The 57,671-nt window shown below is 70.6% G+C and carries 42 protein-coding genes and 5 pseudogenes (1 of these 47 running past the window's edge); 19 read left to right on the forward strand and 28 right to left on the reverse strand.

The features are described 5' to 3' along the window. Positions 1–445, forward strand: a 445-nt coding sequence (locus Dsi01nite_RS57735; protein WP_239136510.1) for a response regulator transcription factor, incomplete at its 5' end; no start/stop codon positions are given. A 163-nt stretch (positions 446–608) separates the two neighbouring features. Here Dsi01nite_RS57735 and Dsi01nite_RS39650 read toward each other — a convergent pair. Beyond that, on the reverse strand, positions 609–1,256 hold the full coding sequence (locus tag Dsi01nite_RS39650) for an SMI1/KNR4 family protein (RefSeq protein WP_203851543.1): 648 nt from the start codon (positions 1,254–1,256) through the stop codon (positions 609–611). Between the two features lie 1,028 nt (positions 1,257–2,284). Here Dsi01nite_RS39650 and Dsi01nite_RS39655 point away from each other — a divergent pair. After that, positions 2,285–5,437 carry a DUF4434 domain-containing protein gene (locus tag Dsi01nite_RS39655; RefSeq protein WP_203851544.1) on the forward strand — a complete coding sequence of 1,051 codons (3,153 nt, stop codon included), beginning with the start codon at positions 2,285–2,287 and terminating at the stop codon, positions 5,435–5,437. Between the two features lie 287 nt (positions 5,438–5,724). Here Dsi01nite_RS39655 and Dsi01nite_RS39660 read toward each other — a convergent pair whose 3' ends face one another. Beyond that, positions 5,725–6,120: a hypothetical protein gene (locus Dsi01nite_RS39660; RefSeq protein ID WP_203851545.1), complete on the reverse strand. Its 396-nt coding sequence runs from the start codon at positions 6,118–6,120 to the stop codon at positions 5,725–5,727. 143 nt (positions 6,121–6,263) lie between these two features. Between Dsi01nite_RS39660 and Dsi01nite_RS39665 the strand changes: the two genes are divergently transcribed. Both Dsi01nite_RS39665 and Dsi01nite_RS39670 read left to right on the forward strand, forming a co-directional pair. After that, positions 6,264–7,157, forward strand: coding sequence for an IS5 family transposase (locus Dsi01nite_RS39665; protein WP_203851546.1), 894 nt, complete (start codon positions 6,264–6,266; stop codon positions 7,155–7,157). A gap of 92 nt (positions 7,158–7,249) precedes the next feature. Continuing rightward, a pseudogene (locus tag Dsi01nite_RS39670) lies at positions 7,250–7,681 on the forward strand (transposase); the annotation flags it as partial. Positions 7,682–7,726: 45 nt separating this feature from the next. Here Dsi01nite_RS39670 and Dsi01nite_RS39675 read toward each other — a convergent pair. From Dsi01nite_RS39675 to Dsi01nite_RS58485, 6 genes are all read right to left on the reverse strand, one after another. Beyond that, positions 7,727–9,085, reverse strand: coding sequence for a PrsW family intramembrane metalloprotease (locus tag Dsi01nite_RS39675; RefSeq protein WP_203851548.1), 1,359 nt, complete (start codon positions 9,083–9,085; stop codon positions 7,727–7,729). Then, a complete protein-coding gene (locus Dsi01nite_RS39680) occupies positions 9,082–9,960 on the reverse strand; it encodes a hypothetical protein (protein ID WP_203851549.1) in 879 nt (292 codons plus the stop codon). Before Dsi01nite_RS39680 ends, Dsi01nite_RS39675 begins: the two co-directional genes overlap by 4 nt. A 235-nt stretch (positions 9,961–10,195) precedes the next feature. After that, on the reverse strand, positions 10,196–10,945 hold the full coding sequence (locus tag Dsi01nite_RS39685; RefSeq protein WP_203851550.1) for a hypothetical protein: 750 nt from the start codon (positions 10,943–10,945) through the stop codon (positions 10,196–10,198). 20 nt (positions 10,946–10,965) lie between these two features. Then, positions 10,966–11,961 carry a hypothetical protein gene (locus Dsi01nite_RS39690; protein ID WP_203851551.1) on the reverse strand — a complete coding sequence of 332 codons (996 nt, stop codon included), beginning with the start codon at positions 11,959–11,961 and terminating at the stop codon, positions 10,966–10,968. Further along, the gene (locus Dsi01nite_RS39695; RefSeq protein ID WP_203851552.1) at positions 11,958–12,113 is read right to left on the reverse strand and encodes a hypothetical protein; all 156 of its coding nucleotides are present in this window, start codon (positions 12,111–12,113) and stop codon (positions 11,958–11,960) included. The genes Dsi01nite_RS39690 and Dsi01nite_RS39695 overlap by 4 nt, the downstream gene beginning before the upstream one ends. Before the next feature lie 173 nt (positions 12,114–12,286). Then, complete coding sequence (locus Dsi01nite_RS58485) at positions 12,287–12,412, reverse strand: hypothetical protein (RefSeq protein WP_275423449.1); 126 nt, start codon at positions 12,410–12,412, stop codon at positions 12,287–12,289. 878 nt (positions 12,413–13,290) lie between these two features. Between Dsi01nite_RS58485 and Dsi01nite_RS57740 the strand changes: the two are divergent. After that, positions 13,291–13,584 (forward strand): annotated as a pseudogene (locus Dsi01nite_RS57740) (helix-turn-helix domain-containing protein); the annotation flags it as partial. Here Dsi01nite_RS57740 and Dsi01nite_RS39700 read toward each other — a convergent pair. Next, a complete protein-coding gene (locus Dsi01nite_RS39700) occupies positions 13,490–13,864 on the reverse strand; it encodes a S66 peptidase family protein (protein WP_203851553.1) in 375 nt (124 codons plus the stop codon). The pseudogene Dsi01nite_RS57740 and the gene Dsi01nite_RS39700 overlap by 95 nt on opposite strands. A 12-nt stretch (positions 13,865–13,876) precedes the next feature. Here Dsi01nite_RS39700 and Dsi01nite_RS39705 point away from each other — a divergent pair, with 12 nt between their 5' ends. Further along, positions 13,877–14,446, forward strand: coding sequence for an Lrp/AsnC family transcriptional regulator (locus Dsi01nite_RS39705; RefSeq protein ID WP_203851554.1), 570 nt, complete (start codon positions 13,877–13,879; stop codon positions 14,444–14,446). 217 nt (positions 14,447–14,663) lie between these two features. Further along, on the forward strand, positions 14,664–15,074 hold the full coding sequence (locus Dsi01nite_RS39710) for a TlpA family protein disulfide reductase (protein WP_203851555.1): 411 nt from the start codon (positions 14,664–14,666) through the stop codon (positions 15,072–15,074). Positions 15,075–15,114: 40 nt separating this feature from the next. On the opposite strand, the gene Dsi01nite_RS39715 is transcribed toward Dsi01nite_RS39710, so the two are convergent. After that, positions 15,115–15,936, reverse strand: a complete 822-nt coding sequence (locus tag Dsi01nite_RS39715) for a transposase family protein (protein ID WP_203851556.1) — start codon at positions 15,934–15,936, stop codon at positions 15,115–15,117. A gap of 203 nt (positions 15,937–16,139) precedes the next feature. On the opposite strand from Dsi01nite_RS39715, the gene Dsi01nite_RS39720 reads away from it, so the two are divergent. Next, positions 16,140–16,298, forward strand: a complete 159-nt coding sequence (locus Dsi01nite_RS39720) for a hypothetical protein (RefSeq protein WP_203851557.1) — start codon at positions 16,140–16,142, stop codon at positions 16,296–16,298. A 350-nt stretch (positions 16,299–16,648) separates the two neighbouring features. On the opposite strand, the gene Dsi01nite_RS39725 is transcribed toward Dsi01nite_RS39720, so the two are convergent. Next, entirely contained in the window at positions 16,649–16,909 is a 261-nt protein-coding gene (locus Dsi01nite_RS39725) for a hypothetical protein (protein WP_203851558.1), read from the reverse strand. Here Dsi01nite_RS39725 and Dsi01nite_RS39730 point away from each other — a divergent pair. Further along, positions 16,878–17,102 (forward strand): hypothetical protein, encoded by a 225-nt coding sequence (locus tag Dsi01nite_RS39730; RefSeq protein ID WP_203851559.1) that lies wholly within the window; start codon positions 16,878–16,880, stop codon positions 17,100–17,102. The genes Dsi01nite_RS39725 and Dsi01nite_RS39730 overlap by 32 nt on opposite strands. A 63-nt stretch (positions 17,103–17,165) precedes the next feature. Here Dsi01nite_RS39730 and Dsi01nite_RS39735 read toward each other — a convergent pair whose 3' ends face one another. Genes Dsi01nite_RS39735 through Dsi01nite_RS59220 form a run of 3 tightly spaced genes read right to left on the reverse strand, consistent with a single transcriptional unit; the run spans position 17,166 to position 18,248 of the window. Beyond that, on the reverse strand, positions 17,166–17,723 hold the full coding sequence (locus Dsi01nite_RS39735; RefSeq protein ID WP_203851560.1) for a hypothetical protein: 558 nt from the start codon (positions 17,721–17,723) through the stop codon (positions 17,166–17,168). 46 nt (positions 17,724–17,769) lie between these two features. After that, entirely contained in the window at positions 17,770–17,985 is a 216-nt protein-coding gene (locus Dsi01nite_RS39740) for a hypothetical protein (RefSeq protein ID WP_203851561.1), read from the reverse strand. A 44-nt stretch (positions 17,986–18,029) separates the two neighbouring features. Further along, a complete protein-coding gene (locus Dsi01nite_RS59220; protein ID WP_239136511.1) occupies positions 18,030–18,248 on the reverse strand; it encodes a hypothetical protein in 219 nt (72 codons plus the stop codon). Between the two features lie 129 nt (positions 18,249–18,377). Between Dsi01nite_RS59220 and Dsi01nite_RS59285 the strand changes: the two are divergent. The 4 genes and pseudogenes from Dsi01nite_RS59285 to Dsi01nite_RS39765 all read left to right on the forward strand — a co-directional run. Then, positions 18,378–18,722: pseudogene (locus Dsi01nite_RS59285) on the forward strand (RHS repeat-associated core domain-containing protein); the annotation flags it as partial. 839 nt (positions 18,723–19,561) lie between these two features. Beyond that, positions 19,562–19,864, forward strand: coding sequence for a hypothetical protein (locus tag Dsi01nite_RS39755; RefSeq protein WP_239136512.1), 303 nt, complete (start codon positions 19,562–19,564; stop codon positions 19,862–19,864). A gap of 184 nt (positions 19,865–20,048) precedes the next feature. Next, entirely contained in the window at positions 20,049–20,672 is a 624-nt protein-coding gene (locus tag Dsi01nite_RS39760) for a Scr1 family TA system antitoxin-like transcriptional regulator (RefSeq protein WP_203851563.1), read from the forward strand. A gap of 172 nt (positions 20,673–20,844) precedes the next feature. Beyond that, positions 20,845–21,474: pseudogene (locus Dsi01nite_RS39765) on the forward strand (tyrosine-type recombinase/integrase); the annotation flags it as partial. 123 nt (positions 21,475–21,597) lie between these two features. Here Dsi01nite_RS39765 and Dsi01nite_RS39770 read toward each other — a convergent pair. From Dsi01nite_RS39770 to Dsi01nite_RS39795, 6 genes and pseudogenes are all read right to left on the reverse strand, one after another. Continuing rightward, entirely contained in the window at positions 21,598–22,566 is a 969-nt protein-coding gene (locus tag Dsi01nite_RS39770; protein WP_203851564.1) for a hypothetical protein, read from the reverse strand. A 239-nt stretch (positions 22,567–22,805) separates the two neighbouring features. Continuing rightward, positions 22,806–24,035 (reverse strand): annotated as a pseudogene (locus tag Dsi01nite_RS39775) (OmpL47-type beta-barrel domain-containing protein); the annotation flags it as partial. After that, a complete protein-coding gene (locus tag Dsi01nite_RS39780; RefSeq protein WP_203851566.1) occupies positions 24,032–27,958 on the reverse strand; it encodes a ThuA domain-containing protein in 3,927 nt (1,308 codons plus the stop codon). The pseudogene Dsi01nite_RS39775 and the gene Dsi01nite_RS39780, both read right to left, overlap by 4 nt. A gap of 23 nt (positions 27,959–27,981) precedes the next feature. Next, positions 27,982–28,980 (reverse strand): multicopper oxidase domain-containing protein, encoded by a 999-nt coding sequence (locus Dsi01nite_RS39785; RefSeq protein ID WP_203851567.1) that lies wholly within the window; start codon positions 28,978–28,980, stop codon positions 27,982–27,984. A 164-nt stretch (positions 28,981–29,144) separates the two neighbouring features. Continuing rightward, entirely contained in the window at positions 29,145–29,417 is a 273-nt protein-coding gene (locus Dsi01nite_RS39790) for a hypothetical protein (RefSeq protein WP_203851568.1), read from the reverse strand. 423 nt (positions 29,418–29,840) lie between these two features. After that, positions 29,841–30,593 (reverse strand): GtrA family protein, encoded by a 753-nt coding sequence (locus Dsi01nite_RS39795; protein WP_203851569.1) that lies wholly within the window; start codon positions 30,591–30,593, stop codon positions 29,841–29,843. A 194-nt stretch (positions 30,594–30,787) separates the two neighbouring features. Between Dsi01nite_RS39795 and Dsi01nite_RS39800 the strand changes: the two genes are divergently transcribed. Both Dsi01nite_RS39800 and Dsi01nite_RS39805 read left to right on the forward strand, forming a co-directional pair. Continuing rightward, complete coding sequence (locus tag Dsi01nite_RS39800; RefSeq protein WP_203851570.1) at positions 30,788–31,216, forward strand: pyridoxamine 5'-phosphate oxidase family protein; 429 nt, start codon at positions 30,788–30,790, stop codon at positions 31,214–31,216. Continuing rightward, positions 31,217–31,834, forward strand: coding sequence for a hypothetical protein (locus tag Dsi01nite_RS39805; protein WP_239136513.1), 618 nt, complete (start codon positions 31,217–31,219; stop codon positions 31,832–31,834). Positions 31,835–31,969: 135 nt separating this feature from the next. On the opposite strand, the gene Dsi01nite_RS39810 is transcribed toward Dsi01nite_RS39805, so the two are convergent. The 4 genes from Dsi01nite_RS39810 to Dsi01nite_RS57755 all read right to left on the reverse strand — a co-directional run bounded on the left by Dsi01nite_RS39810 (position 31,970) and on the right by Dsi01nite_RS57755 (position 33,606). Next, positions 31,970–32,227 (reverse strand): hypothetical protein, encoded by a 258-nt coding sequence (locus tag Dsi01nite_RS39810; RefSeq protein WP_203851571.1) that lies wholly within the window; start codon positions 32,225–32,227, stop codon positions 31,970–31,972. A gap of 378 nt (positions 32,228–32,605) precedes the next feature. Then, positions 32,606–32,734: a DNA polymerase III subunit chi gene (locus Dsi01nite_RS57750; RefSeq protein WP_239136514.1), complete on the reverse strand. Its 129-nt coding sequence runs from the start codon at positions 32,732–32,734 to the stop codon at positions 32,606–32,608. A 141-nt stretch (positions 32,735–32,875) separates the two neighbouring features. Beyond that, positions 32,876–33,271: a hypothetical protein gene (locus Dsi01nite_RS39815; RefSeq protein WP_203851572.1), complete on the reverse strand. Its 396-nt coding sequence runs from the start codon at positions 33,269–33,271 to the stop codon at positions 32,876–32,878. Next, complete coding sequence (locus Dsi01nite_RS57755; protein WP_239136526.1) at positions 33,268–33,606, reverse strand: hypothetical protein; 339 nt, start codon at positions 33,604–33,606, stop codon at positions 33,268–33,270. Before Dsi01nite_RS57755 ends, Dsi01nite_RS39815 begins: the two co-directional genes overlap by 4 nt. Between Dsi01nite_RS57755 and Dsi01nite_RS39820 the strand changes: the two genes are divergently transcribed. Together Dsi01nite_RS39820 and Dsi01nite_RS39825 are read left to right on the forward strand one after the other, a co-directional pair. After that, positions 33,499–34,308 carry an IS701 family transposase gene (locus tag Dsi01nite_RS39820; RefSeq protein ID WP_425554530.1) on the forward strand — a complete coding sequence of 270 codons (810 nt, stop codon included), beginning with the start codon at positions 33,499–33,501 and terminating at the stop codon, positions 34,306–34,308. The genes Dsi01nite_RS57755 and Dsi01nite_RS39820 overlap by 108 nt on opposite strands. 41 nt (positions 34,309–34,349) lie before the next feature. Then, positions 34,350–35,282: a cation diffusion facilitator family transporter gene (locus Dsi01nite_RS39825; protein WP_203851574.1), complete on the forward strand. Its 933-nt coding sequence runs from the start codon at positions 34,350–34,352 to the stop codon at positions 35,280–35,282. A gap of 66 nt (positions 35,283–35,348) precedes the next feature. On the opposite strand, the gene Dsi01nite_RS39830 is transcribed toward Dsi01nite_RS39825, so the two are convergent. The 4 genes from Dsi01nite_RS39830 to Dsi01nite_RS39845 are packed head-to-tail and all read right to left on the reverse strand — an operon-like array spanning position 35,349 to position 42,458. Then, on the reverse strand, positions 35,349–38,087 hold the full coding sequence (locus Dsi01nite_RS39830; protein ID WP_203851575.1) for an SAV_2336 N-terminal domain-related protein: 2,739 nt from the start codon (positions 38,085–38,087) through the stop codon (positions 35,349–35,351). Then, on the reverse strand, positions 38,084–39,061 hold the full coding sequence (locus Dsi01nite_RS39835) for an AAA family ATPase (protein WP_203851576.1): 978 nt from the start codon (positions 39,059–39,061) through the stop codon (positions 38,084–38,086). The genes Dsi01nite_RS39830 and Dsi01nite_RS39835 overlap by 4 nt, the downstream gene beginning before the upstream one ends. Beyond that, positions 39,058–41,298 (reverse strand): caspase family protein, encoded by a 2,241-nt coding sequence (locus tag Dsi01nite_RS39840; RefSeq protein WP_203851577.1) that lies wholly within the window; start codon positions 41,296–41,298, stop codon positions 39,058–39,060. Before Dsi01nite_RS39840 ends, Dsi01nite_RS39835 begins: the two co-directional genes overlap by 4 nt. Next, positions 41,295–42,458 (reverse strand): esterase/lipase family protein, encoded by a 1,164-nt coding sequence (locus Dsi01nite_RS39845; RefSeq protein WP_203851578.1) that lies wholly within the window; start codon positions 42,456–42,458, stop codon positions 41,295–41,297. Before Dsi01nite_RS39845 ends, Dsi01nite_RS39840 begins: the two co-directional genes overlap by 4 nt. A 341-nt stretch (positions 42,459–42,799) precedes the next feature. On the opposite strand from Dsi01nite_RS39845, the gene Dsi01nite_RS39850 reads away from it, so the two are divergent. Together Dsi01nite_RS39850 and Dsi01nite_RS39855 are read left to right on the forward strand one after the other, a co-directional pair. Then, positions 42,800–50,179: a SpvB/TcaC N-terminal domain-containing protein gene (locus Dsi01nite_RS39850; RefSeq protein ID WP_203851579.1), complete on the forward strand. Its 7,380-nt coding sequence runs from the start codon at positions 42,800–42,802 to the stop codon at positions 50,177–50,179. Positions 50,180–50,213: 34 nt separating this feature from the next. Further along, positions 50,214–57,671 carry the 5' portion of a Tc toxin subunit A-related protein gene (locus Dsi01nite_RS39855; protein WP_203851580.1) on the forward strand. 2,349 nt of this gene lie beyond the right edge of the window, so the window shows 7,458 of its 9,807 coding nt (coding positions 1–7,458); the start codon lies at positions 50,214–50,216; the stop codon falls past the right edge of the window.

The raw sequence follows: 57,671 nt of genomic DNA on the forward strand, positions 1-57,671 counted from the left end.
CCAGTTTTCAGCCGTCGTTGACAAAGTGGGATCGAAACGCCGTCCAACGGGCGGTTTCGACCCGCTGCCGGGCGAATCCGAGGACCTGGGCGACCGCCGCCCGGAGGTTGTCGTAGCGGATCTTCCCGGTAGCACGCCGCCGAGCGTGGTGAACGCATGGACATGCCCCTCGGTCACCCGCCGGGTGGTGGACAGGATGGCGCAGCAACCGGCGCCGCAGTACACCGCCCACGCCAGCCTCACCGACCTGACCCCGCGCGAGCACGAGGTCCTCATCCACCTCGCTCGCGGCCTGTCGAACCGTGAGATCGCCGCCGCGCTCGTCGTGGAGGAGTCGACGATCAGGACCCACGTCAAGCGGATCCCGATGAAGCTGGGACTGCACGACCGGATCCAGGCGGTCATCTTCGTTTACGAGAACGGCCTTACTACACCACGGGACTGACGCTTCGACGCCGGCAAGCTGACGCCTCAGCAAACACTGAAACAGTGGCCACGCTACCCCAGCCACCGTCCACAGCCAGTGCCGAACCCGTCTGTTGCGTGCTCGTCGCCGCCAGCGACCCGGCCGGTGAGGGTCCTACGTCCAACGCTTGACGGAATGGCAATCACTCGCTGGACGGGTTCCAGACCTCCGCGACAGGGTCTGGGACCGCACCGTTCGGTGTCGGTAGCCGATGCGCCACGTCGGACCAGAGCGCGGTCAAGCTCGGCCAGAGCGGCCCGCGCGGGTTGCTCTCCCGGTCGAAGCTCAATACGCTGCCACGTCCGGGTCCGGCACGCAGATCGATGAGCAGCCCCCCGCCGCCGCCGTCACCCGCGAACGGCCACCACGCCGGGATCCATACCGGCAGGTCATGCTCAGGCCCAGGGGTTCCAGCGGGCAGGGCACTGATGTCCCTGAGGAACCCCTCGAGCTGCTCCTGATCTTCGGCCGGGACGAAGTCCGCGAGCACCTCCTGCCGCATGCGCCACATGTCGACCGCCTCGTCGACCGGGTACGGGTCGTACCACGGCGGGATCAGCTGCCCGGCGAGGTGAAACACTTCGAAGCGCACGCCACCGGCCAGCCGGTACCACTCGGCCACGTCCTCTGGCAGGGCCGCTCCGACCGCTGCCTCGACCTCGGCGACTGCGGCTTCCCCACCCGGCCTAGCAACCGCCTCCCGGGTCCTCGGCGCATGCACCGCCAGCCAGCGCTCGACAGCGCCCCACGCCTCCCGCAACCCAGCAACGTCGCCCACAGCACCAGGCAAACACAGATTGTGTCCCGACGCCCGACTTTCCGGGTGGCGCCAACCGTTGCGTACCACCGTCTCGGGGTGCACGGAGCGACGGCAATCAGATCAGTCATCTGTGCCCAACCGTATGACTGCCGAGAAAGGACACACCTCGTATCTTCTGTCGGTGCGTGACACCAGAGGCATCTGCGGCGGTCGGAGACCGCGACACTTCGCGGCGCGTATCACGGTTGCCGGCGTCGCGGTGGTTGTCCTCTCGGTCGCTCCCGCGGATGAGTCCGGCCCCCGTTCCGACGTGGCGGAGTCCGGCTACGGTCACACCTGCGGTGGGTTCGTGTCCGTTGACACACCGCTCCTCCGGTGTATACAACTACCAGACCGTGCCGACCGGCGACCGCTGACCGCACACCAGCAGGCAGCTGGAGGCTTGGCCAGCCGAAAATTGCTGGGCGTGGTCGCGTATGCCGGCTTCTGCACCACACCGGCGGACCAGTCATGCAGTGCGCCGCCACCCCAGATGCCGTTGCACCGGCCCACGCCAGCAGACGTCGCCGTGGTCCGTGATGCCATCGCACATGCCGGATACGCAAATTTTGTCGTTCGGCTGGCACGCGAACACGACATCAGCGAGCACGGCAGCCTTATCTACGCCGTCAGTGTCGATGAGATTTGTGCCTTCGGAGTTCTCCATTACATGCCTGGAGGCCCCGGCGCCCAGATGACAAGCGGGCCGCTGCCGGACGGAAAATGCCTAGACTAGAGCAGCTGGCGAAAATTGCACACGCCGTCCTGCGTTCGTGTCATCTACCTGGCTAATCTGATCCAACAGGTGGCCAGGGATGCGATGCCGGCGGACGAGAGGATAAGACGAGAAGATTGCTAGCTTCTGAGGACCGCGCGTCGAATAGTCGACGCCCTTTAGGAGCTGAGGCACGTTGCAAACCAATATGTTCAGGTATCCACGGATAACCAGAATATTCATCGCGGCTGCAGTCGCCAGCGGGATCATTTTGACAACAGACGTTGGCCAAGCGCGTGCCGAGGTGGAGTTCGATCACACCGTGATGATTCCGCCCGCCGCCGCGCAGTCCGGAAATTACACGGTGATTCGGACCGTCGCACCCTCATCGACTTCGACAGCATCCTCTCAGGCGCGTTCCACCGTGTCGTCGGCAGAAACAACACCGAAAGGTAAGCCGCTCGGCGCGGATCAGGCTGCGGCGGAGCTAACTAGTGCGGCCCGTCGGAATTCGCATTCGTACCGCAAGGCATCCGACCAGGATGGTAGTGCGGATGGCACTATCACGCCGTTCACCGTGACAACGACGATGCCCGACCAGGCGATGCTCAACGAGTGCCTGTCCCGTCCGAATGCATTCACTAAGTCAGGAGAGACCCTGAACCGGAAGTTCTGGTGTAGCCAGGGCTACTACGTCGTGGAGTACGGAACCGAGGTCAACGGCAATTTCGTGCTGGACGGCGTTGCCATGGTCAACGTGATCAACGTGGCGGTTGGCTCAGAGAACGACCGGACGTGGCGCGTCTGGACGCACGCGATTCCGGGCACGGTGAAGATGAACCCGGCGCCAACATCGATGCATCCGGACTGGCCCACAAAGGTGTGGGGATACAATTTCCTGCTTCAGGCCGAGTGCGCGCAGGCGGTTCCGTACTGCGGATCGACGGGCGGAGCGATCGGCACCTGGACGGACTGGAACGTCAACGACAGGTGGACCTACCAGGATCTCAGTTCACCGAAGACCAGCGGAACGGGACCGGACTCGGTGACGTACCACTCGTGGTACTTCTATCTCAAGTCCGAGGGTGGACCTTATCCGATTCGCGAATACAGCAGCTCCCAGCACATGGTTCGCTGTGATTCAGCCACCTATCTGACCTACCTCGGTAAAAGGTATCCGGAAGGATGCGTCATGTACTCGGTACTGCCGCACCTGCAGTATGACCTCGGCAATGCAAAACACGCACAGGTGGCGAAGCACATCCAGGACGCGCAGAACAATCCGAATTCCACGTACCCGAAGGAATCGCATTCGAAGATCATTCCCGGGAAATACACCGGCTCGTCGACCAACGGCCTGCACCGCATCAGCAACACCGACGCGCGCTACGCCCAAAACAACACCAGTCGTCTTGCTGCCTGCAACGGAACCAGTCCCTATTCGGCAAGCACCGGCATGAGCCCAAAGACCACCGCAGGACAACAGTGTGACGAGTATCCGTTCAGATCGACGGAAGAGGGCGCGTCCAACCCCAACTTCGACTTTTCAGTTCGCGCGGTCGCCAGCTCTCACAACACCTCGGCCGGCGCCTCCCTCGGGAACTTCTACGGTCAGGATCGCATCCTGTACAACGCCGATCAGTTCTGGGTGGAGATCAACGGCGCCTGTGCCACCTCGTGCACCCCGACCGCGTCGGCCGCACCGGTGAACCTCGACCCGAGCGGCGCGGGACGGCTGAACGGATCCTTCATCCAACCGGCGCTGGTGGACACCTGGTCGAACGCGACGCTGAACGCCGAACTGGCAGCGATGAAGGCGAAGCACATGTCGCACGTCGTCCTCCAGTGGACCGCCAACAGCTACGACAAAGGCCTGGGTGGCCAGCGTTCCGCGGTGTTCCCAACCTCGCAGTCCGGATATGTGCGCAGCACGAACACCGACGTTGTCGCCCGGTTGCTTGCAGCGGCGAATGCCACGGGGATGGAGGTGTACATCGGCCTACAGGTCAGCGACCAATGGTGGAACGTGTACGCCAACGATGCGAACTGGATCAACAACGAGGTCGCAACCGCGACGGCGCTTGCCCGCGAGCTGGCGGGCAAGTATCGCAGCAATGCGTCGTTCAAGGGTTGGTACCTGTCGTTCGAAATCGACAACGTGCACTTCGGGACACAGACGGCGGAAGACAATGTCAGCAACCTGCTCGGTAGCATCACAAACGAGTTGAGGTCGATCGACAACACGCTTCCGATCGCGATCTCGCCGTTCTACAACGCGGTGGACACGGTACTGTACGGATGGCAAAGTCCAAGCACGTGGGCGTCCATGTGGGGGCGTCTCCTGCAGAGGTTCAACATCGACATCATCGCTCTGCAGGACGGTGTCGGTGCCGGCCACGCCAGTGCTGCGACGGTTGGCGAGTGGTTCTCCGCGATGCGCGACGCCATGAACTTTGCCGGCTCGCCGGCCATGCTCTTCTCGGACGTCGAGACGTTCATCGTCGGACCGTCGTCCCTGCAGCCCATGACAATACGGACCATCGTCGCGGACATGAATGCCGTCAAACCGTACGTGGAGGGGTTCTGGTCGTTCGCCTACAACCACTACCAGTCGCCGAGGTCGGAGTTCGCGAGTACGTCGTACGATAAGGCGTACGACCGGTGGGCAGTGAACGCGACTGGCGACGGTTCGGACGGAGACACTCCGACTGCGCCGACTGGGCTGTCCGCAACAGTGAACAACTCGCAGCAGGTGACACTGACGTGGACGGGCTCTAAGGACACGAACAGCGGCATCGCCGGATACCACATCTATCGGGACAATGAGTGGGTTGCCGACAAGCTCGGCACCACCGCGTCGTTCGTCGACCGGCAACTGGACGGTAGCCGCACCTACAGCTATCAGATCAAAGCGTTCGACGGGTCGGGTAACGAATCGGCCATCTCGGCGACCAAGACAGCGACCACTCCCGCCACGCCGGTCACGAACACGAACTTCGCACGGTGCGGCGCCGCGACCGATGCCGTGGGCTGTGCCTACACCACTGATGTTGCCGCGGATGCCCTTTACCCGGACACTGGTGGGACCAAGCTCACCAACGGTGCGCATGGTCTGAACAACGCGTACGGGCCGGAGTGGCAGGGTCGAAACGGCGTTGCAAACTATTCTTTCACCATCGACCTCGGTGGCGTGCGGGCCGTGAAGGAGATCAACAGTACCTGGTTCCAGGTGCGTAGCGACTACACGTTCTTGCCGCCGAACGTCACGTATCTGGTGTCCACTGACGGCGTCAACTTCACCCAGGCGTCGAGCATCGACATTCCTGCCATCGGCCCTGGCGTGCAGACCAAGACCTACCGCGCCATCAGCCTCAACGTCAGCGCGCGGTACGTCAAAGTCAAGGTTAAGGGTGGAGACGCCTGGAGCATGACCGACGAGGTCGAGGTCCGCGGCTAGCACGACAGCCCAGGTTCGTTATGTAGATGTCGGTTGATGGATGGTGTGCCGCGTCGGCGGTAGTGGCTGGTGCGGGCGCGGGCGGCCGTCAGCATGCCCTCCGGCACGCCGACCAGCCCCAGTGCCACCAGCCCATCGTCAGACATCTGCATGACGAACCTGGGCTGGGGTGCCAATCCGGCTGGCGGATCCGTCTTCGTCATCGCGCTCGACGCTGCAACCCGGGATCGGCCCTCGGCCTTCGGGTCGGTGGCCGCCCGCCCTTGACGGACGGCCACCGAGTCAACTCAGGAAGGGTTCAATGCCGACAGCTCCCCGACGGGTGCCACCAGGTGACCCTCCCCGAAATAGCACCACCATGCCGGTGACGAGCCGGCCGGGCAGTGCATGTGCAGTCCACGGTTGTGCACTGCACAGTCGGGCCATGCGATGTTCAGCACCTCGGCGAACAGGTCTTGGACACCTTCGGCAACTTCGGCCAGCGCGTCCTCCTCCGTTTCCCCTTCACGACCGCTCACCCCGCCGTAGAACCTGCCGTCTTCCAGGGTCACGTGATAGATGGAACGTTCTCTGAAGGAGCCCACGCTCCGAACGGCAAGCCTGAACGAGAGACCTGACGCAAAGACATCGTCTTGCACCAATACCAGTGCATCCTTGAGGCGCCCGAGGGCCTGCGCTGTCACCGGATCTCCTCCGCGTGCGGTCTAAGGCGTGTTTGGTAAGCCGTCGGACTGGTGGCCGTTCGTCGGTGTGGCGTTGATCGAAAAGTGGCGAGGTCTCCGGTAAGTGGGTTAGCGACCAAGCAAACCTTCACACCGGAGACCTCGTGGCCAGCGTAGCGGTGGCGAGGCGGCATGACCTCAACGACGCGCAGTGGGCGGTTCTTGCCGCGGTACTGCCTGCGGTGTCGGTTCGTGGGCGGCCGCCGAAGTGGAGCAGACGGCAGTTGATCGATGGGATCCGGTGGCGGATCCGGGTGGGTGCGCCGTGGCGGGACGTGCCCACGGAGTATGCGCCGTGGCAGACGTTGTACTGGTTGTTCCGCCGGTGGCAGCGCGACGGGACGTGGCAGGCGGTGTTGACCGCGTTGCAGGCGCACGCAGATGCCGTCGGTCGGGTTCGGTGGGACGTCAGCGTGGATTCCACCAGTGTGCGTGCGCATCAGCACGCTGCTGGTGCCCATCGTGACGGTGGTTCGCAGCAGGAGCCGCCGGGCGGGGTCGATGACGAGCCGGACGATCACGCTCTGGGCAGGTCGCGGGGTGGGCGGACGACGAAGGTGCATCTGGCGTGTGAACAGGGGCGTGAGGCGTTGTCGTTGTTGTTGACTGCTGGGCAGCGTGGCGACAGCCCGCAGTTCGTGCCGGTCCTGCAACGCATCCGGGTGCCGCGTCCTGGTGGTGGCCGGCCGCGGACCCGCCCCGATCGGGTGCTTGCCGACAAGGCGTACGCCGGGAAGGCGAACCGGGCCTATCTGCGTCGGCATGGGATCCGGGCGACGATCCCGATCAAGGCCGATCACGCTGCGAACCGGCGCAAGCTCGGGTCGAAGGGCGGCCGACCGCCGGCCTTCGACCCGGAGCTCTACAAGCAGCGTCACGCGGTGGAGTGCGGCATCAACCAGCTCAAACGCAACCGCGGCATGGCCACCCGCTTCGACAAGCTCGCCGTGCGCTACCAGGCCACCGTCACCATCGCCGCAATCAACGAATGGCTCTGACCCCACTTACCAAACACGCCTTAATACTGCAACAGCGTGTCGTGGCTCCGCTTGTGTTGGCACGTTGACTGGTTGTGGTCGATGTTGAGTTGGTGGGGTCGTGGGATGCCGGGTTGAACGAGTTGTTCTTCCGGTTTTCGCATCGGTTTGCGGGTGGAGCCGCGTCGGCGGGCGGCGGCGTATCTGCGAGGGTTGCTGGCGCCGTTGGAGCGCCGGAACGGTCGGACCCATGCTGAGCAGGGTGGTCATGGGTCACCGGACGGGTTGCAGGGCATGTTGTGCAGCGCGGCGTGGGACCGGGACGGGGTCCGTGATGATGTGCGGGCGGGTGTCATCGAGGCGATCGGCGCGGTAGACGGGGTGCTGATCGCAGATGAGACCGGGTTCGTAAAGAAGGGCCGCGCGTCGGCGGGGGAGCACCGGCAGTACTCGGGGACTGCGGGGAAGGTCGAGAACTTTCCGCTGGGCACGTTTCTGGCGTACAGGTCGGGGCGGGCCAGGCGTTGATCGACCGGGAGTTGCATAGGCGCGCTTTGCGACGACAGCCGTCGTGAAGGGGCTGCGCCGGGTCATCGAGGTGCTTCGGCGGTGAGCACGGCGTGTCTGTGCTTATGCTGGTCGATGCGGTCGCGGAGGATGTCCAGCTGGTCGTGGCCGAGGCCGTCGGTGGTTTCGGCGCGGGTGTGGTGCCAGCGGTAGGCGGCGAGGTCGAGCTGGGCGGCGTGCAGGCGGCGGAGGTTGCGGTAGGCGGGGATGCCGTGCAGGCGCAGGGCGGCGATGTGCAGTGCCTGGCGTTGCCGGGGGTCGAGCAGGATGGGGACCTCCGGTGGGGTGATCGCGGTCGCGGCGCTGGTTTCGGACCAGAGTTCGGTGGTGAGGCCGGCGGCCTGGGTGCGCAGTCCGTGGCGGGTGAGCAGGACCCGCATGACGATCAGGGGTCCCTGCAGCAGCAGGATCGACGCGGGGAGCACGACGAGGAGTTGGACCAGGTCGCTGACGGCGGGGAGCAGGTCGTTCTGGGTGAAGTTGAACGCGTCGTAGCAGGCGTGGCCGCCGACGGCGGCGAGGGCGCCGCAGATGATGGCGGTGCGACGGATACGACGGTCGCGGGTCTGGACGGCCGCGCCGATGGCGGCGCCGAGGATCGCGGAGAAGGCCGTGTGCGCGGCGAGGAGACCGACGATCTGGCGGCCGAAGTACTGCGCGGCGGCGCCTTCGTCGCCGTTGCTCATGTAGAGGATGGTTTCGGTGAAGTTGAACCCGAGGCCGCAGGCGGCGCCGAGGACCGCGCCGGAGACGGCGCCGTCGATGTGGCGGCGGGCGAGCAGGCAGGCGATGGCGACGCCGGCGCCCTTGACGAGCTCCTCGACGATGCCGGCGTTGATGCCGCGCAGCGGACGGACGGCAAGAGTGGCCTCGATATGGTTGTCGTCGCTGAAGGTGTCGTACCAGGCCAGGGACCAGCGGGCGAAGAGCTCGTTGATGTCGCCGCACATGCTGACGGCGATGATGGCACCGAACGCGAACACGGCGAGGTACAGCCACACCGGCACCCGCCGGTACCGCTGGATCGTGTACATGGCCCAGAGGCCGAACCCGGTGGTCGGCACGCACACCGCGAACAGCAGCGGATGCCGGGCGAACGTGATCAGCGGACCGACGACGAACGGGCCGAGCAGGGCGACCGTCCCGGCGACGGTCAGGCGCCGGGACAGCGGGGCGCCGGGGCGCTGCTCGCGGTGCAGGCGGCGGGCCAGGAGGCAGCCGAGCCACGCCACGCACACGGTCGGGATAACCACCCGCTGGACGGCCGGGAGCTGGCCGAGGCCCGACGCGGCACCCTCGTCGAAGAGGTACAGCGCGGCGTTGAGTAGGTAGCCGCCGACCATCACGATGGCGATGCGGAACACCCGCTCCCACGCCCTCACCGCGGGCTCCTGGGCGGTGCGGTGGGCAGGCCGGGGATGGCCGGCGGTGGATGCTCGACGCCGAACGTCAGCACGAGCGCGCCGCTGCACAGCGCGGCCCCGAGGGCGCCGCAGAGCAGCAGCACCCGGAACTGCGGGCGGGTCTCGTAGCCGGGCGGGTCCCGGGTCGGGGTCAGGCCGATCGTGATGCTCCGCGCGAAGTCCCGGACCGCGCGCCACGCGGCGCCGGGGGCGCGGAGGACGAGGATGCGTTTGGTGCGCCTGAGTTTCGGTAGCAGGGCGGCGCCGATGGTGGCGACGAGCGCGCAGACCGCGGCGGCGGCACAGAGCATCGCGACGGTGCGAGGTGTACCGGTGGCGTGGATCGCGCTCGTGGCGGGGAACGCCTCGGCCATCTGACGTGCAAGAGCGAAGTAGAAGACGGCGACGGCCGCGTAGAGCAGGACCAGCATCGCGGAGTACACGGTGTGCAGCCGGAACAGCAGGCACAGCACCGCCACCACGAGATACCCGCTCAACGCGGCCGAGACGGTCGAGGTGTAATGCAGCACGGCGGCGTCGCGAGCGCTGAGGCCCGACCCGCCGCTGGGCGCCGACCCCAACGCCAGCCCCACGGCGACGAGCGCGGCCAGGGGCGCGAACAGCCGGGTCGACGGCCCGCGCAGCCCCACCGTGATCGCGGTGACGGCGACCACGGCGTCCAGGCTCGGCGCGGTGACCATGAAAAACCGGACGAGGTCACCGGCGCCGGGAGGCAGCGCGTCGGTGTAGGAGCTCAACCCGGACGGCTCCGCCCAGGTCACGTCCGGGCCGGCGAGCCAGTCCGTGGCCGACACCGTCGCCACGAAATAGCCGCACACGAGCGCGCCGATCATGCCCGCCCACCGCATCGCCTGCGCGATCAAAGCCACCCCCGTGCCGCCGCCGCCGACCACAATCTACCGACTTCAATCACTTCCATTGAACCCATGCAGCTCGCACGCCAGAACCCAGCAGACCTGCACCGCACGTGGACGTGAGAACGACGTCAACTCCGTTGGACAGCGAGAATCGCGACCACAATCGGGCGGCCGGTCGCGCACGATCGGCTGGTGGCGGCGTCGGACCGCGTCAGCAGTGGATGTAGACGCGGACCAAGTGGACATCGGGTGGCAGATTCTGAAGATATTCGTCGGCAGCGATGTAGTACCGATCGTGGGCGGCCATATCGAACATGCCGGTGCTGAAATCGGCGTAATCGGTCCAGGTGCCGTCGAGGGTCAGCAGTTCGGGTGTCGGGATCTCGCGCGCTGTAAGGCGGCGAATGTACCAGTTGCGGTCGTAGCCATAACGGTAGACAGGGTCGGTGGCTTCGTTGAAGAAGATGCGCTCGGCATCCAGGCCTCGTGCGGTGATGAAGGCCTGAATGAGGGGCTGGTCGCGATGATCCCGTCGGGCGTCGTCGAGGGAGTAAGCCGGGTCGGTGTCGTAGCGGCTCAGGAACTCCTCGATGGGCCGGGCTGGTGGGTGATGCCGGGCGATGTCGTCCCACTCCGCCCAGCTCATCTCAAGTTTTCGTCGGGCCGCCGCCCGGTCGGTGTCGAAGTCGAGCAGGCCGCGTGGGGCGCCGTCGCAGCGGCCGGGCAGCCAGCCGCCGGGCGGCTGAGAGATCCGCAGCACCCGAGGATCGTTCTCCCAGCCTTGCCGGATGAGCAGGCCGCCTGACGGTCTGGCGGTGCCGTTGATCTGCCAGTGGTCCCAGCGGCCTTCGGCGCCGGCGGCGCCGTTCATGTCGAACGGTTCCAGCGCCGCAGCAACGACGTCAACCACGGCCCGTCCCGGCGGTTCAGTGACGCACACCGTCACTGTTGCGTGAGCCATTCGTCCACCTTTCCGGGCGTTCAGGGCCTAGGGTGCTGGTGCGCGGCGAGTGCACGCGCGTGGGCGGGGCTGAGGAACTCGCCGGTGTCGAAGTTCGTGGCTACGTTGATCACCCGGACGTTGCGGTTGCCACGGAACCGGTTCGCCACCGTAGCGGCCTCGTGATCGGTCCGGGCGTAGTAGACCACGAATTGCGTCTGCATCTTGCCACGAGGCTTAGGGCCCATCTTGTTGATGATCGTGTTCGCGATCTCGTCGAAGTTGAGCTGTCTGGATTTGGGATCCGACTCGCTCGCCTCGACGGAGTCCACGCATGCCAGCCGGCCAGCAACGAAGGTCACTTTGATGAAGTCGCTGGTGGTGCCGTGGACCTGGGGTCCGTCAACCGTGCGGACCCAGCCTTTGCCTGTCAGAGCGGCGCCGTCGTTCTGGAGGAAGTAATAAGACCCGTTCCTGGTCCGCGGGTCGAATGCCTCGCCGCGGGCGGCGAGCCCGGCGTTGAGGAACGTCCACGTCGCGAGCTCCATGGCGTTCGCGTTCGGGTTGCCAAGGACGTGCGGGATGGAGTTCTGGTCGACGATGACGCTGTTGCCGACGCCGGTGACCGTCAGTGGGTTCCAGGTGTCGTCGTCGGCGCGGCCCGCAATGCTGCGGCCGTCGCCGATGGACAGCATCCGCCAACCCAGCTCCGACGGGTCGACCGCATGTCCCGGCAGATCGCGGGCGCCGCCACGCCCGGCCGAGCCACCGGAGGGCAGGTGGGTCGCGAGACCAACGGACAGGTCGGTGATCGCCTTGGCTGCGGCGACGAACCGGTACACGACGACACCGGCGGCGACGGCGGCTGCCACCGCGCCCACAATTGCGGCGGCGACCACGGCGGCCGTCTCGCAGCCGCCGCTGTCACCGCCCGCCTCATAGCTGACCCCGCCGCAGCGCGCCCCCGTCTGCAACGGCAGGAGCAGCAGGAGCCAACCGACGGTTATGGCAGTACGGAACGCGACGCGCCAGGTCATTGCCGAGCTCCGTTGATCAGGACGGCGTAGTGGTCCTTGTAGCGCCGCATCCGTTCGCGGAGGACGGCGAGGTTGGGCGGTTCGCCGCGGGCGTCGTGCCGGCGGGACGCGACGAGGTCGAGCTGGCGGAGGCCGCCATCCGCAGCGCCCACCGTTCGCAGGGATCGAACGGGACGGGCACCTCCGGCGGGGTGATCGCGGTGGGCGGGTCGGTGCATTAGGCCTGCATCCTGGCGTAACCGGCGATACCCGCGTAGAGGAGCATCAGCATCGCCCAGTACACGACATCCAGCCGGCACAGCAGCGCGATCGAGGCCGGCGCGAGCTATCCGAACGCCACCGCCGCCACGCACGTCGTCTCCTGTATGACGGCCACGTCGCGGGCGTCGTTGACGCTCATCCGGTCGATGTTGTCGCTCGCCGCGCCGCCCAGCGCGGCGGCACCGTCCATTGGCTATAGCCACGCCACCACCGCACCGACGGGCTGCGCAATCCCACCGTCACCGCCGTGATCGCCACGACCGCCGGCCACGGCAGCGCGGCGAACATGAAGGATCGGACGAACTCCCCCGCTACCAGCCGACAGCTCACCCGTGTAGAGGGACAACTTTCCTGGACGGCCCACGTCGCCGACTCCTCGACGAGCCGATCCGTGCCGGCCTGCCTTACCAGGACAAACCCGCACACCGCCACAGCGACCCAATCGACCCTCCGCAACCATGACACTCCCGGGCGTCAACGTCTGCCGGCTAACCTACCGACATTCGTCGATGCGCGGCGCCCCGGATGGGGCCGATCGGGTCACAAGAAAGGCGGTACAGCAGACGATCCGTTCCGCATACCCGACATGACGGCGTTCCGCTGCGATCCCTTGCATCGGGTCGTTGACGCTCGATGAGCAGCGGCCGCAATCGATCGCGACGCCGAGACCACGCGCACCTCACCGCTGTGAAGTGACATGGCAGAGTCGAATCCGGCCGGTTGGCCGCGTCCGGTCCTCGACGGGATGCCGGTGCCGTGGATCACCGTTGTCGCCGGCGGCCCCCGCGTTACTTTCGGCACCCGCACGGGGATCGGCTGCGGGACTGCCAGACCAGATGGTGGTGCCAGGTCTGCGGCGACCCTCTCCCCGAACGCGCCAGTTTGGGTGATGGTTGCGAAGAACGGACACGGAGCCATTCCGCGCAACGGCGTGCTGACGCTGGGTGATCTCCGGTTGCGTGGCGGGTGATACGCCGGAACCTGTTGTGGTGCAACGAAAAGACGCAGAACCCCGGTATGAAGGTGGTCCTCTCACAGATCAACTTCACTTGGGGCTCTGCGCCGACGATGAGTGTCACATACACCGCGACCCTGCCGGTACGCGACGAGACGATGGACTTCCTGGCCGGTCTGCTGACAGCCGAACGCGCCCGGCGCGGCACCCGGCAGCGAACCAGATCGCTGTCCTGCCATGAGCAGGCGGTCCTCGTCCTGCGCTGGTTCCATGACGGCACCCGGATGGGTCAACTGGCCGTGGACAACGCGATCAGCGTCTCGACCGGATACGACTACCTGCACGAAGGTGTCGACGTCCTCGCCGCGCGCTCACCCGGCCTGCACGGCGCGCGCCGACGTGGCCGATGTCGACGTTGCCCAGGACCGGGATGTCGCGGTTGCCGAGGGCGTCGAGGACGATGTCGGCCAAGGTCGGGGACGCGTCGAGGCCGGCAATGTCGCGTGGGACGCCCACGACCATGCCGGAGATGCGGTCGAGGATGCCGGCGTGGCGTAGCACCTGGAGGTAGGTCCACACGTAGGACGCCCCGCCGCCCAACTCTTCCCAGAACAGCACGGCGCCGTCGTACCGGTCGAGCGGCACAGCGACCGGCGTCGCCTGCACCAGGGCGAGGCGGTTGATCACGCCGCCGATCAGATGGCCTTCGGCGCGGCCGGGGCGCCAGCATTCCCACGGCGACGCAGCGGGCAGCGCACCGAGCGCCGTGGCGTCGGTCAGCAGCCTCGAATACAGCGGTGCTGCCGCCGACGGAGCCGGCAGCCATCGACGCGGGAGGACAATGCGCTGCTCGCCGAGCTCGCGAGGGACGGCCGCGCTCCACTGGCCGGGCTGGCGGCGGCGACCGGCTGGTCGGAGACCACGGTCCGGCGGCGCCTCGAGGACCTGTGCCGGGGCGGTGTGCTGTATTTCGATGTGGAGATCGAGCCGGCGCTGCTCGGCTACCACGCGGAGGCGATGATGTGGCTGACCGTGGCCCCGGCCGCACTGACCGCCACCACCCGGGCGCTCGCCGGCCATTCGCAGATCGCGTACGCCGCGGCGACCACCGGCCCGGCCAATGTCGCGGCCGCGGTGATCTGCCGTGACCTGGGCGACCTCTACGAGTACATCGCCACTGACATCGGTGCCCTGGACGGGGTGACGTCGGTCGAGACCGCGCCGGTCGTGCGCCGCGTCAAGGCCGGCGGGGCGCTCCTCGTGCCATGATCGCCTCGGGGCAGCGTGGTTCGACGAAGATCAGTATGGTGTCGCCGTGCGCCGTCTTCGTCTCATTCTGCCCCTCGTCGTTGCTCTCGCCGGCGATGCTGCCTGCACCGGATCATCAGATCCGGTCGCGGCCCCGTCCTCGACCTCCGCTTCCCCCCCTTCCACCTCACCGTCAGCCTCGCCGTCCGCGGTTGCCAGCAGCCCGAGCGGGCCGCTCGTGCTGCAATTCACGGCGAAAACCCTGGCCGGCGCCGACTTCGCCGGTGCCGGCCTCGCCGGAAAGGCCGCCCTGCTGTGGTTCTGGTCGCCGTCCAGCATGACCTGCGCCGAGCAGGCCGTGGGCGTCAGGAGGGTCGCGACCGGCTACGCGGGCAAGATCAACGTCATCGGCATCGCGGTCGACGGAGATGCCGCCGCGCAGCGCCAGTTCATCGACAAATGGGAGCTCGACAAGGTGACGCACCTGTCCGGCGCCGACGGCGCGGTGGCGAAGCGGTTCATGACCACGGGAGCGGGGATCTACGTCATGATCGACAGCGCCGGTGAGCTCAAGGACGTCGGGACGTTGAACAACGACCGCCTGCTCTCGAGAATCGACCGGCTGGTCGGGCCCATCCCCGTGGGTTAAGACCGTGAGCCATTCCGCGCAAGGTGTTGATCACTGATGGTCATGTTGTTCGGGCGTGGTCGAAGTGCAGCAGGACGAGGGCGGCGGCGACGATCCTGCCGATCTGCCAGGGGCACAGGCTGACGTTGCGGAGTGCTTTGAACGTGCTTTTGAGCAGGGCGTTGCCGCGTTCGGCGATGGCGCGTACGGCGTTGTGGGCGTGGTTGAGCTGCTGCTGGTGCAGGGTGAGCCGGCCGTCTTTGGGTTTCTTGAACGCTACGGTGATGGTGCCGGCTTCGCCTTCGTAGCCGAGGTCGCCGAGGGTGCGCAGGTCGGCGGCGGTTGTGGTGAGGGCGGGCAGGATCTCGGCGTGGGCGCGCACGGCGGTGGTGTCGTGTTCCCGGCCGGGTCGCACATCGGAGGTCCAGATCGGCCAGCCGTCCGGGGCGGTGATGACCTGGATGTTGCCGCCGTGCTGGGCGTGTTTGCCGGACCACCACAGGTCCACGCCGGGGGTCGGGCCGGGGGTGCAGCACCGGTCCGTCTCGATCAGGGTGCCGTCGATCGCGACGTGGCTGTAGCCGGCGGCCTTGGCCGCCAGGAGCGCGCCGTGCAGGCCGGGTGAGCGCGCGGCGAGGACGTCGACACCTTCGTGCAGGTAGTCGTATCCGGTCGAGACGCTGATCGCGTTGTCCACGGCCAGTTGACCCATCCGGGTGCCGTCATGGAACCAGCGCAGGACGAGGACCGCCTGCTCATGGCAGGACAGCGATCTGGTTCGCTGCCGGGTGCCGCGCCGGGCGCGTTCGGCTGTCAGCAGACCGGCCAGGAAGTCCATCGTCTCGTCGCGTACCGGCAGGGTCGCGGTGTATGTGACACTCATCGTCGGCGCAGAGCCCCAAGTGAAGTTGATCTGTGAGAGGACCACCTTCATACCGGGGTTCTGCGTCTTTTCGTTGCACCACAACAGGTTCCGGCGTATCACCCGCCACGCAACCGGAGATCACCCAGCGTCAGCACGCCGTTGCGCGGAATGGCTCACGTGGTTGTCAACGGACGTTTGGTGATGGCTCTGGCAAGAAGTTCGTGAATGGTTGGCCGGGGCGCTATTACGTCCCCGGGGATGGCTACGACGACGGCGAGACGTTCGCGTTGTCGACCGGCGCGATCGACGTGCCGGACGGCGACCCGGATCTGCTCCCGGCCCCTGCCGTGCCGTGGCTCGACTGGGGTACAACACATTGAGGCTGCCGCAGGACGCCGACGTGGACGGACCGCGCTGGCTGGACCTCGCCGACGAACTCGCCGGCGCCGCCATACCGGAGGTCGTGGCGTCAGTCGCTCCGGCGACGCGGCGGTAAGCTGTTACTCCGTAGGTCCGACTGGGCGGCCATGAGGCAGACAGGGGCGGGGCAAGTACCTCGACCCGCCCGCCGCAATGGGCGAGGCGCATGGATCGACATCGCAACGGCGGGTCGACGGCGGGCCGTCGATCGGCACCACCTCGAACGTGCTCGCCGTCGCTGTGATCGGCGAGCACGCTCGCATCAGAGCCTCCCGCTTGTCTGGTCGAACTCGCGATCCCCCGGGAGGGTTCAGCAGTAGCGGTAGACGTGCGTGGCCCGGTAGCTGTTGCCGCCCGCGTTGGACAGGGAACGGTTGCTGACGCCGACCTGGAACAGCGGGTAGGAGCCTTCGAGGAACTGCACCGCGCCGTAGTTGATGTTGTAGTAGGCCGACGCCACCCGCCGGGACCACTTGAAGGTCGCGAGGCTCTGTCCGTAGCAGTCCTGCAGTTTGCCCCGATAGCCGAGGAAGTCTGGTTTGAACCAGATCGAGATCTGGTTCGGTCTCATCACCCGTCAGTCGATCCGCCGCGGCACGTTCACCTCAGTCAACGTCCTCATCGCCCGCATCCGCGACTACGTCGCCCACTGGAACCGCGACGCCGAACCGTTCACCTGCACCGCCACCACCGACGAGATCCTCGCCAAGGTCCGCTGGGTCCAGACCAGCATCAAACAACTCGTCGAGAACAACACCAAGTAGCACAAACAGGATCACGCGACACTAGCAGCTTGAGCTCCGCTCATGTCTCCTCGCGACGGTTCTCTAGGGGAAGGCGCTCTCCGCCGCGGCCCGGGTGTCCTGCCGGGCGCGCTCGACCCTCGCCACATCCACCGGCCCCCGGTATTCGTACTCGACGGATACGACCATCAGGTCACGACGGACCGCATAGCTGTAGTGGCCATTGATATTGCTCGTGGCGTTCGGTTCATTCCACTCGCACCACTGCGCTGGCCCCTCGTCCGGACCCTGCACCGGCGCGGTCAACGGTGGCAACCGGCAAGTGTTGCCCAATAGGCCGACCGCGTCCTCATGTGCCTCGGCAGCGTTCTTGTCGAAGGCCTTGTAGACCTCGAAGCGCAGCTCCGCGAAGTCGCCGTCGGCGGAGCTTTCCGTACGGTTGCTGAACTCGCAGGTGCCGGCGTTGCCCAGGTCATTGTGCCGGCTCAACTCTGAGAGCTTCACATCACCGTCTGGCACCGCGGCGTTCAGCTTGCCGGCATCGAACAGGCTGCAGACGTCACGGGTCCCCAGCACCGGCTCCTTCGGCGCACCTCCCACGAAGGAGCATCCGCCGAGCGCCAACGCCACGACGGCCGTCATGGCCGACCGTGTGGCGCTGCGCCGACGGCGCACCACCTGGATCGCACTAGACAAACGGGGCCCCGCACTTCGCAAAGGTACAACCGATGAAATCGCGATACGTTCCGCGGCCGTTCTCACCGCGGACCACGAACTCCTGCGCCTTTCCGTACTCGTGCAACTCAGCAAGCCGTCCCAGGTCATAGCCGAACTTTGACTCGCCCTTGTCGAAGTTCCAGTCTTTGTAGAACGAGACATAGTAGCTGGCCTCGACTCCGGTCAAGCCGTTGGTGTAATTGCTGACCCTGAAGTCCCCGACACCATGTCCTACACCTTCGACGGCCTCGGGCAGCTGCGCACCTCCGGCGCCGCGACCCTCGCCATCAGCCCGGCCGGACTGCTCAAGCAGCTGCCCGACGGCACAACCCAGGCGTACAACGCGGCACAGCAACTGACGTCCGCGACGCCGACGACCGGCACCGCCACCACGTTCACATTCGACGGCAACGGCAACCGGATCCGGGCCACCACCGGCACCCGCAGCACGAACCTGGTCTACGACCAGGCCGGCACGACCCGCTCCGTCACGACCCTCGACGGGCCCTCACCACCTACACCGCCGACGGTGAAGGACTGCGGCAGTCACGCACCCAGAACGGCGCCACCGCCCGCTTCGTGTGGGCCCAGGCCGGCGGCCTGCCGCTGCTGCTCGACGACGGCGGCCACCGCTACCTGCACGGCAGCGGCATCACCCCGTACGCCCAGGTCGCCACCGACGGCACCATCGAGTACCTGCACACCGACGCCCTCGGTTCGGTCCGCACCATCATCGACGCCGCAGGCACCGTCGTGGCCACCAACACCTACGACGCGTATGGCGTACGGACCGGGCACACCGCCAGCACCGACAGCGCCATCGGCTACACCGGCAACTGGACCGATCCGACCACCGGACTGGTCGACCTGCGCGCCCGCGACTACGACCCGGCCGCCGGCCAGTTCACCACCGTCGACCCGCTCGTCGACAGCACCCGCCCAGCCCTACGCGTACGCCGACAACAACCCGCTGCAGAACACCGACCCGTCCGGCGCCTGCCCCATCTGCGTCGGCGCCGTCATCGGCGCCGCGATCGGCGCGGGCGGATACATGTGGCAGCACCGCAACGACCCGTCCTACGACTGGGGCGCCGTCGGCGAGGCGGCCCTCGTGGGTGGGGTTGTCGGTGGCCTCTCGGTACTGGTCGCGCCGGCGGGTGCGGCACTCGCCGCCCGCTTCGGGATGCAGGCGGGCTCGCTCGGCTCGATCGCCACGATCTTCGCCGTCGACGCGGTCGTCGGTGCCGGTTTCACCTGGGCCTACAACAGCGCGATGTGCCGTCCGACGACGCCGACCGACCTCATCATCGGCGCGGTCACCGGCGGCCTGTCCGGTGCCGCAGGGCCGCTGTACAGGTACGTGCGCGGAGCGCGGAAGGCGCATGCCGTGACGACGCCTGCCGTGGCGGCCCCTTCCGCGGTGACGCCTGCCGCGGGTCCGAGCATCTCCAGAACAATCAGTTGGCAGAGGCAGGAGGCGACACGTATTGGCAGATCCGCTGTATACCGGCACGAGCTATTTCAAGAACCACGCGGACGCTCAGAGTGTGCTCGACGCGTACCACAACGGCAGCGCATCGGTTATGGGATCACACAGGGAGGGATTCGTTGTCCGCTACGACAACGTCCCTGGCTACAACCATAATCCGGGCGCGGGTTACCTCGACCAGCCCACCAACCTATTCTTGATCAAGGGGACGCGTAGTGTCAGTGTCGTTCCGATAAGTCCGAACTGGACACCCAGGCCGTAGGAGGCTGAGCAGTTGGAGACCTCGCTGCAGCACGAGAACAGGATGGTGCTCGACGTCGTCCAGGCCGCGCTCGGGCTTATCCCGAAAGAGATGACCGCTATTTCGATCGTCGTCGATCACGACCTTGTAATTTTGCATTTCGCCGTGGTTGAGCGTAGCGCCCAGGTTGACGAGGACATTGAAGATTTGGTGTCTGATGTGTTTGCTCTCCAGGACGGGCCGATCAATATAGAGGCGCGTGTCTTTGTGGGTTCGCCCCGCGGGGAATGGCCGGGATTTTCGGGCCGTCGTGTCTACCTGGCGAAAGATTTCTGACACGCGGGACGGGGCGAGATCGACAGACTGGTGATCTCGCCCCGGCTCGACGGCGTCTCGTTGTGGGCCACGGCCGCTGGCTGGAATCAACATCTCCAAGCTGGAGAACGGCCGGCAGACCCCCACGGACGACGACATCCGCGGATGGGCACGGGCCACGAACAGCGAGGCCGAAACCGAGGCGTTGCTTGCGTCGCTGCACACCCTCGAGCTCGAGCACGCGGAGTGGCAACGCCAGATCAGGACAGGACTGCGCCAGCACCAGGCCGAGATCGCCGACCTGAACGCGAAGACCCGGCTGTTCCGGGCGTTCGAGTCGACATTCATCCCTGGCCTGCTGCAAGCGGCCGAGTACGCCCGAGCGCGCTTCTCCAAAAGGATCGCGGCACTCATCCCGGCACCACTCCCCCGCGCGCGGCCGCCACGGCCACCGCTGCCCCACCTGCCCGCACCTCGCACCGGGCCTGACCAGACCGAGGCACACCTGGACGGCGGCCGGCTCGACCCGTCCGGCCGGGTCTCGGACCGCGGGCTACTGCACCGGCTCGGCTGGCCGCCGGGGCGCCGCATCCAGTTCGACATCGCGCCCGGCGCCATCACGGCGACATCCACCCCGACAGCGGGCCACACTATCGGCGCCACCGGCCTGCTGGCCATCCCGGCGCCGGTCCGGCAACTTTGCAACCTCGCCGCCGTTGCCATGGTCGTCCTGCTCGCCGACCCCGCTCATGACTTGCTCGTGGTGTACCCGGCTCAGACCGTCGCACGGCTGCTGGCCGACCGGCGCGTCGCAGGCAATGCCGGCTGACCGTGAGCGGCTCGACGCCGCCTGGACGGCCCTGGCCGAACTCGGCGTCACCCTCGCCGAACTGCAGGACGACGCCCGACCGGCACTGCCGACGTTCGACGAGTACCTCCCGCAGGTGCTCGCCGCGGCCGGTCCGGGCGCGCTGCGCGCCTACCGCAGCTACTGGCAGCGCATGACCACGGCATGGGGCGACCTCGCGATCGACGCCGTCTCCGCGAGCGACATCCAGGCGTTGCAGCGACGCGTCGTCAGCAGCGCCCGTGCCCGGCGCAACAGCCGTGGCGGCCGCCACGCGGGCGAGCTGCTCATCGCGGCCGCTCGCGCCTTCTACAACGTGGCCATCGCCGACGGTCTCATCGACGCCGCGGACAGCCCAGCCCACCGCGTTGGCAAGCCCCGCCGGCTGCCCACCACCCGACGGGCGCTGACACCTGCCGAACTGACCGACATCAACCTCGTTGCCCGCACCACCGGCAACGACACCATCCTCGACGCGCTGCTACTGCGCCTGCACACCGAGACCGCCTGCCGGCGCGCCGGTGCCCTCGGGCTGCGCCTGCAGGACCTGGACGCCGACCGCGGCCTGCTGCAGCTGCGGGAGAATGGCGGCACAGTCCGCTGGCAGCCGATCAGCCTCGACCTCGCCACCAGCCTCATGCAGCACGCCGCCGTCCGCGGCGCGGTCCTGCCTGCGGACGCGCTGCTGCGGTACCGCAACGGCCGCCCCTTGACCAGCCGCCGCTACGACGAACTGTGGCGCCGCATCGGCCGGCACCTGCCCTGGGTCGCCGCGCAGGGCATCACCGCCCACTGGCTGCGCCGCACCACCCTGACCTGGGTCGAACGGCATTGCGCGTCCGTTCGTCATCGGCCAACGGGGCGAGCCCGGGCCGGCCGTGGCCGGCGCGGCCCGGGCAACGTCCGGTCAGAGGTCGGCGGGACCTGCGGTGGTGGCCTCGTCGACGGCGCCGGTGCGGCGGGTCGACGCGTGCTCCGCGCCGGGGGAAGCCCGGTCCGCGGTGGTGGCGGCGCGGGCGGCCAGGGCCGGCGGGGCCTGCTCGCCGACGACGCCGCCGCGGATGCGGTTGTCGGCGGCGACCCTGGCGGCCGGGGTGTTGCTGGACAGCTGGAGCTGGCCGTTGATGATGTTGTCTTCCAGGGAGACGCCGCCGGTGGTGTTGCTGATGCTCACGTCCCGGCCCCAGTAGCCGCCGGTGGCGCAGCCGTCGAGGGTGCCGTTGGGGCCGAGCTGGACGCCGCCGAGGTTGCCGGCGAAGGTGGCCTTGCCGCGGACGGCGCTGCCGCAAACGACGCTGCCGGTGGAGGTGTTCAGGACGGACAGGGTGCCGTCGATGAACGAGTCGTGGACGTCGGTGTAGTACGCGCCGCTGCTGCTGACGTTGCCCGTGACCTGGGTCTGCTGGTCGAGGCGGGCCTCGCCGACGCCGATGGTGACGTTGCCGGTGACGGTGGCGCCCTCGAGGAAGAGGAAGCCCTCGATGGTGGCGGTGCCCTTGGGGCGCAGGGTAACGGTGCCGGTCCCGCCCTGCCGCAGGTACACGCCGAAGCCACCGGCGGCGAGGACGACCTGGCCGCCGATGGTGGTCGCGGTGGCGTCCAGGTAGCCGTCCGCGGCGATTCGGACCTCGCCGCTGATGCTGCCGTTGTTCACGACCAGGTTGGCGCCGGTGGCGACCTGGACGTTGCCGGTGATCGTGGTGCCTTCCAGGGAGCAGGACTCGCCGGCCGGGACGTACAGGTCGTTCGGGACGGTGACCGCGCCGCCGGTGCCGACGCAGTACGTGATCAGGCCGGCCTGGGCAGGTGCGGCGGGGACGGCGAACACCGCGGCGAGCGACAGGGCGGCGGCGCCCGCGAGGACAGATCGGCGCATCAGGATGCTCCTCGGGGAGTCAATGACGGGACGGATGAGCGGGAGGCGGCGCGCACGATCGCGCCCTGGTCCCGGCGGGTGAGCACGCCGGCGGTCACCAGCGGGGCAGTGACGGCGTCGACGTGCCGGACGAACGCGGCGTGCGACGGATACGAGGCGTGCTCGGCGATCAGGTCGTTGACGGTACAGCCGTTGCCGGTGTCCACGTTGGACACTCCGGAGTCGACGCCGCCGATGACGACGGTCGGGCGGTCGTCGGAGTTCGGGCAGGCGTCGGTGCCTGGGTCGGTGACGGTGAACGCCGCGGACTGGGCCGAGGACACGTTCCCGGCCCGGTCGGTGGCGCGGTAGCTGACGCTGTGCACGCCGGGGGCACTGACGACGACCGGCGCGGTGTAGGCGGTCCATTCCCCGCCGTCGAGCCGGTACGAGATCGACGCGACACCGGACTGAGCGTCAGTGGCGGTGACCGTGACGGTCGCCGGGAAGGTCCCGGTGACCGTGGCGGTCACGGTCGGCGGGGTGGTATCCACAGGGTCCGGCAAAACTACAGTGAACATCACCATGCCCTCCGGCGAGGTGTTCCCGGCGACGTCCGTGGCCCGGTGGTGCAGCATGTGTGAGCCGGGCGTGGTGACGACGACAGGCGCCGAGTACGGCAGCCACGCGCCGCCGTCAAGCTGGTAGGCCACCGAGGCGACCCCGGAGCCCGCGTCGGTCGCGGTGACGGTGACGGTGGCCGCGGCCGTGCCGTCACCCGAAACGGTCGCGGTCACCGCTGGCGGGGTGGTATCCACGGGGCCGGGCTCGTCGACGCTGAACGCCACCGACCCGACCGCGGAGGTGTTGCCCGCGGTGTCCGTGGCCCGGTACAGCACCGTATGGTCCCCGGGTGACGTCACCCGCACCGGTGCCGTGTAGGGCGACCAGCCGGTGTCGTCCAGCTGGTACTCCACCGACGCCACCCCGGAGTCCGCGTCGGTCGCGGTGACGGTGACGGTGGCCGCGGCCGTGCCGTCACCCGAGACCGACGCGGTCACCGTCGGCGGGGTGGTGTCCCCGCCGCCGGTCCCCGTGACGACCAGCTCGCCCACCATCAGGCTGTGGCCCGGGATGGAGCAGAAGTAGCGGTACCGGCCGGGCGTCAGGACGACGTCCACCTGGTGCCGGCCGTTGTTGGCGTCGAACGGGTTGGCCAGGATGTTGACGTTGACGTCGTGGTTGTAGCCCTCCGCCGACGTGTCGAAGGTCAGCGTGTGCGGCATCCCGGTGGTGTTCCCGGTCGCCGTGCTGTTCTCGAACACGATCGTGGCCGCCCCCGCCACGGCCGTCGCGGGCGCCGTCTTGTACCGGGTGATCTCCCCGTCGGTCGTCCACGTGAGCACCTGGTCAGCAGCCGACGCCGGACTCACCAAAGCAGACAACAGCACCACGACGACACCGACGAGCGACAGCGCACGGCGGATCACAGCGACCTCACCCGCAGGTTGCGGAACTCCATGACGTCGGCGGTGCCGTGGTTCTGCAGGCCGAGGAAGCCGCTGAGGTACTGCCGCAGGTCGGTCGACGGGTCGCCGGCCCGGGAGGACTGCTTGCCCGGCGTGTTGTCGAACTCGTTGATCACCACGCCGTTGCGGCTGATCGTGTAGTGCTGCCCGACGACACGGACCTCATAGTCGTTCCACACACCCTTCGCGGTCGCGCCCGCGCCGCTCATCGGCACCGGGTCGAAGTTGTAGATGGAGCCGGTCTTCTGTGGCTCGCCGGTGTCGCCGTCGTACAGCTGGATCTCGTGGCCGCAGTAGATGGCGACCCACGCCTGCGACGTGCGCGCCGAGCCGACGGTGCCGCAGCTGCCCTCGGGGCGTTCGGCGAGCGGGATCCGCGGGTCCGGGAAGCGGGCGAAGACCCCGCTGTTGGCCCGCGTCGTCCCGGGTGCCATGTCCCGGAACTGCAGCTTGAACGAGAAGTCGCCGAACTGCCGGGCCCCGTACCAGAGCATCCCGAGGCCGCCGTCGCTGCGCAGCGTCCCGTCCGGCTGGATGACGAACTGTCCCGACGGCGCCTGGACCCAGCCGTCCAGCGAGGTGCCGTCGAAGATCGCGTCGTAGCCGGTGACGCCGGTCCTTCCGATCGGTGACGCGGCGGCGGTACGGGTGAGCGTCCCGGCCTCCCGTCCACTGAGGACACCGCTGCCGGTCAACGAGGCGGCGACCGCGTTCACATGCCGGACGAAGCCGTCGTGGTCGGGCCAGGTGCTCTCGTCGTCGATGAGGTCGTCGATCGTGCAGTGCCCGCCCGCGACGCGGTTGGCGATACCCGTGTCGGTGTCGCCGAGCCGGACGGTGGCCGAGGTGTCCGGCACGAGGCAGTCGACGTCGAGCGTGGTGCGGACTTCCACTGTGGACGATGCGCCGCCGGCGTAGGTGACGGTGAGCCGCACGGCGTAGGAGCCGGTCCGGGCATACGTGTGCCGCGGGTTCGCCTCCGTGGACGTGGCGCCGTCCCCGAAGTCCCAGCGCCAGCTCAGGCCGCCGGACCGGGAGCCGTTGAACTGGTACGTGAGCGGCTTGTTCTGCACCGCGACGGCCCGTGCGGCCGGCACCGGGGTCGCCGGGCCGCCCTGGTACGCCACCCGGATCAGCTTCTGGTTGGGGTGTAGGGAGAAGAAGCCGCCGCCGTAGTCGAGCATGTAGAGCGCGCCGTCGGCGCCGAACTTGGCGTCCATCCACGACTGCAGGCGGGTGTCGCCGCTGCCGGACGGGATGATGGCCCGCAGCGACTCGGCGAAGACCGGCGGCGCCGCGACGGCGGCTCCGGCCGGGTCGACGGTGACGGCGATGCGGTTGCTGGCGTTGGACTCGTCGCCGATGAACCACTTGCCGTCCCAGTACGCCGGCCACGCGACACCGCTGCTGGTGTCCACAGTGGACCGATGGTAGGACGGGCCGGACATCACGGCCTGCCCGCCGCCGCGCAGGTACGGCTGCGTGTAGGTGGCGTCGGCCGCGACGTACGTCGGCACCCCGCTGCCGTCGGCGCGCGCCGGGAAGACCGGGCCGCCGCCGTCGGGCGAGTACCAGATCATGTTGTTCTTCACCGGCGGCAGGTCGACGAGGCCGGTGTTGCGCGGTGAGGTGTTGCGCGGGTGGGCGCAGTCGTACCAGCCGGTGAGCACCGACGCGTCGGTGTCGCTGCGGTCGCGGTACGGCTGCCGGTTGCCCATGCAGTACGGCCAGCCGTGGTTGCCGGCCTCGGTGATGACGGTCGCGGTCTCGTACTTGGCCGGGCCGAGCGTCGGGCTCGGCGACGCCGCGTCCGGGCCGACCCACGCGGCGGTGAGCCAGTTGCGGACCGGGTCCCACTGCAGCCGGGCGATGTTGCGCACGCCCATCACGTAGATCTCGGGGCGCGTCTTGTCGGTACCCGGCGCGAACAGGTTCCCGGCCGGGATCGTGTACGTGCCGCCGGGCTCCGGGTGGATTCGCAGGATCTTGCCGTTGAGGTCGTTCGTGTTGCCCGCGGTCCGCCGCGCGTCCTGGAACGAGGTCCCCGCGTACTCGGCGGTCCAGTTGTTGCCGGAGTAGCCGCTGGAGCCCTCGGAGGAGTTGCTGTCGCCGGAGCCGACGTAAAGGTTGCCGACCTCGTCGAACGCCATCCCGCCGCCGGCGTGGCAGCAGCTGTGGATCTGCACCGGCCACTGGATGAGGTCCTTGCGGGTGGCCTGGTCGATGCTCTGGGCGGCCTGGTCATAGGTGAACCGGGAGATGGTCCGCTGGCCGATCCGCGTGTCGCGGTTGATGGAGGCGTGCGGCATCCAGTACACGTAGAGCCAGCCGTTCTGCGCGAAGCCGGGGTCGGCGACCACGCCGAGCAGGCCCTCCTCGTTCTTGACCAGCTCCGAGCCGCTGCCCCGGTTGCCCATCACGGGCAGCGTCGTGAGCAGCTTCACCGCCTTCGTGGCCGGGTCGTACCGGTGGATCGTGCCGCAGCCGAGGCCGACGTTCGGGTTGGCCCAGTCGACGACCGGCCCGCTCGGGCAGGCGGCCTTGCCGACGTAGAAGATCGACCCGTCGGGCGCGACGGTGAGGCCGTGCGCCTCGCCGATCTGGTCGAGCTGGCCGGTCTGGTTCGCCGCGGTGAGCCGCTCGACCTTGTAGTTCGCGGCGATGGTCGCCTGGCAGTCGCCGCGCTCGATGCCCGTGGTCCAGCGCAGTGCGCCGCCGAGGTGGGCGCGGAACTCCTGCTCGGCGTAGCCGGCGGCGGTGTGGCCCATGCCGGTGTAGAAGGACCGGCCGCCGTCGTAGTCGCGGCACCAGGACACCGGGTGGAACGGGCCGTTGGCGCCGGCGCCGGCGTCGTGCTTCCACTCCTCGACCTGCGCGACGGTGTGCACGGTGCCGACCGGGTTCGGGTCCCAGTTGTACCAGCGGTCGGAGCGGGTCAGCTTCAGCGGCAGCGACGCGGTCGCCGGGTGCTGCCGGTCCAGGACGTCAACGACGCCCTGCTGCACGGCCGGCGGCGCGGGCGGCTCGGCGTCCCCGGCGAACAGGCGCAGGTCGGCGAGCTGGATGAGCGGCTCGCCGCCGTTGGAGGTGATGTTCAGCCGGTACCGCGGGTACACGGTCGTATTGGTCAGGTCGAACCGGCGGGTCTGCAGGCGCTCGCCGAACGTCTGGCCGGTGCGCCGGTCCAGGTCGACCCAGCTGGTGCCGTCCGCGGAGCCTTGCAGCGTCCAGTCCTTCGGGTCGCGGCCGGGGAAGTCGTTGGCGGACGTGAGCGCGTAGCCGTTCACCGCTTCCGGGGTGCTCAGCTGGTACGCCACCCAGCCCGTCGTGGCGAACGTCAACCACTTGGTGCCGGCGTTACCGTCGGCGAGCTTCTCCTTGGTCTCGTTCGGCGGGTTCTCGGCGCTGGCGGTGACGGCGGCGACGGGCAGCGCGTTGGGGATCGCGCCGACGGGCCGGGTGCCGATGAGGCCGGTGAACCACGACGACTCCGGCTGCGCCTTGGCCGCGTCACCGACGCCGAGGAAGCCGTTGCCGGCCTTCACGTACGCCTGCAGCGCGGCCTCCTGGTCGCGGGTGAGCACGACGCCGGCGGCGGAGAGGAAGACGATGCCGCGGTACTTGGCGAGGTTGGCGGTGGTGAAGTCGGCGGGGTTCTGCGACTCGGTGACGGCCAGGCCGCTGGCCTCCGCGACTTCGGTGATCTCCTGGGCGGCGCTGGCGACGGGGTCCTGCTGCTCGGCGGCGGGCCCGTGGAACAGCAGCACCTGCGGCTGCGCCGCTGCTGCTTGCGGGGCGGCGGCGGCCGCCACTGGATTCGCGATCTGTATCAAGGTCAGGGCGACGGCGGCGGCGAACGGGCGCCGCCAGGTGGTGAACCTCATGAGGCTCCTTCGTCGATGGGTGTTCAGCCGCCGTGGACGTGCGCGGCGGGGTTGTGCACGTGGCCGTGGAAGCGGTCGATGGCCTCCTGGGCGCCGGCCGGCATGGAACCGTCGGCGTTGCGGACCAGGAACAGGCCGGCCATCCCGGTGTCGGAGTGTGACTGGACGTGGCAGTGGTACATCCAGGCGCCCGGGCCGACGCCCTCGCCGGCGAGCACCTGGAACCCGAACGAGCTGCCAGGGTTGAGGTCCTTGTTGTCGATGACCAGGCTCGGGTCGGAGGGCCCCTCGAGCATCCCGGTGCGGTTGTCCGCCCACCGGTGGGCGTGCAGGTGGAACGTGTGGAAGAGGCTGCCGTGGCCGATCGCGGTCCACTCGACCCGCTGGCCCAGGTTCGCTTCGAACATCGGCGTGTCCGGGGCGACCTTGTTGTTGATCTGCATGTCGTTGAACACGACGGTGAACTGCTTGTCCGGCAGGATGTCGCCGCGGCGGCGGACGGTCAGCGCGCCGTACAGCCCGCGGGCGACGCCGCCGGTGCCGTGGTCGGTGCCCATCGCGTGGTCGTGGTAGTGCCAGTAGCCGGCGCTGCCGGGCATGAACCGGCGCCCGGCGGCCGCGGTCATCTCGTGCGAGCGCCACACATAGGTCCTGGTCTCGCCGGGGTTGTTGAACGAGTTGTGCAGCGGGCTGCCGTCGGAGTCGGTGCTGTAGTCGACGCCGTGCGGGTGGATCGACAGCCGCTGGGTGGTGGTGTTGACGAGGGTGACCTCCAGGGTGTCACCCTCGTACATCTCCAGCGTGGGTCCCGGGACGGTGGCCTGCCCGGGGGCCAGGCCGTAGCCCACCAGGTTGCCGGGCAGCGCCTCGGCGTAGATCGTCACGCGGCGGGTGGCGCCCGCGAACTGCTGCTTCGCCGAGCGGGCGGACCCGGGCACGAGCGCGGTGCCGATCCCCGCCGCCGACACGGCTAAGGCGCCGCCCACCAGCATCGACCGGCGCGACGTGAGCCGACGGAACATCCATCCCCCTCCCGGTGGACCGCGAGGGCAGGGTGGGTCACCGCTCCCCGTCACAGCCGATGTTGACATCGACTTTTGTCGATCTAACGCCAACTTATGCACGGGTTGAGCAAAAGTAAAGACTTGCATCTACAAAGATGGCACTCTATGGACAGAAGTTCACCCTACCCCCCGAACCGGACATCCAGATATGTAAACTTTTGCCCCAGCTCCGGTGCCGGCACGGCCAGACCGAGCCCTCGATGCCAGCCACCCGGCACCTCACGCCACCCGAACGGCGTGTCGACCACCGGGATGACGACCGCCTGGTTGGCGCACACGCCGTCGCAGTAGTGCGGGCTGGAGACGGACCGGAACGCCGCACGGGACAGGACGGGTCCCTCCTGCGAGGTGCCGCGCGCCGTCCGCTCCGCTTCGGTGATCGGCTCGTCGCTCACGTAGGCGGAGCAGGACCCCCAGAGACCGAACAGCGGCGGCCACCCGATCCCGTCGCCACAGCTGCTACCTGCGGGCCCTCCGAGCTCGCAGCAAAGCAACCGTCCACGCCGCTCGTTCCAAGCGGCTGCCGATCCAGCGCAGCACGCGGTCGACCCTTCCGCGCTGCGGCAGCGGTGCACCCAGCAGCGCGAGAACCGCTCGAGTGGGTTGGCCGGCGTCGTCGTCTACGGTCTGGGACAGGGTGCGGTGTCCTCCAGGACCCGGTCCGGACGGGTCCTCGACCGGCACCGTGCAGCCCCGGCGCCCGAACACCGTCCAGGACCCGCGCTCATCGGTTGTGTCCTGAAGCCGGGCAACCCAGTCCGCCGTGACGCTCCGTAGCGCGCAGATCTCGGCCAGAAGCGTGCGTCGCTGCAAAACTGTCACACTTTGCGGCCGGGTGCTGCGCAGTGTGTTGTACCGACTCGATGCGATCGAGGGACCGGAATCATCGAGGCCGATGCCGAGGGCGCCGCTGCGCGCGAAAAGACGCACAGGCGGAGCATCAGAAACCGCCCGGCTCCGGCGAGTCCGGAGGCGCTAAGGTAAACAGCTTGCTCCCAGCGCATACCGGCGGATGGCTGCACCGCCTGCAGGACCAGGATGGCAGCTGAGGTGATCATGTAGGCGGCCGCGGCCGAGCCGGCGGATTGCAGGTGCTGACGCCATTGCGCGCACCGACGAGCGCCAAAGGTGAACCGCGCGTGGAGTTCTGTGCCCAGCAGGGTGGACACGACGGTGATCAACGCGTTCGCGGTCACCCATGGCATGAGCGTGGCCGTCAGCGGCACCGCAGCACTCGAAGCGAGTCCGATACCACCGCCGACCAGAACGAACCTGGCGAACGAGCTCCGGCCCGCCGGTCGAGTCCGTGACGCGCTGGCCGGCTTCGTCGACAGTAGCGACGCGACCGGCTCGCCTTCGCCCTTCACACCAGAACGGCGGCGAGCGGGCTTCAGCATCGGCGGTACGGTCGAGCCGGAGCAACGTGTTGGATCGGCCTGCCCGCGCCGCCGTGGCAGGTAACCCGCGCCGGCACCGGTCAGCCCCACCGCGCCGGCCGTCTGCTCGCCCATCACAGTTTTCCTCGCGGCGACGGCGGAGGTCGGCGCGGGAGTGTCGAACGTCTGCATCATGCTCTCCATCGAGCGTCGCCATCCGGTCCCGGCGGCCCGTACGTCCGCCGGCAAACTGACCATGGCTGTCGCCGCTGACACCGCCTCATCAGCGCGCTGACACGCACGCGCGGCCCGTGTCAGCGCGATGGCAGCAGCGTGGGCGGCGCTTGATCGGCAGAGTTTTGTCAGACCCTGGGGGTAGCCTCCGGGCCATGACGTTGTCGAGAGAAGAACGCGAAGCGTTTCTTGCCGAACCGCACGTCGGCGCCCTGTCGGTAGTCGAACGGCCTGATCGGGCGCCGCTTACTGTTCCCATCTGGTACCAGTACGAGCCAGGTGGTGAGCTATGGATTGCCACAGGACCGGATGCACGCAAGACGCAGGCGATCCGCGCGGCAGGTCACTTCGGCCTGATGGTAGAACGCAGTGCACCAACGGCCAGGTACGTGTCGGTGCGAGGACCAGTAGTGCGCATTGAGCCGGGTTCGCCCGAACGGTCGCGGGAACTGGCGCGGCGCTACATTCCAGCCGCGAGGGTGGAAGAATACTTGGAGTTCGAGCGGACGCATATCGGCACACAAGTAATTGTCCACATGCGTCCCGAGCATTGGCTTTCTTCGGATCTTGGACCGGAATGGTGAATGACGTTACGTACTCATCTCGGCGAGACCGGGACGGCGGCGTCGGCGTCATCGGCCGCCCCGACCGGCATTCCGAAGAGGTCGTCGCACCGCCATCTGGGCCGCACCGTCGTCGAAGGGCAAGACATGCGCCTGGTTCATCTCGGACATGTCTTCATCAATTTCAAGAACAACACCTTCCAGTGGGTGGGCATCCAACGGTTCCGGCTGCCCGGGCCGACGGTAAACGACACGTCGGTCCTGGCAATGTTGATCAGCCACGAGCTGTACGGCGACGACCATGCCGGAGGGACGCCTGGCGACAACCCGGAGCGGCACGGCCCGTACTGGCGAGACCGGATCACACCCGGCTGCTTCGACCTCACTGACGCCGGTGGCGAGGAGCGCTTGCTGCGCGCGTGGGCCGAACAACACGCCCCGTTACCCGAACACCTGCACGCGGATCTTGGCCGCGACCTCTACCAGCCGCTCCGAGCCGCCAAGCGGGTGTACCGGCTCCGGGACCTCGGCCCGGCCGCCTACCACGATTGGGGCGGCGTCCAGACCGAGTTCCACGAACTTGCGCTCATCGACCACACTGACGAAACGCTCACCGTGGTCGTGGCCGCTGATGACTGAGCCTCGGTGCCCGACGAACCGAGCGTGACGACAGCCAGCGACCTGCCGCGCCCGCTTCGCGGCAAGTGAGTACGCCAAGATCACTGGGCATGAGATCGGCAGCTACGCATAAGAGGCGATGTAGGTCTTAAACGCCTACGAAGCGTACGCAGCGTAAAGGCTGTCGGGCACGACAACCGGCGACTCGATGCCGACGAGTTTGACCAACCACGCGCCCACTGGAACCCGGACTTCCCGCCCACTGCCGCTGACGCTCCACGCGTCATTGTTCAGCGCGGTGGTCGTAACCCCGGTGATTCCTGCATAGGTAGCAAGGAGAGTCTTCGCTGCATCGGTCGGCAGCTTAGATCCAAGCTTCTCTGCGAACTCGATCGGTGCCGTGAAAGTCGCCATGTCGCCCCCGCCTCCTCTATGGGTCTTGAGGCGACAACGAGCGAGGGCACGCCAAGGCCACGGAGCAACTTGCCCGAACGGTGCGCCGTCCTTGCCGCTTTGCCACTTCTCCAAGGCGCTCGCACGGCGCCTTGATATCGGCCACAACCGCCCGTGCCTCAGCCCCCTCGGCGTAGCGCGCTGTCCGAGCACGCCCAGTCACACCTCGGACCAGCGAGGCACCCTATCGCGAGAAATGGGCTGCTCACTGTAGATCAGCCCGTCGCGTTGAGGGCGTTGACCAGGTCCACCGCCAGACTTCCTACATCCGGCGTGCGACCAAGATCGGAGGCCGCGCATCGACCCCGACTGGAAGTCTAGTACGACGGCCCAGGTTCGTTATGTAGATGTTGGTTGATGGATGGCGTGGCCGCGTCGGCGGTAGTGGCTGGTGCGGGCGCGGGCGGCCGTCAGCATGCCCTCCGACACGCCGACCAGCCCCAGCGCCACCAGCCCATCGTCAGACATCTACATGACGAACCTGGGCTGGGGTACTAATCCGGCCGGCGGATCCGTCTTCGTCATCACGCTCGACGCTGCAACCCGGGATCGGCCCTCGACCTTCGGGTCGGGGGCCGCCCGCCCTTGACGGACGGCCACCGAGTCAACTCAGGAAGGGTTCAATGCCGACAGCTCCCCGACGGGTGCCACCAGGTGACCCTCCCCGAAATAGCACCACCATGCCGGTGACGAGCCGGCCGGGCAGAGCATGTGCAGTCCACGGTTGTGCACTGCACAGTCCGGCCATGCGATGTTCAGCACCTCGGCGAACAGGTCTTGGACACCTTCGGCAACTTCGGCCAGCGCATCCTCCTCCGTTTCCCCTTCGAGAGCGCCCTGCCCGCCGTAGAACCTGCCGTCTTCCAGGATCACGCGATAGACGGGACGACCTCGGAAGGAACCCACGCTCCGAACGGCAAGCCTGAACGAGAGACCTGACGCAAAGACATCGCCTTGCACCAATACCAGTGCATCCTTGAGGCGCCCGAGGGCCTGCGCTGTCACCGGATCTCCTCCGCGTGCGGTCTAGCACCCCAGCCCAGGTTGGTTATGTAGATGCCTGACGATGGGCTGGTGGCGCTGGGGCTGGTCGGCGTGCCGGAGGGCATGCTGACGGCCGTCGGATGATCATCGATGACTTGACGAGACAATCGAAGACCGTGCGACGGGCCGCTGGGCACAGCGTAGCCGTCAGGCAGTGGCTGGCTGAGTTCGACACCGGGTTCGCCGCGATCGCGGGCCGGTTCGGTCGGGTGGAGCCGCGCCGGCAAGCGCGCATGTTCCTGCTCGGTTTGTTGTCCGATGTGGACACCCGGTCGTGCTGGCAGTTGGCGGAACACGCCGGAGACGGTTCGCCACATGCGATGCAGCGGCTGCTGGGTGAAATGGTCTGGGACGCCGACCGAGTCCGCGATGACGTGCGCGGCTACGCCGTCGCCGCGCTCGGCGACCCGGGCGGGGTGCTGATCCTGGACGACAACGGTGACCTGAAGAAGGGCCGGCACACCCTGGCGACCCAGCGCCAGTACACCGGCACCGCCGGGCGGATCGAGAACGCTCAGGTGGCGGTCTATCTGGCCTACGCCGCCCCGCGCGGGTCCACGCTGATCGACCCGGACGTCTACCTACCAAAAGCCTGGACCGACGATGACGCCCGATGCGCGGCGGCGGGTGTGCCCGAGCAGGTGCGGTTCGCGACGAAGATCACCCTGGGCCGGCGGATGCTCGCCCGGGCCCTCGACGCGGGCGTGCCAGCGGCGTGGTGCACCGCGGACGAGTTCTACGACGGCGATCAACACCTGCGCCGCGACCGGCAGGCCCGCGCGGTCACCGGCGTGCTGCGGCGGGCGCCGTGGCTGCTCGCCGTCGCCGCCGTCGCGCTCTACGCCCGGATCGTCGCCGACCAGCTGCAGTCGCGGCCGCCGGCCGGTAGGACATATCGAAACCATCGCAGACACCGTCACCACCGCCGTACGGTGGCAGGCCGGACGGCCTGGTTGTCGCGTTGCCGATTGCCGGCGACCTGCGACACTGTCGGTTGACCTTGGCGGAAGGCCGGGCGGGTACGGAGGAGTTCAGCGCGATGGCAGCGGACGGCGGCAGTACCAAGGCGGTGGTGACCGCGCTGGCGGCGAACCTCGGGATCGCGATCAGCAAGGGTGTCGCGGCGTTCATCACCGGCTCGTCGTCGATGCTCGCCGAGGCGGTGCACTCCCTCGCCGACACCACCAACCAGGCGCTGCTGCTGGTCGGCGGCCGCCGCTCCCGGCGGGAGGCCGACGAGGCACACCCGTTCGGCTACGCCCGGGAACGCTACATCTACGCGTTCATCGTCTCCATCGTGCTGTTCACCCTCGGCGGGCTGTTCGCCCTGTACGAGGGGTACGAGAAGATCGTCCACCCGCACGAGCTGACCTCACCGCTGGTCGCGGTGGTCGTGCTGGTGATCGCGATCGGACTGGAGAGCTACGCGCTGTACACGGCGGCGAAGTCAGCGAACGCGGTCCGCGGGTCGAAGACGTGGTGGCAGTTCATCCGGCACGCCAAGGCCCCCGAGCTGCCGACGATCCTGCTCGAGGACGCCGGTGCCGTCACCGGCCTCGTTGTCGCACTGTTCGGGGTGGGGCTGACCGTGCTGACCGGCAACCCGGTCTTCGACGGCATCGGCACGTTCATCATCGGTGCGCTGCTCGTAGTGATCGCCGTGGTCCTCGCGATGGAGACCAAGAGCCTCCTCGTCGGAGAGTCCGCCTCCAAGGCCAACATCCGGAAGATCCGCGAGGCGCTGGTCGCCGAACCGTTCTTCGACCGCGTGATCAACATGCGGACCATGCATCTGGGTCCGGACGAGCTCCTTGTCGCGGTGAAGGTCGCCATCCCGTCGGGGAAGCTCTCGGAGGAGGTCAGCGACGCCATCAACAGCGCCGAGGCCCGCATCCGCGCTGTCCTGCCGATCGCCACCCTGATCTTCGTCGAACCAGACATCTACCAGCCGGCCGCCGACGCATCCGTATAAGCCACCGCGTTCTCCATGGTTTTGGCTGCGCGTTCCGAGCTCATGTCGCCCACGAGCAGACCCGCTTCACTGCGCCGCGACCACAATCGCGAGGCGTTCGGTTGCCGGGGATTCCGCGGCGAAGAACCGGACGGCTTCGACGAGTTCGCTTATCCCACCCTGGAATCGGGAGCAGGTGCGGACGATGCTGATGGCGTCGGCGCGGAGGGTGTCGTGACGGCGGATCACGGCGCGGATGGGGCCACGCAGCAGCGACAGCATCTCCTCGCGGACGGCCGGGTAGCGAAACTCCGGGATGTCCAGCAGGGCGTCGACGATCGTGGCGATCACCGGCAGTGGCAAGTTCGCGGCTACGGATTCACCGGGTGGTGCGGCTGGGTATCGCGCGTCGCGCAGCAATTGACCCTCGTCGCCGATATCGTTGCGGTACCACATATAGGTGGGCGTCTGCCCGGTCGGGCCGGTCGCGCGCAGCTCGGTGAAGCGCACGTGTACGGCGTCGAAGAGCAGCGCAGGCTCGGCGAGCAGTTGTTCGTCGGCCTCGAGTAGTCGCAACAGCTCCCGGCCGAACCGGCCTGTCCGTGGATCGCCCGTTCCCGGGCCGCGGCGGGCGGCGAGCAGGGCGTACTGGTGCAGCCCGGTAGCCGGCTCACCGATCGGGAACGTCTCATGGCCGCGCACGTCGACGCGGCCGTCGTCGTTGGGCATCTGGAGGACGTCGAACAGCCACAGCTGCCGGCTCAAGCCATCGGCGATACCGGAGGCGTACGCCGCCAGCAGCGAAGCGAAATCAAGGTCGATGGTATCGGCGTCCGTGTCGGCGTCGGCCTCCGAATCGGCGTCGGCGTCGGCGTCGATGATGTCCGCGTAGGTCAGGCGCCAGCGCCCGTCTGCGTCGAGGAAGCCGCGTCCGCCCCACACTACGTAGAGGTCCGTCGCGCCGACCGCGGGCAGTTCCCGCATGAACACTTCCCGCACGGTGGTGCGGTCCGCGAGCCGGCTGCGCACCCCGTCCGGGACTGTACCGGCCGGGACGAGTGGCGTCGTCAGCACTTGGATGCGGTCGGCGGGTACACCTCGGTCGAGGAAGAACTGAGCGAACCTCAGAGCGTCGAATCCGGGTCCGGCCAGCGTCCACCCCTCCCCGGCCTGGTGCTCGCCCGACCCGACGATCACCACGAGGGCTTCGGCGCCGACATGCATACGGACCGTAGGCGGGACATCGTGTTCAACGATGCCATCCACCGGCCGCAGCGCGAGCGCTTCGGCGGCCGGGATGGCCGGGGGCGGTGCGGTGCCGAGGCCCAGGCGTTGCAGGAGCGGCGCGCCGATCACGGCGAACGGGCGCAGGCGTGGGTCGGCGTCCGCGTCGCCGCGGGTGTCGCCGCCCAGCAGCGCCGTGAACGACACGTCGCGGCCCAGGGAAGACTCCAGGTACCGGGCGACGGCGCGGAACGTGTCGAGCGTGCGGTCGCCGGTCAGCGACTGTTGCAGCAGCTCGCGGACGCCGGGCGCGAACTCGTACTCGACGGCGTCGGGTGGGATCCGGGCGCCGGGCGGGGTGAGTCGCTCGATGAGCCCGCCGGCGAACACCTCGGCGAGGTGGGTGCGGTCCGTGCTGTGCAGGACACCGTGTTGGACAGCGCGGACGATCGGCAGGCGGATCGGCACGGCGGCGAGGCAGACCGCCAGTTCGTACGCCTCGGTCGACACCGTGGCCCGGAACTGATGCAGCCTGGCCGGTGCCGTCAGGCCTTGCGGTTCCGGCGCGGTGCCGGGGTCGCCGCGCCACGGGCCGTCCGTGATGACGCCCGGGACTGGGTGGCCCGCGGCGCCGATGACCATGTGTGCCCATCGGGCGAGGTCCGCGTCGGCGAGGGACACCACCGGCACCACGCCGGACGGCGGGTCCTGCGTCGGCCACCACCACGGCAGCTCGACGCGCAGGCCCCGGTTAGGCTGACCGGGCCGGTAGCCGGACAGGCCGACGTCGATCCGGCCGACACCGGTCGCCTCCCACAGGCGGTGGGGCAGGACCTGGGCGAGCACCACCGGTCCGCGCCGGCCCCAGTCCTGCACCGCGTCCCACACCTCGCGCCGGTACCACTGGGGGCCGACGCAGTCGCTCACCACGACGACGATCTGCCGGCCGGTGTCCTCGCCGGGGTGGTCCAGCCGGCGGCGGACACCTGCCTCGCTGTACAGGGCGACCTCGCCGTCGCGGTCGTGCATGCACCAGCGCGTGAGCCGCCGGAACGCGCCGTGGTGGGCCAGCAGCCGCGACAGCTCCCCGACGGTCGGCTGCCATACGTCCATGGTCGGCGACGCATCGACGACGAGCGTCAGATCGAACCAGCGCTCCAGGGCCGGTCGTACCGTCGGGATGAGCACGCCGGTCTCGCCGTATCGGCGGACGGTCGCGTCGACGTCGAGCTCCCGCCGCGGTGCGACCCGCCGCCGCACCTTGAGCGCGCGAAGGGCGTTGGCCAGCCCCAGTTTCCCGTGCAGCGCCGGCGGTGCCGGCAGCCGCACCTCGGTCGTGTCGGCGGGCCGCTCCGCCGGCGGGCGGTCCGGCAGCAGATAGCGCTGCGTGTCACCGCCCGGGTCGCGGCCGCCGTGTGCAGTGCCCGCAGCGGTGCCGATGCCGCCGTCGAAGCCGTCGCCGCTGCCCGGCTCGTCCGCGGGCGTACCGGCGGCGTCCGGCGCCGGCGTGGATCGCGTCGCCAGCCACAGGACGTCCGCCAGCTGCAGCGGGTCCACGGGCAGACCGGCGGCTTCGAGGGCCGGGCCGAGCCGGCCGATCACGGCAGGTCGCTCTGTAACGACCGCAGCAGCAGCTCGGTGACCCGCTCGCGGTGCGCCTCGTCGGGCCCGGCGGGGCGCACGAGCAGGAAGATGGCGTTGAGCAGCTGGTCGGTGGCGTGACTGCGGCTGCCCGCGACCCGTTCGGCGAAGTCGTCGATCAGCTGCCGGGCGTCGGCGGCGACTGCGTCGCCGAGGTGGGCGGTGACGATCCGGGTGAGCAACTCCGGGGTCGGGTCGGGCATCCGGAACTGCACGCAGCGGCGCAGGAACGGCGGCGGGAAGTCGCGTTCGCCGTTGCTGGTGAGCACGACGACCGGAAACTCGCGGCAGCGGACGTGTCCGTGCTCGATCGGGAACGTTTCGGTGCCGTCGGCCTCGCGGATCTCGACGCGCGTCTGCTCGAGGCGGGCCAGCTCGGGGATCTCGAACTCGCCGCGTTCAAAGACGTTGAGCAGGTCGCTCGGCAGGTCGATGTCGCTCTTGTCGATCTCGTCGACCAGCAGCGCGCGGGGCCGCGCCGTCGGCAGCAGCGCCGTGCCGAGGGGGCCGAGCCGCAGGTATCCGCCGATGCCGCGTTCGCCGTCGCCGAGCTGGCTGTCCTGCAGGCGGCCGAGCGCGTCGTAGCGGTACAGCGCGTCCTGCAGCGTGCTCGAGGACGTCACGTGCCAGCGCAGCACCCGGCCGAGGACGAGCTCGCGGGCGACGGAGTCGATGAGGCTCGACTTGCCGGAGCCGGTCCGTCCGGTGAGCAGCAGCGGCCGGCGCAGGCCGATCGCGGCGTTGACGGCTTCCACCAATTCGAGGGTGGTCTGGAAGTGGTCGGTGCCGTCCGTCGCGGCGGCCGGGACGGTCCGCTCGCGGAGGATCTTGCCGCCGAACCGTCGCCAGGGCGGCGGGTCCGGCAGTGGTGTGGCGGCGCTGCGGCCGTCGCCGTGGTAGACGTGCCAGTCCGCCTGGGCTGCTGGTCCGGTCATCGCTGCGCAGCCTCCCGGACCGCCAGGCCGGTCAGTCTGCCGGCGTCCGGTAGCCAGTCCTGGTTGTCCCACACCAGCCGGACCGTCGTCGCGTCGGCCGCCGTATCGCCCGCCGTGTCGCGGAGCTCCTTGAGCCGCAGCGGCACGTCGTCGAAGTCGCCGCGCTGGACCAGCGCGGCGAGGACCGACGTCACCTCGTCCCAGTCGCCGGGCTCGGCGTCCAGCCACATCAGGTACGGTGCGCCCGCGTTGACCGCGGCGACGAGCGGGTCGTTGCGCAGGTCGCCGCGGAACGGCCCGGGGGCGAACCGGAAGCCGACGCACGCCGGCCGCTCCGCCTCGACGCTGGTACTGATCCGCCGCACCCCACCGCCGCGGGGCGGCTCCAGCCACGACACCTTGGGCGCCGCGTGCGTGATCTCCTCCGCGATCGCGGTGGCACGCCTGCGCCAGTACGCGCAGGCGCGGGACGCCTCCAGCCGTTCACGGAAGTGCAGCATCACCGGGTACTCCTCTCGGATGGGAACGGACGCCGTCAACGAGTCGCTGAACGCCCAGGACTCGGGAACGTCGTCGAAGCGGGCTCGGGGCGCCAGGAAGCCGAGGGTCATGTCGGTACCGTCCGGCTGCTGCTCGTACGCCCAGTTGATCAGCCGGTTGACGGCCTGCTGGACGGCGGTCAGGCCGCCGGGGCACGCGACGGTCTCCCGCGTCCAGGCACCGTCACCGGTGCGGAGGTGACCCACGATGGCGGCGGGCCAGCCGGCCTGCGGGTCCGTGCTGCCGGAGCCCGGCGGCTGCAGGTCGATGACGAGGTGGGAGCGGCCGGACCGGTCGATCGCGGCCCGCTCGCGGTCGCGCAGCGCGTGGAGCGCCGGCACCGGCAGCTCGAACCACTCGTCCGGGACGCGCCTGCCGGTCAGCTGCTCCAGCCTGGCCACGAACCGCGGCAGCGGTGCGTCCGCGGCCGCGCCGCCGAGATCGGCGAGGTACTCCAGGACCTGGTCGAGGTCGTGGTGGCTCGGCGCGAGGCGGCGGTCGGGCACGACATCGTAATAGTGCCGCAGCTGGCCCGCGGTGACGGCGGCGAACGGCGCCAGCAGCGGCGCGACCCGGCCCTGGACTTGCCACAGGCGCCGGACCTTCGCCGCGTCGAGGCGCTGCTCCTCGGTCGTGCACAGCTCGTCGAGCGAGGCCAGGAGGGTCGTCATGCCGCCGCGGGCCAGCACAGCCGCCACGGCCTCCTGCGGGTCGTCGGCCGGTCCGAGCAGCCGGGCCTGGCGGGCCGGGTCGGCGAGCGCCGTGCATCCGGCCAGCGCGGCCGCCAGCCGCCGCAGCTGCGACGGCGTGCGCGTGGCCCCGGCGGCGGCGTGGAGCGCCGAACCGGTCACCGGGAGCCCGCCGAACTCCCGTTCGTCCGCGCTGCCCGACCAGTCGACGGTCCGGCTCAGGTACACCGGAGACAGCTGCGTCTGGCCGGAGTCCGCCAGCTGCCGCACGTGGCGGCCCACGAACGCCGACAGCGCCGGCATGTCCGGCGGCCAGCGCGCTGGCTGGCCGTCGCCGTGCAGCCAGCCGAGGAGCGTGTCGGTGAACGCGCCGGCGCGCGCCGTCCGGCGGTTCGCCGCCGCGGTGCCCTGCGCCGCCGAGTAGATGACGAACTGCCGCACGCCCGCGCGGCGGACCCCACTGACCGGGAACGTGGTCTGGGTCAGGTGGGTCCGGTAGTTGCGGCTTTCCACGAAGTTGGCGCACGCGTCGACCAGCACGATCTGCTGGTGGAAGCCGGACACCTCCCGGTCGATCAGATAGTCGAGCAGGTCCTCGACCCGGATGTTGCGCCGGTCGTTGGGCCCGGCGTCCGAGGTGAACAGGGTCCGGCGGCGCTGGTCATCCAGCACGCCGTGGCCGCTCCAGTAGACGACCAGGGTGTCCCGCGCCGCCCGCTGCTGCCGCAGCTCGTCGGTGAAGTAGGCCATGATGTCGTCGCGCCGAGCGGATGCCCGCGGGGTGACACCCAGCCCGGACGCCGCCGCCAGCGTGCCGTCGGGGTCGCCCGGCAGCACGTCGAGGAACAGTGCCACCTGCTCGGCCGGTACCCCGGCGGCCCGCAGCCAGCCCGTGACGCGCACGGCATCGCGGGCGGCGCCGGGCAGCCCCCAGGTGTCGGCCACGTCGTACCGTTCGATGCCGATGACGACGCCGTGCGTGGCCGCGGGGTCCATGCGTACCGTCACCGGACGAACGCCCCGACGGCTTCCCACACGTATCGGTTGGACCAGTAGGCGCTGTGCGACTGCGGGAAGGGTTGCACGTTGTCCACCTCCTGGTCCTCCACCCGCCCCGGGAACACCCCGGCGCCGACGTAGCTGAGGAAGTCGCGGGGGTCGTAGATGTTGAGCCAGGCCGGGAAGTGATCGGGCAGCGGGTCGGGTGCGCGCAGGCTGACCAGCGCGCCGATCTCGTACAGGAACGACGCCTGGGAGCCGACCGTCACCAGCCGGTCGACCTCCGCGATCGGCTCGGCCACCAGCAGGTCGACCGCGGCGATACCGCCCAGGCTGTGCGCCAGGATCGTCACCCGGGCGGCGCGGGTGTCGGCGACGGCCTGCCGGATCGCCGCCCGGATGTCGCCGCCGCGCGCCTGGTAGAGCAGGATGTCCCCGGCCGCGGGGGCCGCCAGGTCGCTGATCGCGCCTCGGCGGCGCTCCACCAGCCGGGTGGTCGCCCAGGCGGCCACCCCCTTGAAGGGCCGGGCGAGCCAGTCGCCGATGCCGCGGGTGTACCCGTAGAGCTCGTCGGTGAGCAGCTCCACCAGCTCGTCCCGGGTGTGCCCGTCGACGGTGGGTCCGGCCTGCTCGAACCTTGCCTGCGCGTCGGCGAGCGTGAAAGCGATCAGTGCGCGGGCGATCGCCTGGCGGTGCTCGGACATGTCGTCGTCCGCGGTGCGTACCGCCTCGTCGAACTCCGGGGCGGCGCGCAGGGCGGCGAGGGCGGCGTCGAAGCTCGCGTCGAGCTCGGCCCGGGCCAGCCGCGCCCGCAGGTCCGGCGACGCGACGAAGCCGTCGAGCTGCACGCGCAGCAGCTCGGCGGGCGGGTCGACGTCCGGTGGGAGCTCGCCAGCCGCCTTCCACGCGGACCGCAGCAGGCGCAGCTCGTACCAGGGGTCGGTGTAGAGGACCGCCCAGCGCGCGATCGTCTCCTCGTCGGCGTCGCGGCGTCCGCCACGCGAACGGTCGTACTCCGGGACCGACAGACCCGCGCTCAGCCGCGCACCGTGCTGCTCGCCCCAGAAACAGCCGCTCAGCCGGCCGAGGTGCGGCAGCTGCGCCACCCGTTCGCGAACCTCCCGCAACGACCTGCTGTACGCCTCCGCCCTGACTCCGGTGCCATGCACGAAGACCACCGCACGTTCGTTCCCGCCCTGAGCAGCCACCCGGACATTGTCGCCCGTCGAGGTGTCGCACCCGGTCACGAATTCGGTTCGTCACCCCCGGCCGACCAGATGGTGTGCCGCGGCTGCCGTCAGACGGTGAACCGCAGCCATGACGGCGGGCCGGCGGTGAGCCGGTCGACGTGCTCGGCCACGTTGAGCACGGCTGCGCCGGCGGGCAGGTCTATTTGTGCGAAGGAAATGCGCTTCGTCCGAAAGGTCCGATATGTAAAGTCGGAGGCAGCCGGAGGCCGGGTCGCTGCACTCGCCGCTGTGCGGTCGGCACGATCGGGATCGGAGCGTCGGTGGTACCTGTCCTCGCGAACACGCTGGAGCTCGACACCGGTGGCGAGCCGCCGGGCGGACTCGATCCGCGGGTGGTCGTCGACGCGTTCACCGGCGGTGCCGGGCTGACCGTACCGCTGCCGACCACGCCGGCCCGCGGGACCGAGCTCGGGCTGGCGCTGACGTACCGGTCGCGGGCCGGCAACGGGGACTACGGGATCGGCTTCGGCGTCGAGCTGCCGGCGGTCACCCGCAGCACGGCCGGCGGCGTGCCGGCGTACGACGACACGGACGCGTTCGTCCTGGCCGGTGTCGGCCCGCTGGTGCACGTCGGCACCACCGGCGACGGCGGCGAGCGGGTCGACACGTTCCGGCCCGCCGCCGACGGCCTGTCCTGCCTCGTCGAGCGCCGCGGCGCCGGTGCCGGGCAGTACTGGCGGGCCGTCGCCGCCGACGGGACCACGAGCGTCTACGGCGGGTCTCCCGCCAGCCGGACCGCCGACCCCGCCGACCCGGGCCGCGTCGCGCAGTGGCTCGTCGACGAGGTCGTCGACCGGCACGGCAACCGGGTGCGCTACACGTACAAGGCGGAGGACAGCGCCGGGATCGCCGAGGCGGTGTACGAGCAGGGGCGGGTCCGGACCGCCCGCCGCTACCCGGAGCGGATCAGCTACGGCAACCACGCCGGCGGCGACGCGTTCGAGGTCGTCTTCGACTACGGCGAGCGGGACCCGGACTCCGCCGATCCGTACACCCCCGTGCGGCCGTGGCAGGAACGGCCCGACCCGTTCTCCACATACACCGCCGGGTTCGAGATCCGCACGTACCGGCGGTGCCGGACGGTGCTGATGTTCCACCGGATCCCGGGCCGGCCCGGCGAGCCGCCGTGCCTGGTGCGCGCGAGCACGCTCGGCTACGACGACGACCCGCACGGCTCGCTGCTCACCACGGTGACCGTGACCGGCCATCGGCGGCTGCCGGACGGCTCCCGCGACACGGCCGCCGCGGCGCCGCTGACCCTGACCTGGTCGCGGTTCGAGCCGCCGGCGGCACCCCGGTTCGCGCCGCTGACGGTGGAGGGGACCGCGGCGCTGCCCGGGCCGTTCGGCCTGTTCGGGCCCGGCGCGCTGCAGCCGGTGGACCTCGACGGCCTCGGCCTGCCCGGCCTGCTGCTGGACGTGCCCGGCGCCGGGCTGTACTTCCCGCCGCGCGGCGACGGGTGTTACGGCGCGCCGCAGCCGCTGCCGGCGCTGCCCGCGAACGACGGCGCGGCGCTGGCCGGCGACCTGGACGGTGACGGCGGGTTGCAGCTGCTCGTGCTCGCCCCGCAGGCCGCCGGGTACTTCAGCCGCACCGCCGGCACGTGGTCGGCGTTCCGGCCGCTGCGCTCCGCGCCGACGACCCTGACGGCGGCCCGCGGTGAGCTGCTGGACCTCGACGGCGACGGCCGGGCCGAGCTGATGTTCGTCGACCGGACCGGGCTGCGGGTGCACGACAGCCTCGGCACGGCCGGGTTCGGGCCGGCCCGGGCCGTGCCCCGCGCGCCGGGCTTCCCCGCCGCCGCCGCGGCCTCGCCGGTGCAGGCCGTGCGTGACGCCGGCGTGTTCGGCGACGGGCTCAGCCACCGGGTCCAGGTCGCCGACGGTGCGGTGCTGGTGTGGCCGAACCTCGGCCACGGCCGGTTCGCGCCGCCGGTCCGCCTCGCCGGCGCGCCCCGCATCCCGGCCGGGGTGAGGGTGTACCTCGCCGACGTCGACGGGTCCGGGACCGCGGACCTCGTGCTCGCCTGGCCGGACCGCCTCGAGGTGCACCGCAACCGCAGCGGCAACGGCTTCGGGCCGCCGGTCACGGTGCCGCTGCCGGCCACCATGGGCGGCACGGACCAGCTGACGTTCGTCGACGTGCTCGGCAGCGGCACCACCGCGATCGTGCTCAGCCGGCTCGCGCCGCAGGTCACGCACCAGTACACCGACCTGTGCGCGGGCCGCCGGCCGGGCCTGCTCGTCGGCGCGGCGAACGGGCTCGGCGCACGGTGCCGGGTGGAGTACGGCAGCAGCACCGCCTTCCTGCTCGCCGACGCCCGCGCCGGGCGGCCCTGGCGGACCCGGATGCCGGCGCCGGTGACGGTCGCCACGGCCCTGACGGTCACCGACGAGACCGCCGGCACGGGCGAGCGCACCGCGTACACGTACCACGACGGCTGGTTCGACCCCGCGCTGCGCCGGTTCGCGGGTTTCGGTCACGTGACGACGTCGGCGATCGCGACCGGTACCGCTGCCGGATCCGAGGACCGGCGGACCCGGATGTGGTTCCACACCGGCGACCCGAGGTCCCCCGAGCCGCCCGGCTCCGCGTGGTGGTCCGGCGACCCGGACCACCCGGACGCCCCACGGACCACTGTGGACGGTGCCGCCGGGGCGTACCGGGCGCTGGCCGGGCGGCCGTTGCGGACCGAGGTGTACGACGCGGCCGCCGACCCGCTGACCGTCGCCGAGCACGGCTACCTGGTGCGGACCGTGGCGGCCGCCGGGGCGTACCTCGTCGAGGAGGACGACCGGCGAGAGTACCGCTACGACGGCGACGCGGCCGACCCGCGGCTCACCCAGACCGTCATGCTCGACGACACGCTCCTCGCCCCTGGGCCGAGCACCGACGCCGTCCGCCGCGACGTGACCCTGCACTACCCGCGCCGCCGGCCCGACCTGCCGGAACAGGCCGCGGTGCGGGCGGTGCTGAGCGTCGGGCGCACCAGCCGGGCGCCGCTGATCGGGCCGCCGGTCGAGGACCGCGGGTACGAGCTGCACGGCCTCACCCCGCCCGCGGGCGGCTGTTTCACCCCGGACGGGCTCCGCCCGCTCGTCGACGCGGCGCTCGCCGCGCAGGTGCCGTACGGCGCGCCGTGGTCCGGGAACGGCCCGCAGACCCGGGTGCTGTCCTGGCGGCGCACCACGTACTGGGACGCCGCGCAGCGTGGCCCGTCGCCGCTGGGCACGGTGCCGCCCGCGGCGTTGCCGCACCATGTCGCCGAGGCGGCGTTCGACGACGGCTGGCGCGCCGGTGTCTACGGCGACCGGGTCACCGACGCCGACCTGACCGCCGCCGGCTACGCGCAGGACGGCGGGTACTGGTGGCGGCCCGGGCCGGTCACCGGCTACGCCGGCGCGGACGGCTTCCACCTGCCGGTGCGGCAGTCCCGCACCGTGCCGTTCCAGCTGACCGAGGTCGGCTACGACCCGGCGAACCTGGTCCGGGTCGCGGCGACCGGCTACGCCGACCCGGAAACGCCGCTGGCGTACCACGGCGTCGTGGACTACCAGGCGGCCCGGCTGTGCCAGGTCACCGACGCCAACGGGGTCGTCCGGCAGGTCCTGCACGACCCGCTCGGTGCCGTCGCCGCCACGTCCGTCCACAAGGGACCGGTCGGCGACGGCGACCTCGCCGGGTACGTCGTGCGGCCCGGCGCGACGTTCGACGCGGTGCTCGCCGACCGCGCCGCATACCTGCAGTCGGCGGCCACGTTCCACTTCTACGACCGCACCGCGGTCCCGCCGTGCACCGTCAGCCTGGTGCGGACCGGCTACGTCAGCGACGGCCCGGCCACGGCATCCGCCGTCGAGGTCGAGGTCGCCTACGCCGACGGCCTCGGCCGGACGGTCCAGCACCGCCGCGACACGGGCACGGGCTGGCTCGTCGGCGCGGCCCGGCACGACGCCGCCGGCCGGCCGGTCGCGCGCTGGCTGCCGTTCGTCGCCGACACCCCGCGCGCGACGCCGCCGCCGGACTGGCCGCCGCCGGAGGTCACCATCTTCGACGCGCTCGGCCGCGAGGTCCGGGTCGACACGCCCAAGGGGTTCCTGCGCCGCACCACGTACACGCCATGGGAGCACCGGATCGCCGACGAGGACGACACGGTGCTGGACTCGGCGTTCTACGCGCGGTTCATGGCCGGTTACCCCGCCGACCCGACACCGGCGCAGCGGGCGGAGAAGGACGCACTGGACCAGGCGGCGAGCTTCGCCGGCACGCCGGAGGTGATCCGGCTCGGCCCGGCCGGCAACCCGGTGCGCCGCGTCGTGGACGCGCTCGGCGACATCCAGCCGGACACGCTGCGGCCCGTGACGGCCACCGTGACCGCCGCCGGCCCCGTCTCCCCCGCCGAGCTGCGCGACGAGCTGCTGCGCGCCGGCTACCTGCGCGACACCGGCGACGGCACCCACCCGACCGGGTTGTTCCAGCCGTACCGGCGGGGGTTCGAGCTGCGGCTCGGGCCGCGGTTCGCGCCGCTCGCCGCGGCCACCACCGCCCTCCTGCGCCGGGCCTGCCTCACCACCGCGGCCGGCTACGACGCCGCCGGGCGGACCGTCCGGGCCGCCGACCCGCGGCTGCACCTGGACCCGGCCGAGCACGACAGCGCCCGCTACGCCTACCCGATGGACAGCCCGGAGCCGGCCCTCGCGGCGACCGCGGACGGCGGCACCCGGCTGACGTTGCGCGACGCGGCCGGCCGGCCCGCCCGGACCTGGGATCCCCGCGGATGGCGGCACGAACACACCCATGACGGCCTGCACCGTCCACTGTCGACGGTCGCCGTCGACCCCGCCGGCGCCGCCGCAACGGTCGAGGTCCGGCAGTACGGCGAGCACCGGCCCGACGCGCGTGCCGCGAACCTCAACGGCGAGGTCTACCTCATCCGCGACGGCAGCGGCACGCTGCGCACCGCCGAGTACACCATCGCCGGGCAGCCGGTGACCTCGGTCCGCCGGTACACCAAGGACTACACCACCGTCCCGGACTGGGCCCACGACGTCGCACTGCAGGAGACCGAGTACCCGACGTCGACGGCCTACGACGCGCTCGGCCGGCCGGTGCGGCGCACCGACCCCGACGGCGCCACACTCACCCTCACCTACGACGCCGCCGGGCACCTGGCGACGCTGACCGGCACGGACCCCGCCGACCCGGCCGCCGCGCCGGTGCCGTACCTGACCGAGGTCCTCTACGACGCGTGGGGGCAGCGGGAGCGCGCGGTACTCGGCAACGGCGCGGTGCGTACCGCCGAGCACGAGGCGACCACCGGCCGGACGCTGCGCCTGCGGACCACCGTCCCGGGCAAGGGGGACGTGCAACACGTCGCGTACACGTACGACCCCGTCGGCAACGTCACAGCGGCCGACGACGGCACCGCCGGGCTCGTGTTCACCGCGCCGCAACCGGCGACGGCCGGCGGCTACACCTACGACGCCGCCTACCGGCTGTCGACGGCGACCGGGCTGCAGCACGCCGGCCTGGCCGCCGACACGTACGCGACCGGCTTCAAGCAGACCCTGTTCGCCCGGCTCGACGACCCCGCCGCCGTACTGGTGCCCTGGACCGAGCGCTACACCCACGACGACGCCGGCAACCTGGTCACCGTCGAGCACCGCACGGACGACGGCGGCTACACCCGCACCGACCCCGTCGAAGCGCTGTCGAACCGGCTCGCCGGCACCGCCTACGACGCGGCCGGCAACCCGCTGGCGATGACGGTCGACGGCCCAGTCGAGCTGACCTGGGACGGCGCCGGACGGCTCGCGCGCACGTCCGCGGCGGCCCGACCCGGCGGCGCCACCGAGCAGACCTGGTACTGCTACGACACCGCGGGCACGCGGACCCGGACCGTCGTGCAGCGGCGCGACGCCCAGGGCACGGTCGTCGTCACCGACCACCGGGCCCCGACGGGCAGCTGGTCGCAGACGGTCGTCAACGGCGTCACCGCCGGCGGCAGGATGTTCTTCGCCGACGGCGACGGCCCGCTGGTCGAGGTCGCCGGCGGCACCGTGCGGTACCCGGTCGCGGACCGGCTCGGCTCCGTCGGCGTCGAGCTCGGCGCGGACGCGGCGGTGCTGAGCTTCGAGGCGTACCTGCCGTTCGGCGGCAGCACCGTCATCGCCGCCGCCGAGCCCGCCGCCGTCGAAGGCAAGACCCGCCGGTTCACCGCTCAGCCGATCGGGGACAGCACCGGTCTGGTCCGTTTCCCGGCCCGGGACCTGCAGACGTGGCTGGGCCGGTGGCTGGAGACCGATCCCAGCGGGCCGGCGGACGGGCTCAACCTGTACGCCTACACCGGCGGCAACCCGTTGACGTTCGTCGACCCCACCGGCCGGTGGGGGGTCGACCCCGACTTCCTTGGGCTGGTGTTCGGGGTCGTCGGCCCGCACGCGATCGACCAGGTCCGCGCCCAGTGGTGGCGGGTCTACGTCACCGCACCGCAGTACGTATGGGAGTCCGTCGCCGGCACCGACGAGCGGCGCGCCGCCCTGCGTGAGCACCGCGCCGAGCTGGGCCTGCAGGCGTGGCGGGGCGCCTACCTCGTGGAGCGGTACGCGATGGGTCGCAGCCTGCTGGTGCCGGCGCCGCCGGGCCTGCTGCTCGGCCTGGCGGAGAGTCGCGCCGTCACGTGGTACGTCAACCGCGGCTTCGACCGGCAGCTCGCCGTGCCCGCGCCGCAGCGGCTCGCGACCGATTTCATCAGCGGACTGCTCGGCCCGCCCGTCGTCGGCGCGGGACTCGCCCGGCTCGCACTGAACGTGAGCGGCGTCAGACCTGCCGCCCGGGGTGTGACCGCCTTCGCGTTCTGGGCCGGGTTCCTCGCGGCGGACCTGATCGGCCGGGTGGCGGACAACGCCCGCGCCGACGCCGCCCGCGAACGCTGGCTGAACACGAGGTCCGAACGCTCCGTCTACAACCCGTGGCGTCAGGTCGAGAACGCCTACTACCTCGCCCGGCGGCTCGCGTACCGCACCGCCGACTACGCGACCGGCCTGCGCCTGCTGCTGCAGCAAGGCGAAGGGCTCAACCCGACGTCGTTCATGATGTCGGCGGCCGGCGCCATCGCCGGCGGGCTCCTCATGAGGTACGCCGTGGATCGGGCGTACCCGCCGCCACAGCCGATCCGCATGCTCGCCCACTACACCCCGCCGCAACGCAGCCTGACGAACTACGTCGCGTCCACGGTCCAGCGCGGCATCCAACGATGGCGTGCACCCGTCCCCGCCACGCTGGCCCTGTTCCGCCCCTCCGCCTACCTGGCCGGTCTGACGTCGTATGTCACGCCGCTGCGCGGGATCGTCAGGTACCTGGCCCCGAACCTGGCGCTGACGGCCTACATCCAGCCGCGCCTGGCGATGCTGGCCTACACCCAGCCGAACCTGGCCCTCGCGATGCTGCGGCAGCAGACCTTCGCCATCACGACGGTGCCGGGCACCCCTCCGGGGACGACGGCGAGCGTGCTGAGCACGGCCCGCAACGCCGCCCGCAACGCCGCCCGGAGCGGCATCACCGGGCTCGTCCTCGGGATCGTCGGGCCCCCGGTCCTCGACCAGGTCCACCAGGCGTACCAGCGCAGCACCAAACACCCCTGAGGCACACCGGATCCGACAAGCCCGGAGGGCACCGATGACCACGACCAACCCGGCCGACCTCGACGGCGGCGGCGACCTCACGGCGTTCCTCGCCGCGCGTCCCGAGCTCGACCTGGCCACCGTCGACCTGGCCGGACCGGACGCGCACGAGCGGCTCGCGCTGCCGGCCGGGTCCGCGTCCGCGGGCCTGCTGGCCAAGCTGCGGGCCCGGCAGCGGATGTGGCGGGTGGCGGGTGACACCGGCGCCGCCGACACGCTCATCGCCGCCGGGTTCGACTCCGCGCACCGGATCGCGGTGCTGCCGGAGCACCGGTTCGTGCGGGAGCACGCCGACCTGTTCGGCGGCGACACCCGGGCCGCGCGGCAGGCGCACCGGCGGGCCACGGCGGTCAAGGCCGCCGTCGGCCACCTGTACGCCAACCTGCACGGCACCATCGGATCGCCGCACTTCGCCGCGCTGCACGGCAACGCCGTCGCGCCGGACCTCACCGGGTACTTCGCGGGCCTGCCCAGCTACCAGGACCTGTTCGGCAGTCTCGACCACGTGCCGTGCCCGCACTGCGGGTCGGTGTTCGGGCCCGCCGCGTACCTCACCGACCTGCTGCGCGTCGCCGACGACTACATCACCGCCGCCAACCCCGGCATCCCGGCCGGGTACCGGCTCCACGAACGCCGACCGGACCTGTTCGACACCCCGCTGACCTGTGCCAACACCAACGATCCGGTGCCGGCGCTGCGGATCGTCAACACCGTGCTGGCCCGCCGGGTCGCCGCCGCGGGCCAGGTCACGTCCGGCACCGCGGCGGGCGGCGGCGCCGACACCATCGTGCTGGCCACCGGCGCCGCACCGCAGGACGGCGCCTACACCGGCATGCTCGTCGACGTCACCGACGGCGCCGGCGCCGGGCAGACCCGCACCGTCACCGCGTACACCGGCGCCAGCCGCACCGCGACCGTCGACGCGGTATGGGCGACGGTGCCCGACACCACCTCGCGGTACTCGATCGCCCCCGACCCGCAGCTGACCGTCGCCCAGGCGCCGTACCCGGCGAACCTGCCGGTCAACCTGCCGCTCGTGGAACTGCGGCACAACCTCACCGTGCTCGACACCGACCTCGCCGACGTCATCGACACGCTCGCCGTCCCGGTCACCGCCGGGCGGGCGGTCGCGGCGACGCCGAGCACGATCACCCTGGACGCCACCGCCGACGGTGAGTACCCGGCCATGCGGCTGCTGCTGACCGGCGGGTCCGGCGCCGGGCAGCGGCGGATGATCACCGGCTACGACCGGGCCTCCCGCGTCGCCACCCTCGACCGGCCGTGGCGGGTCGTGCCGGAGGCCGGCGACGCGTACCGCATCGTCGACCCGTTCGGCGCCGACCGGGAACGCACCGGCCTGTCCGTGGAGCAGTACGACCTGGTCAGCACGCCGGTCACCGACCCGAACCGGCTCGCGCCCTACTTCGGCCTGCCCACGCTCGACCTCGCGGAGCTGGCCAAGGTCACGGTGCTCGCCACCAGGACCGCGCTCACCCCGCAGGGCGTCGAGGACCTGCTGTACCAGGGCATCCGCGACGGCGACCGGAGCGCGCTGTTCATCAACGCCACCGGCGAGGCCCTCCCGCCGATGGCGATCGACGTCGCGTCGGACACGATCACCGGGCTCAGCGTCGACCGGCTCGACCGGATCAACCGCTTCGCGCGGCTGGCCACCGTGCTCGGCTGGGCCTTCGCCGACCTGCAGCAGGCCATGACCTCGGTCGGGGCCACCGCCGTCGACCGGTCGCTGATCGGCGTGCTCGCCGGGATCGTCACGCTGCGCGGCGCCACAGGGCTCGGCGTCGACGAGCTCTGCGCGTGGTGGGGCGACCTGCGCACCGCCGGGACCGGTGACCTGTTCGACCGGGTGTTCAACGCGCCGGCCGTGCTGGCCGGGCGGGACCCGTACACCAGCGTCACCCCGATCCCGTTCGACCCCGCCCGGCCGTTGACGTGGGACCCGGCCGGCGTCGGCGGCGCCGACGCGGTGATCCGGGCCCGGCTGCTGGCGGCGCTCGGCGTCGGCGACGACGACCTGACCCGACTCGCCGCCGCGGTGCGGGCCGCGATCGGCACCACCGGGCCGCTGCAGCTTTCCGTGCCGGCGCTGAGCCGGCTGTACCGGCTGGCCGCGGCCGCCCGCGCGTTCGACCTCACCGTCGAGGAGTACCTGACGCTGCTGCGGGTGCTGGCACACCCGGGCGCCGCCGCGCCAGCGGCCGGGCCGGACCGGCCGACGGTGCAGGAGATGCTCGAGCAGCACGCCCACGCGCGGTGGCTGCGGCGCACCGGGTTCAGCCCGGAGCAGCTGCTGTACGTGGTGCACGGCGAGCGCGGCCCGCAGTTCCAGCCGCCGTACGAGCCGGACGCGCTGGCGCCGCTCCTCGCAAGCCTGGCGACGGCCGCGGAGCCGGCCAGGATCACCCCGGCCGGTCTCGGCGCCGACGGCACGGCACTGTTCGCGGGCCTGCTGGACACCCACGCCGTCAACGACCTCGGTGTCGTGCTGTCCGGTGCCCGGCGCTACCACGGCGCCGCCGCGCTGTTCCCGCTGGACGCCGGTTCCTTCACCGGCGGGCCGATCAGCCCCGCGCAGTCCGCCGAGGCGTTCGCCGAGCTGCGCGCCGTGCGTCCGCCGGTGATCCTCGAGGACGGCACCCTCAGCCGCGGGTTCACCGCCGGCACCGAGCTGAGCTACCTGTTCGAGCCCGACACGACCGGGACCAACCGCCGCAACCAGGTGCGGGCCGTGCTGCAACGGACCCGCCGCCGGATCGACCTGGCCGGCTTCGCCGGGCTGCTGCCGCTGACACCGGAGGCGTTCGCCGGTGGGCGCGTCGACGCCGCCTCGGCCGCACGCGCCTACACGGCCCTGGCCGGGCACCGGCCGCCGATCCTGCTGCCGGACCCGGCGGCCGGCCAGCAACGGCTGATCACCAGCTACGCCGGCAGCACCCGGACCGTGACGCTGCGGCAGCCGTGGACGGTCGTGCCCGGCCGCGGCGCCCGCTATGACATCGTGGAGACCGTCACCACCGGCGCCGTCCAGGGCGCCGACCTGCGATCGGTACGGCTGGACGCGGACGCCGCGCAGGTCGACGGCGCCTACACCGGGATGCGGGTGCGGATCACCGCCGGACCCGGCGCGGGCGAGACCGGCGTCGTGCTCGACTACGACGGCGCGACCCGCACCGCGACGATCGCCGGCGCGTGGGTGATGCTGCCGGGCACCGGTTCCGCCTACGAGGTGCTGTCCGTCGCCGGCGGCGGCCGGCTGCGCGGCGCCGGCCCGGACACCGCCGAGCTGGCCGCCGACGCACCCGCCACCAACGACGTGTACCGGTCGATGGCGCTGGTGCTCACGCCCAGCGCGACCCTCGACGCCGGATACGAGCCCGACACCGACCTCGGGTTCCTCTTCGACAGCCGCGGCGCCGGGCAGGCGCGTCCCGTCACCGGCTACGACGGCGCGACCCGCACCGTCACCGTCGCGCCCGACTGGGCCGAGCGACCGGCGGCCGGCACCCACTACGAATTGACCCGCCTCGTCCACCAGGGCACCGCCGCCGGCGGCAGCCCGAACACCATCGTCCTCGGCGGCGACGCGCCCGCGGTCGCGGCCGGGACGATGGTCGTGCTGCTGTCCGGGCCCGGCGCCGGACAGCGCGCCACCGTCACCGCCTACGACGCGGCCGGTCACGCCGCCACCGTCACGCCGCCGTGGACAACGGTGCCGGACGAGCAGAGCACCTACGAGGTCGTCGCGATCCTCACCGCCGGCGCCGCGCGCGGCGCCACGGCCGGCACGCTGCTGCTGGACCCGGCCGCCGACCCGGCCGACACCGCCTACGACAACTGCACGCTGGCACTGGTCCCCGACCCGGTGGCGCCGCTGCGCCGCGCCGAGGTCACCCGCGTGCTCAACGCCACCCTCACCGGCGTCGTCGACGTCGCCGGTGCCGTCTCCGACGCCGACGCCCTGCAGCAGGGGTACGCCGCCGCCGGCCTCGCCGACCTGCTCGGCACCACCAGCGACCGGATCGCCGCGCTCGCCCCGGCCGCCGGCGCCGACCTCGGCGAGGAGCTCGCAGCGCTGCTCACCCCGATCCGCGACGGCCAGGTCCCCGACCCGGTGCCCGGGCTCGTCGCGCGGCTCGCCCGCGCCCTCGTGCTCTTCGACACGCTCGGCATCGCAGGACCCGACCTCGATGCGGTCGCCCGGCTGCCGAGGGCGTTCAACCTGCCGGCTGCGCGCGGGTCCGGGGTCGGCTTCGACGCCGTGGTGTCGCTGTCGGCGTTCGCCGACCTGCTCAGCAGCCTCCAGGACACCGACGGCGCGCTGGCCGGCTACCTCGGCCGGCCCGACGACCCGGCCTGGACCCCCGGCACCGCGCCGGGACCGAAGACTGCGGCGCTCGCCGCGCTCACCGGCTGGCCGGCGGCGCAGGTCGCCGCCCTCATCGCGCGGCTGTGGCCGGCCGGCACGCCCGCCGGTGACCTCGGCCCGGGCACCGTCGACGGCGTCGCCCGGCTCGCCCGCTGCTTCGACCTCGCCGCGCCGGCCGGGCTCGGCATGCCCGCCCTGGAGCGGTTCGCGGCCCTGGCGGTGCTGCCGGTCGGCGGCGCCGGGTGGGCCGCGTACACCGAAGCGGCACGGCTCGCCGTCGATGCGGTCGGCGCGCGGTTCGCCCAGACCGGGCCCGCGGAGGCCGCCCGGGCCGCCGACCGGCTCGACGCCGCGCGCCGCGACGCGCTGCTGGGCTACACCGTGTGGGTGCTGGGCCGGCAGCACGAGGAGATCGACGGCCCGTCGGCGCTGTACCAGTACCTGCTGCTGGACGTCGAACAGTCCGCCGCGCTGCGCACGTCCTACGTCGCGCAGGCGATCGCCGCGGTGCAGCTGTACCTGCAGCGCTGCCGGCTGATGCTGGAGCGTGAGGTCACCGACCTGTCGGGGATCCCCGACGCGTGGTGGGAGTGGCTGCCGGCGTACCGGGTGTGGGAGGCGAACCGGCGGGTCTTCCTGTACCCGGAGAACTACCTGGAGCCGGCGCTGCGCCGGGACGCCACACCGCCGTTCGAGGCCCTCGCCGGCGCGCTGCTGGAGAACGACGTCACCGACAGCACCGCCGAGGCCGCGTTCCGCGCCTACTTCGACGGCTTCTCCGTCGTCGGTGCGCTCGTGCCCGTCGACGCCTGCGCCAGCCGGCCGCCCCGCCCCGGCACCAGCACCCTGTACGCGCGGGGCCGGCTGAACGCCTCCGGCACCGGCGTCGTCTGGCTCGACGAGCACGCCTCGGACCTGCGCAACGCATACGTGGGCATGGAACTGACGGTCAACCCCGGCGCCGCCGGCGAACAGCGGCGGCGGATCACCGCCTACCAGCCCGGTAAGCGTGAGACGACGGTGGCGCCGCCGTTCGCGCCCGAGGCGAAGGTCGGCGACCCGTACGAGGTGACCGGGCCGAAGGTCGACGAGCTGCTGTTCCTCGTCGGGCGCACCAGCGCCGACCCGTACACCTTCTACACCCGCCGCCACGACGCCCGCACCGGCTGGCAGCCGTGGCAGCAGGTCGATGTGAACATCCCCGTGCCGTTGGTGACGCCGGTGTACGCATTCGACCGGCTCATGCTCTTCTGGGTCGAGCAGTCCACGGTCGGCAGCTCGCAGATCCGCTCGAGCAAGGACGGCGGCACCGCGTCCGAGGCGATCACCGTCACCAAGGCCTCGGTGCGCTTCACCTTCCGCCGCCCCGACGGCACCTGGAGCCCCCCGCAGAGCGCCGGACCCGACGTCGTCACCGACTTCGAGCACGAGCACCAGCTCGACGCGTACGTGGCGGCCGCGCTGCCCGGGCTCGCGCCGATGTTCGACCCGTCGCTACCGCGCTGGCGCAAGGTGTACCCGCTGCACGTGCCGGCGGGCAAGGTGACCTCACCCGACCGGTACCCCAACGGCGAACAGGTCCTGCTGACCCTCGGACCGGCGCTGCAGACCTACTTCAACAACCCGCTCCCGGTGCCGAAGGCGCCGCCGGCGTCCGCTCCGGCGGACCAGCGCGACTTCGAGACCGCCGCGCGGACGCTGGTCCTGCGCAACAACGAGTTCGCCGCGGCGAACATCGGCACCACCTCCCTGCACCTGCCGTTCGTGCCGTGGCACGGCATCTTCGGCGGGCTGACCCGCGACCCGCTCACCGCCACCCTCGTCGACTACCCGGCCGGCGCCTCGAGCGCCTCGGGGTGGCCGGCGGACCACCTTCCGGTGCTGCGCCGCGCCACCGGCCGGTTGGGCCTGCGCGGGTCCACCACGTGGAACACGATCCTGGACAACTACTGGACCGACGAGCTGCCGGGCGCGGTCGACGACGACGTCGTCCTGCTCGGCAACGCCAACCCGGCCGCCGGCACGGTGATCACCGTGAAGAACCGGCCCGGCAGCTTCCTGTTCGACAACGGCGACGAGTCGTTCCTGGCCACGTCGACCGACCCCGGTATCCGGCTCATCGACGAGATCGTCACCGCCGAGGCCGTCCGCAAGGACTTCCCGGGCGGGCAGCTGTACCTTGCCACCGCGCCGTACACCACCACCAGGACGCCACCGACGACCTACGCCTTCACCCGGCTGACCAGCGTCGCCGCCCGCGCCCTCGGCGACGTGCTCGCCTTCGGCGGGATCCCGGCCCTGCTGAGCCGCGACAGCCAGCGCACCGACGAGCTGCCGTTCGCCCGGCTCGCACCGACCGACCAGGCGTTGCCGCCGGCGTCGGACACCCTCGACTTCACCGGCGCCTACGGCTCCTACCTGTGGGAGGTGTTCTTCCACGCGCCGTTCCTCGTCGCCCGCACCCTCACCGCGAACCGGCGGTTCCGCGAGGCGCGGACCTGGCTGGAGTACATCTACCGGCCGACGCAGCAGCCGGCGCCCGGCGACGAGGGCCGGCAGCGTTTCTGGCGGTTCCTGCCGCTGCGCGGGATGGATCTGCCGACCCTGACCCAGACCCTCGCCGACCCGGCCCAGATCGCCGCCTACGACGACCGCCCGTTCGACCCGCACGCCATCGCCCGGCTGCGGATCTCCGCGTACGCCAAGTCCGTCGTCATGCGCTACGTCGACAACCTGCTGGAATGGGCCGACGACCTGTTCACCCGCGACACCCGCGAGAGCGTCGACGAGGCCACGAACCTGTACGTCCTCGCCGGTGACCTCCTCGGCCCCCGGCCACGCGTCGTCGGCGAATACCACCCGCCGAAACCCGCGACGTACGCGGACATCCGCCGCGCCTACGACGACCGAACGGTCCGCACCGGCGCCATCGTGTCGGCGACCGCCACCACCGTCGTGCTCGACCCGGCGGCGTCCACCGACGACGACGCGTACACCGGCATGTACCTGGCCTTCACCTCCGGCCGGGCCGACGGTCACGCCGGTTACATCACCGCGTACGACGGC

This window comes from Dactylosporangium siamense (genome assembly GCF_016862795.1).
Classification (GTDB): domain Bacteria; phylum Actinomycetota; class Actinomycetes; order Mycobacteriales; family Micromonosporaceae; genus Dactylosporangium; species Dactylosporangium siamense.

Coding starts and splice junctions, on each gene's coding strand:
- Dsi01nite_RS39680 (WP_203851549.1), bottom strand. CDS start 9,960: ATGATCGGCGCGCTCGTGTGCGGCTATTTCGTGGCGACGGTGTCGGCC.
- Dsi01nite_RS39685 (WP_203851550.1), bottom strand. CDS start 10,945: ATGGCTCACGCAACAGTGACGGTGTGCGTCACTGAACCGCCGGGACGG.
- Dsi01nite_RS39690 (WP_203851551.1), bottom strand. CDS start 11,961: ATGACCTGGCGCGTCGCGTTCCGTACTGCCATAACCGTCGGTTGGCTC.
- Dsi01nite_RS58485 (WP_275423449.1), bottom strand. CDS start 12,412: ATGGACGGTGCCGCCGCGCTGGGCGGCGCGGCGAGCGACAACATCGAC.
- Dsi01nite_RS39705 (WP_203851554.1), top strand. CDS start 13,877: ATGGCCTTCGGCGCGGCCGGGGCGCCAGCATTCCCACGGCGACGCAGC.
- Dsi01nite_RS39715 (WP_203851556.1), bottom strand. CDS start 15,936: ATGAGTGTCACATACACCGCGACCCTGCCGGTACGCGACGAGACGATG.
- Dsi01nite_RS39725 (WP_203851558.1), bottom strand. CDS start 16,909: ATGAGACCGAACCAGATCTCGATCTGGTTCAAACCAGACTTCCTCGGC.
- Dsi01nite_RS39735 (WP_203851560.1), bottom strand. CDS start 17,723: ATGACGGCCGTCGTGGCGTTGGCGCTCGGCGGATGCTCCTTCGTGGGA.
- Dsi01nite_RS39770 (WP_203851564.1), bottom strand. CDS start 22,566: ATGCGCCGATCTGTCCTCGCGGGCGCCGCCGCCCTGTCGCTCGCCGCG.
- Dsi01nite_RS39780 (WP_203851566.1), bottom strand. CDS start 27,958: ATGAGGTTCACCACCTGGCGGCGCCCGTTCGCCGCCGCCGTCGCCCTG.
- Dsi01nite_RS39785 (WP_203851567.1), bottom strand. CDS start 28,980: ATGTTCCGTCGGCTCACGTCGCGCCGGTCGATGCTGGTGGGCGGCGCC.
- Dsi01nite_RS39795 (WP_203851569.1), bottom strand. CDS start 30,593: ATGATGCAGACGTTCGACACTCCCGCGCCGACCTCCGCCGTCGCCGCG.
- Dsi01nite_RS39800 (WP_203851570.1), top strand. CDS start 30,788: ATGACGTTGTCGAGAGAAGAACGCGAAGCGTTTCTTGCCGAACCGCAC.
- Dsi01nite_RS39805 (WP_239136513.1), top strand. CDS start 31,217: ATGACGTTACGTACTCATCTCGGCGAGACCGGGACGGCGGCGTCGGCG.
- Dsi01nite_RS39810 (WP_203851571.1), bottom strand. CDS start 32,227: ATGGCGACTTTCACGGCACCGATCGAGTTCGCAGAGAAGCTTGGATCT.
- Dsi01nite_RS57750 (WP_239136514.1), bottom strand. CDS start 32,734: ATGTCTGACGATGGGCTGGTGGCGCTGGGGCTGGTCGGCGTGTCGGAG.
- Dsi01nite_RS39825 (WP_203851574.1), top strand. CDS start 34,350: ATGGCAGCGGACGGCGGCAGTACCAAGGCGGTGGTGACCGCGCTGGCG.
- Dsi01nite_RS39835 (WP_203851576.1), bottom strand. CDS start 39,061: ATGACCGGACCAGCAGCCCAGGCGGACTGGCACGTCTACCACGGCGAC.